54 protein-coding genes (2 of these 54 cut by a window edge) are annotated in these 56,071 nt (G+C 75.1%); 33 read left to right on the top strand and 21 right to left on the bottom strand.

The window, feature by feature from the left end; translation table 11 throughout:
• Positions 1–922 carry the 3' portion of a Pup--protein ligase gene (gene pafA, locus I4I81_RS07855; RefSeq protein WP_218604224.1) on the top strand. It extends 440 nt beyond the left edge of the window, so 922 of the gene's 1,362 nt are visible here — the last part of the coding sequence; its start codon lies off the left edge, out of view; its stop codon occupies positions 920–922.
• Positions 923–924: 2 nt separating this feature from the next.
• Entirely contained in the window at positions 925–1,293 is a 369-nt protein-coding gene (locus tag I4I81_RS07850; RefSeq protein ID WP_218604225.1) for a DUF1304 domain-containing protein, read from the top strand.
• 19 nt (positions 1,294–1,312) lie between these two features.
• On the opposite strand, the gene I4I81_RS07845 is transcribed toward I4I81_RS07850, so the two are convergent.
• Positions 1,313–1,570, bottom strand: a complete 258-nt coding sequence (locus I4I81_RS07845) for a hypothetical protein (protein ID WP_218604226.1) — start codon at positions 1,568–1,570, stop codon at positions 1,313–1,315.
• A gap of 149 nt (positions 1,571–1,719) precedes the next feature.
• On the opposite strand from I4I81_RS07845, the gene I4I81_RS07840 reads away from it, so the two are divergent.
• From I4I81_RS07840 to I4I81_RS07800, 9 genes are all read left to right on the top strand, one after another.
• A complete protein-coding gene (locus I4I81_RS07840; protein WP_218604227.1) occupies positions 1,720–2,700 on the top strand; it encodes a helix-turn-helix transcriptional regulator in 981 nt (326 codons plus the stop codon).
• On the top strand, positions 2,697–3,656 hold the full coding sequence (locus I4I81_RS07835; protein WP_218604228.1) for a helix-turn-helix transcriptional regulator: 960 nt from the start codon (positions 2,697–2,699) through the stop codon (positions 3,654–3,656). The genes I4I81_RS07840 and I4I81_RS07835 overlap by 4 nt, the downstream gene beginning before the upstream one ends.
• 2 nt (positions 3,657–3,658) lie before the next feature.
• Positions 3,659–3,826: a hypothetical protein gene (locus I4I81_RS07830; protein ID WP_218604229.1), complete on the top strand. Its 168-nt coding sequence runs from the start codon at positions 3,659–3,661 to the stop codon at positions 3,824–3,826.
• A 112-nt stretch (positions 3,827–3,938) separates the two neighbouring features.
• Positions 3,939–4,256: a Sec-independent protein translocase subunit TatA gene (gene tatA / locus I4I81_RS07825; protein WP_218615924.1), complete on the top strand. Its 318-nt coding sequence runs from the start codon at positions 3,939–3,941 to the stop codon at positions 4,254–4,256.
• 66 nt (positions 4,257–4,322) lie between these two features.
• A complete protein-coding gene (gene tatC / locus I4I81_RS07820; RefSeq protein WP_218605765.1) occupies positions 4,323–5,255 on the top strand; it encodes a twin-arginine translocase subunit TatC in 933 nt (310 codons plus the stop codon).
• Positions 5,256–5,478: 223 nt separating this feature from the next.
• Positions 5,479–8,250 carry a DEAD/DEAH box helicase gene (locus I4I81_RS07815; RefSeq protein WP_218605764.1) on the top strand — a complete coding sequence of 924 codons (2,772 nt, stop codon included), beginning with the start codon at positions 5,479–5,481 and terminating at the stop codon, positions 8,248–8,250.
• Between the two features lie 298 nt (positions 8,251–8,548).
• Entirely contained in the window at positions 8,549–9,211 is a 663-nt protein-coding gene (locus I4I81_RS07810) for a DUF4333 domain-containing protein (RefSeq protein ID WP_218615923.1), read from the top strand.
• Complete coding sequence (locus I4I81_RS07805) at positions 9,211–10,404, top strand: GNAT family N-acetyltransferase (protein ID WP_218604867.1); 1,194 nt, start codon at positions 9,211–9,213, stop codon at positions 10,402–10,404. The genes I4I81_RS07810 and I4I81_RS07805 overlap by 1 nt, the downstream gene beginning before the upstream one ends.
• An 82-nt stretch (positions 10,405–10,486) precedes the next feature.
• Positions 10,487–10,861, top strand: a complete 375-nt coding sequence (locus tag I4I81_RS07800; protein ID WP_218604868.1) for a hypothetical protein — start codon at positions 10,487–10,489, stop codon at positions 10,859–10,861.
• A gap of 31 nt (positions 10,862–10,892) precedes the next feature.
• Here the strand turns inward: I4I81_RS07800 and I4I81_RS07795 are convergent, their stop codons facing one another.
• Positions 10,893–11,453, bottom strand: a complete 561-nt coding sequence (locus I4I81_RS07795; protein WP_218604869.1) for an RNA polymerase sigma factor — start codon at positions 11,451–11,453, stop codon at positions 10,893–10,895.
• Positions 11,454–11,572: 119 nt separating this feature from the next.
• On the opposite strand from I4I81_RS07795, the gene I4I81_RS07790 reads away from it, so the two are divergent.
• From I4I81_RS07790 to I4I81_RS07780, 3 genes are read left to right on the top strand one after another with little or no spacing between them, the layout of a single operon-like run.
• Entirely contained in the window at positions 11,573–11,992 is a 420-nt protein-coding gene (locus I4I81_RS07790; RefSeq protein ID WP_218615922.1) for a hypothetical protein, read from the top strand.
• Positions 11,989–13,887, top strand: coding sequence for a dynamin family protein (locus I4I81_RS07785; RefSeq protein ID WP_218604871.1), 1,899 nt, complete (start codon positions 11,989–11,991; stop codon positions 13,885–13,887). Before I4I81_RS07790 ends, I4I81_RS07785 begins: the two co-directional genes overlap by 4 nt.
• On the top strand, positions 13,884–15,752 hold the full coding sequence (locus tag I4I81_RS07780; RefSeq protein WP_218604872.1) for a dynamin family protein: 1,869 nt from the start codon (positions 13,884–13,886) through the stop codon (positions 15,750–15,752). The genes I4I81_RS07785 and I4I81_RS07780 overlap by 4 nt, the downstream gene beginning before the upstream one ends.
• Here the strand turns inward: I4I81_RS07780 and I4I81_RS07775 are convergent.
• Both I4I81_RS07775 and I4I81_RS07770 read right to left on the bottom strand, forming a co-directional pair.
• On the bottom strand, positions 15,749–18,217 hold the full coding sequence (locus I4I81_RS07775) for an Hsp70 family protein (RefSeq protein ID WP_218615921.1): 2,469 nt from the start codon (positions 18,215–18,217) through the stop codon (positions 15,749–15,751). The two genes, I4I81_RS07780 and I4I81_RS07775, sit on opposite strands and share 4 nt — an antisense overlap.
• A 19-nt stretch (positions 18,218–18,236) precedes the next feature.
• Complete coding sequence (locus tag I4I81_RS07770) at positions 18,237–19,211, bottom strand: 5'-3' exonuclease (RefSeq protein ID WP_225924513.1); 975 nt, start codon at positions 19,209–19,211, stop codon at positions 18,237–18,239.
• Between the two features lie 30 nt (positions 19,212–19,241).
• Between I4I81_RS07770 and I4I81_RS07765 the strand changes: the two genes are divergently transcribed.
• Complete coding sequence (locus I4I81_RS07765) at positions 19,242–20,363, top strand: M24 family metallopeptidase (RefSeq protein ID WP_218615920.1); 1,122 nt, start codon at positions 19,242–19,244, stop codon at positions 20,361–20,363.
• 22 nt (positions 20,364–20,385) lie between these two features.
• Here the strand turns inward: I4I81_RS07765 and I4I81_RS07760 are convergent, their stop codons facing one another.
• Positions 20,386–21,426, bottom strand: a complete 1,041-nt coding sequence (locus tag I4I81_RS07760) for a GDSL-type esterase/lipase family protein (RefSeq protein WP_226363811.1) — start codon at positions 21,424–21,426, stop codon at positions 20,386–20,388.
• Positions 21,427–21,667: 241 nt separating this feature from the next.
• Between I4I81_RS07760 and I4I81_RS07755 the strand changes: the two genes are divergently transcribed.
• From I4I81_RS07755 to I4I81_RS07725, 7 genes are all read left to right on the top strand, one after another.
• Positions 21,668–21,856, top strand: coding sequence for a PspC domain-containing protein (locus tag I4I81_RS07755; RefSeq protein WP_218606221.1), 189 nt, complete (start codon positions 21,668–21,670; stop codon positions 21,854–21,856).
• On the top strand, positions 21,853–23,310 hold the full coding sequence (locus I4I81_RS07750) for an amidohydrolase (RefSeq protein ID WP_218615919.1): 1,458 nt from the start codon (positions 21,853–21,855) through the stop codon (positions 23,308–23,310). The genes I4I81_RS07755 and I4I81_RS07750 overlap by 4 nt, the downstream gene beginning before the upstream one ends.
• Positions 23,311–23,438: 128 nt before the next feature.
• Positions 23,439–24,251: a PIG-L deacetylase family protein gene (locus tag I4I81_RS07745; RefSeq protein WP_218605947.1), complete on the top strand. Its 813-nt coding sequence runs from the start codon at positions 23,439–23,441 to the stop codon at positions 24,249–24,251.
• Positions 24,252–24,356: 105 nt separating this feature from the next.
• On the top strand, positions 24,357–26,000 hold the full coding sequence (locus tag I4I81_RS07740) for a glycosyltransferase family protein (protein ID WP_218615918.1): 1,644 nt from the start codon (positions 24,357–24,359) through the stop codon (positions 25,998–26,000).
• Positions 26,001–26,110: 110 nt separating this feature from the next.
• The gene (lnt, locus tag I4I81_RS07735; protein WP_218616534.1) at positions 26,111–27,634 is read left to right on the top strand and encodes an apolipoprotein N-acyltransferase; all 1,524 of its coding nucleotides are present in this window, start codon (positions 26,111–26,113) and stop codon (positions 27,632–27,634) included.
• Positions 27,627–28,373, top strand: coding sequence for a polyprenol monophosphomannose synthase (locus tag I4I81_RS07730; RefSeq protein ID WP_218603799.1), 747 nt, complete (start codon positions 27,627–27,629; stop codon positions 28,371–28,373). The genes lnt and I4I81_RS07730 overlap by 8 nt, the downstream gene beginning before the upstream one ends.
• Positions 28,370–28,864 (top strand): phosphoribosyltransferase, encoded by a 495-nt coding sequence (locus tag I4I81_RS07725; RefSeq protein ID WP_218603798.1) that lies wholly within the window; start codon positions 28,370–28,372, stop codon positions 28,862–28,864. The genes I4I81_RS07730 and I4I81_RS07725 overlap by 4 nt, the downstream gene beginning before the upstream one ends.
• Positions 28,865–28,870: 6 nt before the next feature.
• Here I4I81_RS07725 and I4I81_RS07720 read toward each other — a convergent pair whose 3' ends face one another.
• From I4I81_RS07720 to ligD, 6 genes are all read right to left on the bottom strand, one after another.
• Entirely contained in the window at positions 28,871–30,148 is a 1,278-nt protein-coding gene (locus I4I81_RS07720) for a cytochrome P450 (RefSeq protein ID WP_218603797.1), read from the bottom strand.
• A gap of 102 nt (positions 30,149–30,250) precedes the next feature.
• The gene (locus I4I81_RS07715; protein ID WP_141276432.1) at positions 30,251–30,595 is read right to left on the bottom strand and encodes an RNA polymerase-binding protein RbpA; all 345 of its coding nucleotides are present in this window, start codon (positions 30,593–30,595) and stop codon (positions 30,251–30,253) included.
• A 259-nt stretch (positions 30,596–30,854) separates the two neighbouring features.
• On the bottom strand, positions 30,855–32,225 hold the full coding sequence (locus I4I81_RS07710) for an MFS transporter (RefSeq protein WP_218603796.1): 1,371 nt from the start codon (positions 32,223–32,225) through the stop codon (positions 30,855–30,857).
• On the bottom strand, positions 32,222–33,517 hold the full coding sequence (locus tag I4I81_RS07705) for an MFS transporter (RefSeq protein WP_226363810.1): 1,296 nt from the start codon (positions 33,515–33,517) through the stop codon (positions 32,222–32,224). The genes I4I81_RS07710 and I4I81_RS07705 overlap by 4 nt, the downstream gene beginning before the upstream one ends.
• 81 nt (positions 33,518–33,598) lie before the next feature.
• On the bottom strand, positions 33,599–34,381 hold the full coding sequence (locus I4I81_RS07700) for a glycerophosphodiester phosphodiesterase family protein (RefSeq protein WP_218603795.1): 783 nt from the start codon (positions 34,379–34,381) through the stop codon (positions 33,599–33,601).
• A gap of 11 nt (positions 34,382–34,392) precedes the next feature.
• Complete coding sequence (gene ligD / locus I4I81_RS31390; RefSeq protein ID WP_308187747.1) at positions 34,393–36,279, bottom strand: non-homologous end-joining DNA ligase; 1,887 nt, start codon at positions 36,277–36,279, stop codon at positions 34,393–34,395.
• A 68-nt stretch (positions 36,280–36,347) separates the two neighbouring features.
• On the opposite strand from ligD, the gene I4I81_RS07685 reads away from it, so the two are divergent.
• Both I4I81_RS07685 and bfr read left to right on the top strand, forming a co-directional pair.
• Entirely contained in the window at positions 36,348–36,545 is a 198-nt protein-coding gene (locus tag I4I81_RS07685) for a (2Fe-2S)-binding protein (protein ID WP_218603794.1), read from the top strand.
• A gap of 103 nt (positions 36,546–36,648) precedes the next feature.
• Positions 36,649–37,134, top strand: a complete 486-nt coding sequence (gene bfr, locus I4I81_RS07680) for a bacterioferritin (RefSeq protein ID WP_218603793.1) — start codon at positions 36,649–36,651, stop codon at positions 37,132–37,134.
• A 4-nt stretch (positions 37,135–37,138) separates the two neighbouring features.
• On the opposite strand, the gene I4I81_RS07675 is transcribed toward bfr, so the two are convergent.
• On the bottom strand, positions 37,139–38,599 hold the full coding sequence (locus I4I81_RS07675) for a serine/threonine-protein kinase (protein WP_218615917.1): 1,461 nt from the start codon (positions 38,597–38,599) through the stop codon (positions 37,139–37,141).
• A 124-nt stretch (positions 38,600–38,723) separates the two neighbouring features.
• Here I4I81_RS07675 and I4I81_RS07670 point away from each other — a divergent pair, with 124 nt between their 5' ends.
• Positions 38,724–38,930 carry a DUF3072 domain-containing protein gene (locus I4I81_RS07670; RefSeq protein ID WP_218605868.1) on the top strand — a complete coding sequence of 69 codons (207 nt, stop codon included), beginning with the start codon at positions 38,724–38,726 and terminating at the stop codon, positions 38,928–38,930.
• An 80-nt stretch (positions 38,931–39,010) separates the two neighbouring features.
• Here the strand turns inward: I4I81_RS07670 and I4I81_RS07665 are convergent, their stop codons facing one another.
• Both I4I81_RS07665 and I4I81_RS07660 read right to left on the bottom strand, forming a co-directional pair.
• The gene (locus I4I81_RS07665) at positions 39,011–39,334 is read right to left on the bottom strand and encodes a hypothetical protein (RefSeq protein ID WP_218605867.1); all 324 of its coding nucleotides are present in this window, start codon (positions 39,332–39,334) and stop codon (positions 39,011–39,013) included.
• Between the two features lie 12 nt (positions 39,335–39,346).
• The gene (locus tag I4I81_RS07660) at positions 39,347–39,523 is read right to left on the bottom strand and encodes a hypothetical protein (RefSeq protein ID WP_218605866.1); all 177 of its coding nucleotides are present in this window, start codon (positions 39,521–39,523) and stop codon (positions 39,347–39,349) included.
• 26 nt (positions 39,524–39,549) lie between these two features.
• Between I4I81_RS07660 and I4I81_RS07655 the strand changes: the two genes are divergently transcribed.
• The gene (locus tag I4I81_RS07655; RefSeq protein WP_218605865.1) at positions 39,550–40,086 is read left to right on the top strand and encodes a CGNR zinc finger domain-containing protein; all 537 of its coding nucleotides are present in this window, start codon (positions 39,550–39,552) and stop codon (positions 40,084–40,086) included.
• 70 nt (positions 40,087–40,156) lie between these two features.
• Here I4I81_RS07655 and I4I81_RS07650 read toward each other — a convergent pair whose 3' ends face one another.
• Entirely contained in the window at positions 40,157–40,303 is a 147-nt protein-coding gene (locus I4I81_RS07650) for a hypothetical protein (protein WP_225924512.1), read from the bottom strand.
• Between the two features lie 22 nt (positions 40,304–40,325).
• Positions 40,326–41,369, bottom strand: coding sequence for an L-glyceraldehyde 3-phosphate reductase (gene mgrA, locus I4I81_RS07645; protein ID WP_218605864.1), 1,044 nt, complete (start codon positions 41,367–41,369; stop codon positions 40,326–40,328).
• A 72-nt stretch (positions 41,370–41,441) separates the two neighbouring features.
• Here mgrA and I4I81_RS07640 point away from each other — a divergent pair, with 72 nt between their 5' ends.
• On the top strand, positions 41,442–42,404 hold the full coding sequence (locus tag I4I81_RS07640; RefSeq protein WP_218615916.1) for a hypothetical protein: 963 nt from the start codon (positions 41,442–41,444) through the stop codon (positions 42,402–42,404).
• On the opposite strand, the gene I4I81_RS07635 is transcribed toward I4I81_RS07640, so the two are convergent.
• The gene (locus tag I4I81_RS07635; RefSeq protein WP_218604551.1) at positions 42,370–43,509 is read right to left on the bottom strand and encodes an MFS transporter; all 1,140 of its coding nucleotides are present in this window, start codon (positions 43,507–43,509) and stop codon (positions 42,370–42,372) included. The genes I4I81_RS07640 and I4I81_RS07635 overlap by 35 nt on opposite strands.
• Positions 43,510–43,652: 143 nt before the next feature.
• Positions 43,653–44,264 carry a DUF4232 domain-containing protein gene (locus tag I4I81_RS07630; protein WP_218604552.1) on the bottom strand — a complete coding sequence of 204 codons (612 nt, stop codon included), beginning with the start codon at positions 44,262–44,264 and terminating at the stop codon, positions 43,653–43,655.
• Between the two features lie 110 nt (positions 44,265–44,374).
• Here I4I81_RS07630 and I4I81_RS07625 point away from each other — a divergent pair, with 110 nt between their 5' ends.
• The 5 genes from I4I81_RS07625 to I4I81_RS07605 all read left to right on the top strand — a co-directional run bounded on the left by I4I81_RS07625 (position 44,375) and on the right by I4I81_RS07605 (position 51,342).
• Positions 44,375–44,953, top strand: a complete 579-nt coding sequence (locus I4I81_RS07625; protein WP_218604553.1) for a PadR family transcriptional regulator — start codon at positions 44,375–44,377, stop codon at positions 44,951–44,953.
• A gap of 95 nt (positions 44,954–45,048) precedes the next feature.
• Complete coding sequence (locus tag I4I81_RS07620; RefSeq protein WP_218604554.1) at positions 45,049–45,507, top strand: nitroreductase/quinone reductase family protein; 459 nt, start codon at positions 45,049–45,051, stop codon at positions 45,505–45,507.
• 8 nt (positions 45,508–45,515) lie between these two features.
• A complete protein-coding gene (locus tag I4I81_RS07615) occupies positions 45,516–47,840 on the top strand; it encodes an ATP-binding cassette domain-containing protein (RefSeq protein WP_308187746.1) in 2,325 nt (774 codons plus the stop codon).
• On the top strand, positions 47,837–50,494 hold the full coding sequence (locus I4I81_RS07610) for an SCO1167/SCO6262 family helicase (protein WP_218604555.1): 2,658 nt from the start codon (positions 47,837–47,839) through the stop codon (positions 50,492–50,494). The genes I4I81_RS07615 and I4I81_RS07610 overlap by 4 nt, the downstream gene beginning before the upstream one ends.
• The gene (locus tag I4I81_RS07605) at positions 50,491–51,342 is read left to right on the top strand and encodes an SWIM zinc finger family protein (RefSeq protein WP_218615915.1); all 852 of its coding nucleotides are present in this window, start codon (positions 50,491–50,493) and stop codon (positions 51,340–51,342) included. Before I4I81_RS07610 ends, I4I81_RS07605 begins: the two co-directional genes overlap by 4 nt.
• 38 nt (positions 51,343–51,380) lie before the next feature.
• On the opposite strand, the gene I4I81_RS07600 is transcribed toward I4I81_RS07605, so the two are convergent.
• The 3 genes from I4I81_RS07600 to I4I81_RS07590 are packed head-to-tail and all read right to left on the bottom strand — an operon-like array spanning position 51,381 to position 55,546.
• The gene (locus tag I4I81_RS07600; protein WP_218615914.1) at positions 51,381–52,538 is read right to left on the bottom strand and encodes a heparan-alpha-glucosaminide N-acetyltransferase domain-containing protein; all 1,158 of its coding nucleotides are present in this window, start codon (positions 52,536–52,538) and stop codon (positions 51,381–51,383) included.
• Entirely contained in the window at positions 52,478–54,319 is a 1,842-nt protein-coding gene (locus tag I4I81_RS07595) for a serine/threonine-protein kinase (protein ID WP_218615913.1), read from the bottom strand. The genes I4I81_RS07600 and I4I81_RS07595 overlap by 61 nt, the downstream gene beginning before the upstream one ends.
• A 48-nt stretch (positions 54,320–54,367) precedes the next feature.
• Positions 54,368–55,546, bottom strand: a complete 1,179-nt coding sequence (locus tag I4I81_RS07590) for a lactate 2-monooxygenase (RefSeq protein WP_218603741.1) — start codon at positions 55,544–55,546, stop codon at positions 54,368–54,370.
• A 221-nt stretch (positions 55,547–55,767) separates the two neighbouring features.
• Between I4I81_RS07590 and I4I81_RS07585 the strand changes: the two genes are divergently transcribed.
• Positions 55,768–56,071, top strand: the start of a protein-coding gene (locus I4I81_RS07585; RefSeq protein ID WP_218603751.1) for a DUF427 domain-containing protein. Its footprint extends 494 nt past the window's final position; 304 of the gene's 798 nt are visible here — the first part of the coding sequence; its start codon is at positions 55,768–55,770; its stop codon lies beyond the right edge, outside the window.

Raw genomic sequence — 56,071 nt, 5'->3', positions numbered from 1 at the left:
CCGCCAGCTGATCTGCGGTGCGGGCAAGGTGCTGCAGACCCCGCGCGGGGCCGTGTACTGCCTCTCGCAGCGCGCCGAGCACATCTGGGAGGGCGTCTCCAGCGCCACCACCCGGTCCCGGCCGATCATCAACACCCGCGACGAGCCGCACGCCGACGCCGAGCGCTACCGGCGCCTGCACGTCATCGTGGGCGACTCGAACATGTCCGAGACCACGACGATGCTGAAGGTCGGCTCGGCCACGCTCGTGCTGGAGATGATCGAGGCGGGCGTCCAGTTCCGGGACTTCACCCTCGACAACCCGATCCGCGCCATCCGCGAGATCAGCCACGACCTCACCGGCCGGCGCACCGTCCGCCTGGCCGGGGGACGCGAGGCCAGCGCGCTGGACATCCAGCGGGAGTACCACTCCCGCGCCGTCGAGCACCTCGCCACGCGGGGCAGCGAGGACCCGGCGATGACGCGCGTGGTGGAGCTGTGGGGTCGCACGCTCGACGCCGTGGAGAGCCAGAACCTCTCGATGATCGACCGGGAGATCGACTGGGCGATCAAGCACCGCCTCGTCGAGCGCTACCGCGAGCGCAACAACCTCGACATGGCCAGCGCGCGGGTCGCCCAGCTCGACCTCGCCTACCACGACATCCGCCGGGGCCGCGGCCTGTTCGACCTCCTGCAGCGCAAGGGCATGGTCGAGCGCGTCACCGACGACGGTGAGATCGAGGCGGCCAAGGACACCCCGCCGCAGACGACCCGGGCCAAGCTCCGCGGCGACTTCATCGCCGCAGCCCAGGCCGCGGGCCGCGACTTCACCGTCGACTGGGTGCACCTCAAGCTCAACGACCAGGCCCAGCGCACCGTGCTGTGCAAGGACCCGTTCCGCTCGGTCGACGAGCGGGTCGACCGGCTGATCGCGTCCCTGTAGCCGTGGCCTTCGGCGCGTCGTTCCTCATCGCGATCGTCGCGCTGATCCACGTCTACATCGTGGTGCTGGAGATGGTGCTGTGGCGGACGCCGCGGGCGCGCGCCGCGTTCGGGACCACGCCGGAGTTCGCCGAGGCCACGCTCGCGCTGGCCGGCAACCAGGGCCTCTACAACGGGTTCCTGGTGGCCGGGCTGGTCGTCGCGCTCGTCGCAGGGGTGACGAGCACGGTCGGCTTCGCGTTCGCCGTGTTCTTCCTGATCTGTGTGGTGGTGGCCGGGATCTACGGCGCGATCACCGTGAGCCCGCGCATCCTGCTGGTGCAGAGCGTGCCGGCGGGCGTCGGCCTGGCGCTGACGCTCCTCGCCGGCTGACCCCCGGCCCGGGGGGCACTCAGGGCTTGGGCTCGCCGAGCATGTGCTGGCGGATCTGGCTGAGCGTGTCCTGCACGTTCGGTGAGGCCACGGTCTCGTCGTTGCGCCCGGGTTCGATGCCGAACGCGCGCAGCAGGGCGGCCGCGGGCACCGCCGGATCACCGGCCTCGCCCAGGACCGGGTGCAGGCCGTGGTCGGACAGGTGGCCGAACACCAGGTTCACCACCGTCCACGGGTTGAACGTCTCGGTCTCGGCGTTCGGTTCGGCACTGCTCATGGGTTCCCCTTCGTCGCGGCTCCCGGCGAGCTTTCGCCGCCGGGGTGCCGTGGTCAAGCCGCCCGGCGGCGGGTGTCGCAGGATGAGACACGCGGGGGGTTACGGCGGTCGGCCACGGGCCGGTGACCTGCGGGCCTACGATGCGGGTCGTGTCCTCCTCGCGGGCCGAGCGGCTGGTGAACCTCGTGCTCTGCCTGCTGTCCACCCGCCAGTTCCTCACGGCGGAGCGGATCAGGACGATCGTGCCCGGCTACGCCGACGCGCCCGGCGACGACGCGTTCTTCCGGATGTTCGAGCGCGACAAGGCCGAGCTGCGTGAGCTCGGCGTGCCGCTGGAGACCGGGCGGCGCTCCACCTTCGACACCGCCGACGGCTACCGCATCGCCCGCCAGGACTACGAGCTCGGCGAGATCGACCTCGAACCCGACGAGGCCGCAGCCGTCGCGCTGGCCGCGCGGCTGTGGGACTCCCCGCAGCTCGCCGGCGCCGCCCGGGGGGCGCTGGTCAAGCTCCGGGCCGCCGGGGTGGAGGTCGACGAGGACTCCGGCCGGATCCAGCCACGGGTCCGGGCGGGTGACCCGGCGTTCGCGCCGCTGCTCGCCGCCGTGCAGGCCGGGCGCGCGGTCACCTTCGACCACCGCCGCGGCGGCCCGGGCGGGGAGGTCGTGCGCCGGCACGTCGAGCCGTGGGGGGTGGTGTCCTGGCGGGGCCGCTGGTACCTCGTGGGCCACGACCGGGACCGCGACGACCGGCGCTCGTTCCGGGTCTCCCGGATCGTCGGCACCGTCACCGCGACCGGGCCGGTCGGTGCCGTCCGGGTCCCGGAGGGCGTCGATCTGGCGGCCGCCGTCCGGCAGGGCACCGACCTCCCACCGGTCAGCGGGGTCGCCCGGGTCTGGGTGGCGGAGGGCCGTGCCCAGGGTCTGCGACGGCTCGCGCGCGTGCTCGGCCCGCGCACCCGCGGCGGACGGCCCGGCGAGGAGCTGGAGATCGACCTGCGCGACCCCGCGATGGTGGCACGCTGGCTCGCCGGGCACGGACCCGACGTCGCCGTGCTCGACCCGCCGGAGCTGGCCGAGCGGGTGAGGGCGACGTGGGCGGCCGCCGCCGATGCGGTGGGCCTGCGATGAGCACCGGCGGCGTCACCGAGCGGCTGCCGCGGCTGCTGTCGCTGGTGCCCTACCTGCTGGCCCGGCCGGGCGTGTACGTCTCGGAGGTGGCCGCCGACTTCGGCGTCACCGAGCGGCAGCTGCGCCGCGACCTGGAGCTCCTATGGATGTGCGGGCTCCCCGGCTACGGCCCCGGCGACCTCGTGGACCTGTCGTTCGCGGGCGACACGGTCACGGTCACCGAGGACGCCGGAATGCGCCGCCCCCTGCGCCTCACCACCGCCGAGGCGACGGCCCTGCTGGTGGCGCTGCGGACGCTGGGGGAACAACCCGGCGTCGTCGACACCGGGTCGGTGCGGCGGGCCACCGCGAAGATCGAGCGGGCCGTCGGGGACGCCGGGCTCTCGGGCGTGGCGGTCGACCTGTCCCGCGAGGAGGAGACCACCTCGGCCGCGGTACGCCACGCGCTGGAGGGCGGGCGGGCGCTGCGGATCGTCTACTACACCGCCGGCCGTGACGCGGTGTCGCAGCGCGTGGTCGACCCGATGCGGCTGCTGATCGTCGAGGGCCGCGGCTATCTGGAGGCGTGGTGCCGGCGCGCCGAAGGCGTCCGGCTGTTCCGGCTCGACCGCGTCGAGGACGTCACGGTGCTCGACGAGCCCGCGGAGCCGCCCCCGGACGCCGAGCCGTCCGACGTCTCCGGCGGCGCGTTCCGCGCGCGGCCCGACCACCCCGCCGCGGTGCTGCTGCTCGAACCCGACGCGCTCTGGGTGTCCGAGTACTACCCCGTCGAGGAGGCCGAGGAGGTCGACGGCGGGCGGTTGCGGGTCGTCCTGCGCTACGCCGACCCCGCGTGGCTGGTGCGGCTGGTACTGGGGTTGGGTGGCGGGGCGCGGGTGCTGGACCCGCCGGAGCTGGCCACGGCCGTGGCCGAGCGGGCCCGCGAGGCCCTCGCGCTGGACGGGACGGAGAGCTGATCATGGTGCTGGCCCTGGTGATCGCCGGGATCGGTGTGCTGCTGCTGGTGGGCGTGCTGGTCGCCGTTCTGCCGCGGTTGCGGCGGCTCTCGGCGGCGGCCGCGGACCTGCGCGGCGGGCTGGACCGGGGCCGGGCCGCACTGCCCGCGGTCCGTCGCCCGGTCGGGTGAACACCGGTGGTCGGGTGCCGGATGCCTCCCGTCGCCGTCGCCCGCCCCCGGCCCGTGGCCGCGACCCGAGTAAGGTGGCCGTCGTACTGACCACGGCGGAAGGACGAAAGCCATGCCGAGCCTCGGCGGCTGGGAGTTCGTAATCCTGATCGGCATCCTGGTACTGCTCTTCGGTGCCAAGCGCTTGCCGGACATGGCCCGCTCGATCGGTCAGTCCGCTCGCGTGTTCAAGGGCGAGATGAAGGGGATGAAGGAGGACGGCAGCGCGAAGGACGCGCCGGCCGACCCGCCGCCCGCGGCCGCCCCCGCGCCGCCCGCGCCCCTCCCGCCCGCGGCGACGACCCCGGTCACCCCGCCCGTGCAGGCCGCCCCTCCCGTGCAGGAGCCCACCCCGGCCACCGGGCAGGGCCACTCCACGTCCGGCCAGTAGCCTGCGCCGGTGGCCAGGTTCTCCCTGAGTCGGGCCGGGCGCAAGGCCCGGAGCACCGACGGCACGATGTCGCTCGTCGAGCACCTCTACGAGCTGCGCAACCGGCTGACCATCTCGTTGATCGCGATCGCGGTCACCACGGTGTTCGGGTACATCTGGTACGGCGTCGACTTCTTCGGGCTCCCGAGCCTGGGTGAACTGCTCACCGACCCGTACTGCTCGATCCCGGCCGGGCAACGGGCGGAGTTCACCCAGGACGGGTCCTGCACGCTGCTGGCCACCGGTCCGTTCGACCAGTTCAACCTGCGCCTGCGCGTGGGCGTCACCGCAGGCGTCGTGCTGGCCTGCCCGGTGTGGCTCTACCAGCTGTGGGGCTTCATCACGCCCGGTCTGTACTCGAAGGAGCGCCGCTACGCGATCACCTTCGTGTCCATCGCGGCCATCCTGTTCGTCGGCGGTGCCCTGCTCGCCTACTTCGTGGTGTCGCAGGGACTCGCGTTCCTGCTCGCCATCGGTGACGGCGTGCAGACCACCGCACTGTCGGGTGATCAGTACTTCAACTTCGTCATCGGCCTGCTGCTGATCTTCGGCGTCAGCTTCGAGATACCGCTGCTGGTCGTGATGCTGAACTTCGCGGGCGTCATCACCTACGACAAGCTCAAGGCGTCCCGGCGCGGGTTGATCTTCGGCTTGTTCGTCTTCGCGGCGATCGCCACGCCCGGCCAGGACCCGATCTCGATGATGGCGCTGGCGATCGGTCTGGTGATCCTGTTCGAGGTGGCCATCCAGGTGGCCCGGTTCAACGACAAGCGCCGGGCCAAGCGCCGCGCGGCCGAGGGCTGGGACGACTGGGACCCCGATGCCCCGTCGCCGATCGACACCACACCCAGCCCGATCGACACCAGCCCCAGCAGGATCGAACCCACCCCGGCCCCGGTGGACAGCACCCCGGGCGGGAGCCCGCAGGCCGCTCGCCGCGGTCTGGACGACGTCACCTGACGAGATCGGCCGGGGCATCGACCGGACGGTGCCCCGGGCCGACCCCCTCGACGAGGGACGTCCCGCCCGGGAAGCCGATGACCAGCAGGTCATGCGCGCCATTGCCGGACCAGGTCGCCGCTGAGCCGTGGACCCGGGGGAGGTGGGGCAGTCCCAGCCCGGGAGGCGATCTCGGTGAGCGATGTCATGCCGGGCAGGGTGCCGCGACGCACCGGCACCGCGGATGTGCCAGTGTGGTCCGGTGGCCAGCAGCACGCCTGCTCCCGCGGAGGCCTACGCCGCCGCCCGGAGCCGGGCCGCACGACCGAACCTGACGGAGTTCGCCTCAGGTCTCCCCTTCGAGCTGGACGGCTTCCAGCGCAGCGCCTGCTCGGCGCTCGAGGACGGGCACGGCGTGCTCGTCTGCGCGCCGACCGGGGCGGGGAAGACCGTGGTGGGCGAGTTCGCCGTCCACCTCGCGCTCGCGCAGGGGCAGAAATGCTTCTACACGACACCGATCAAGGCGTTGAGCAACCAGAAGTACGCCGATCTCGTCGCCCGGCACGGCGTCGACGCGGTCGGGCTGCTCACCGGCGACACGGTGATCAACGGCGACGCGCAGGTGGTCGTCATGACCACCGAGGTGCTGCGCAACATGATCTACGCGGGCAGTCGGGCGCTCGAGCACCTCGGGTACGTCGTCATGGACGAGGTGCACTACCTCGCCGACCGCTTCCGCGGCGCGGTGTGGGAGGAGGTCATCCTCCAGCTCCCCGAGCACGTGGCACTGGTGTCGCTGTCGGCGACGGTCAGCAACGCCGAGGAGTTCGGCGACTGGCTGGTCACCGTGCGCGGCGACACCACCGTCGTCGTCGACGAGCACCGGCCCGTACCGCTGTGGCAGCACATGATGGTGGGCAGCCGCCTCGTCGACCTGTTCGCGGGCGAGGACGAGTCCGGCGAGCTGCAGGTCGATCCCGACCTGGTCCGCAGCACCCGCGACCTGGAGCGGTCGAGCTCGGTCTGGGACCGCGGCCGCGGGCGCTCCCCGCGCCCGGGAGGGGGCCGGTCGCAGACGCGGTTCCGCCCGCCGTCGCGCACGACCGTGATCGACCGCCTCGACCGCGACGGCCTGCTCCCGGCCATCACGTTCGTCTTCAGCCGTGCGGGCTGCGACGCTGCGGTCGGGCAGTGCCTGCGCTCGGGTCTGCGGCTCACGACCGAGGACGACGTCGCGGAGATCCGCCGGATCGTCGACGCGCACACCTCCGAGCTGCCCCAGGCCGACCTGGCCGTGCTGGGCTACTGGGAGTGGCGCGAGGCCCTGGAGCGCGGGATCGCCGCGCACCACGCCGGGATGCTGCCCGCGTTCAAGGAGACGGTGGAGGAGCTGTTCGTACGCGGGCTGGTCCGGGCCGTCTTCGCCACCGAGACACTGGCGCTCGGCATCAACATGCCCGCGCGGACGGTCGTGCTGGAGCGGTTGGTCAAGTACAACGGCGAGAGCCACGCCGAGCTGACGCCGGGGGAGTACACGCAGCTCACCGGCCGCGCGGGGCGCCGCGGCATCGACGTCGAGGGCCACGCCGTCGTGATCTGGCAGCCGGGCGTCGACCCCGTGCAGGTCGCGGGGCTCGCGTCGACGCGCACCTACCCGCTGCGCAGCTCGTTCAAGCCCGGCTACAACATGGCCGTCAACCTGGTCGCCCGCCTGGGGACGGAGGCCGCGCGCGACCTGCTGGAGCAGTCGCTGGGCCAGTTCCAGGCCGACCGCTCGGTCGTCGGGATCTCCCGGCGGATCGACCGCAACGCCGAGGCGCTCGCCGGCTACGAGGAGTCGATGCGCTGCCACCTCGGTGACTTCGGCGAGTACGCCCGGCTGCGGCGGCAGGTCTCCGACCGGGAGAAGTCGCTGTCGCGCCAGGGCGTGGCCGAGAGCCGGGAGGCGTCCGCGGCGTCGCTGCGCCGGCTCAAGGTCGGTGACGTCATCGCCGTCCCGGCCGGGCGTCGCGCCGGGCTCGCCGTCGTGCTCGACCCGGGCGTCGACTCCGACGGCGACCCGCGCCCGCTGGTGCTCAGCGAGGACCGCTGGGCCGGTCGGCTCTCGCCCGCCGACTTCCCGGGGCCCGTCGAGGCCCTCGGGCGGATGCGGCTGCCGCGACGCGTCGACCACCGCGCACCGCGCGTCCGCCGGGACCTGGCGTCGTCGCTGCGCGGCACCGGGATCGTCGCACCGACCACACCGCGCCGCCGCGGCCGCGGCGACTCCGTCGACGACCCGGAGCTCGCCACCCTGCGCCGCGCCCTGCGCGCCCACCCCTGCCACGGGTGCGACGACCGCGAGGCGCACGCCCGCTGGTCCGAGCGCGCGTCGCGGCTGGAGCGCGAGACCGAGCAGCTGCGGCAGAAGCGCCAGGCCACCACGCACTCGCTGGCCCGCGCGTTCGACCGCATCCGGTCCCTGCTCGGCGAGCGGGGCTACCTCGACGGCGAGGAGGTCACCGAGGACGGCGCCCGGCTGGCCCGGCTGTGGGGAGAGTCCGACCTGCTCACCGCCGAGTGCCTGAGCCACGGCGCATGGAACGGGCTGGAGCCCGCGGAGCTGGCCTCCGTGGTCTCGGCGCTGGTCTACGAGACGCGCCGGGACAACGGGCCGGTGCCACGCGTGCCGTCCGGTCCGGTCAGCGAGGCCCTCGCGACGACCGTCCGCATCTGGGGCGAGCTCGACGCCGACGAGCGGCGCCACCACGTCGACCGCACCCGCGAGCCCGACCTCGGGTTCGCGTGGCCGATGCACCGCTGGGCGCGCGGCGAGTCGCTCTCCGCCGTCCTCACCGCGGCCGAGCAGAACGGCTCCGAGCTCTCGGCCGGCGACTTCGTGCGCTGGTGCCGCCAGGTCCTCGACCTGCTCGACCAGATCGCCGGGGTCGCCGGGCGCTCCAGCGGCGTCGGCCGGGTCGCGGTGCAGGCCGGGCAGGCCGTGCGTCGCGGCGTGGTGGCGGTCGGCGCCACCTGATCGGGACCCCACCTGATCGGGGCCCCGCCCGATCCGGCGTTCGGCTGCGCCGTCCGGGTCGCCTGTGCTTGGATCCCGGCTGTGCCCGGATGTCCCCGGACACGACGAGGAGAGGTCGGCGATGACGACGCCCGAGGAGTCCCCGCACGGCAGTCCGGCCGAGGGGACGGACCGTGCCGCCTGGGGCCGGCCGCCTGCCGGGGGCTGGGGCGATCCGTCCCGGGACCCGTCCCCGGACCCCGGTTCGGAGACCCGCTCGTGGAGCGAGAGCGCGCCGGGGAACGAGGACGAGACCCGCGTGGACCGGTCCTGGCCCGACCGGCCGGACCAGGACGCGACCCGGGTGGAGCAGCCGGGGGTGTGGGGCGCCCCGCCGGCCGGTCAGCAGCCGGCGTGGGCGCAGCAGCCGCCGCCCGCGGGGGGCTGGAACGTGCCGCCGCAGCAGCAGGGCGGGCCGTCCGGGTGGGGGCCGGCGCCGGGGCAGTACCCGCCACCGGGCCAGTACCCGCCGCAGTACCCGGGCCCGCAGCCCTACCCGGGGCAGCCGTACCCCGGCGGGCCTCAGCAGGGCTACCCGCAGGGCCCGCAGTGGGGTCAGGGCTACCCGCCCCTGCCCGACGTCGGCCGTGCCCCGCGCCGGTCGCGCGTCCCGCTCGTCGTCGGCGCGATCGTGGTCGCGCTGCTCGTGCTCGGCGCGGTCCTCGCGTTCGTCTCGCCAGGGTTCCTCAACACGACCGTGTTCGACCAGGCCGCCCTGCAGACCGGCGTGCAGCGGGTCCTCGTGGAGGACTACGGGTACGGCGTCGTCGGCGACGTCACCTGCGGTGCGCCGGGGGAGTCGATCCGGGTCAGCGACGGCGCCGGCTTCACCTGCACCACCACGATCGACGGAGCCCCGGCCACCGTCCCGGTCCGGGTCACCAGCAGCACCGGCGACTACGAGGTCAGCAGGCCCGCCTGATGCCACCGGTCCACGTCCTCGGCCCCGACGAGCTGCGCGCCGCGCACCGCCTGTTCGCGGCCACGATCCAGCAGGACCCCGTACCCGACGACGACTGGGAGCGCGCCGGGCGCAGCTACAGCCCCGGTCGCACCCTGGGCGTCGCCGACGACGGCGCGCTGATCGGTACGGCCACGTCGTTCCCCACGCGCACCGCGGTGCCCGGCGGGGCCGCGCTCGACACCGCGGCCGTCACCCGGGTCGGGGTGCGCCCGGACCGCACCCGCCGCGGCGTCCTGTCGGCGATGATGCGCACCCTGCTCGACGACGCCGTGGATCGTGGCGAGCCGCTCGCGTCGTTGCGGGCCAGCGAGGCCCGGATCTACGGCCGCTTCGGCTACGGCGTGGCCAGCCGGGGGCGTCACGTCTGCGTCAGCGGCCGCGGTGCGGGATGGCGCCGGGAGCCGGCGGGGGCGGTGCGGCTCGTCCTCGGCGCCGACATCGAGCCCACGCTCACCGCGCTGCACGACGTCCTCGCGCTGCGCCGTCCCGGCGGGATCACCCGCCGACCGGCGTGGTGGTGGGCGCAGGTCGGGCGGTTCGTCGCGAAGGAGCAGCACCTGGTAGCCGCCGTCCACACCGGCCCCGACGGCGACGACGGGTTCGCGCTCGCGTCCCCGCTACCGGAGGGCTCGTTCTCGCACCGCGCCCTGAAGGTGAACGACCTGCACGCCGACGGCCCCGACTCCACCGCCGCGCTCTGGGCGTTCCTCACCGGGATCGACCTCGTCGACCGGGTCGACGGCTGGCTCCGCCCCGTCGACGAGCCGTTGGAGCTGCTGCTCGCCGACCCCCGCGACTGCACCGTCACCGGCGCCGAGGACGAGACGTGGCTGCGCCTGGTCGACGTGCCCGCGGCCCTCGCCGCACGGGCCTGGGGCGACGGGGCGCCCGTGCTGGTCGGGGTGCACGACCGCCTGCTCCCGGCCAACGACGGCGTCTACCGGATCGGGGGCGGCACCGCGGAGCGTGTGGGCGCCGACCCCGAGCTGGAGTGCGACGTGGACGCACTCGCGATGGCCTACCTCGGTGACCGCGCGCCGTCGCTGCTCGCGGCGACCGGATGGTGGCGGGTGCACGACGCCGGAGCCCCGGCCCGGGCCGACGCGCTGTTCGCCGCCGACCGCCTGCCGTGGTGCGGGACGTACTTCTGAAGATCTCCCGGAGGTCGCTGTAACCCGGGGCGGCCGGGCGGCGTCGGTAGGGACAGAAGCCGACGAGTCCGAGGAGCCCGCGATGTCCGAGTGCGCCGACCCCACCACCTACGCCGACCCCACCACCTACGCCGACCCCACCACCGAGTACGTCGACCGCGACGGTGACGGCTACGCCGAGACCACGCTGCTCGACACCGACGGTGACGGCGCGTTCGACACCGTGCTCGTCGACGTCGACGCCGACGGCCTCACCGACGTGGGCGGGGTCGACATCGACGCCGACGGCCGCATCGACCTGGTCGCCGTGGACACCGACCACGACGGTCGCGCCGACGTGGGGTTCCTCGACACCGACCGGGACGGCGTCCCGGACGAGGTGCTCGGCGCCGCGGACGGCCCGTTCCCGTCCCCGGCCGACGACGACACCTACCCGCGCACGGCGGCGGCGTCCTGACGTGGCTCCCGCACCCCCGGCACTCCCGACCTCAGCGCCCGAGCTGCGCCTTGAGCGCGGTACGGGCCCGGTGGATCCACACCTTCACGCTGTTGAGGGGGGCGTCCATCAGCTCCGCCACCTGCGCGTAGGGCATGCCACCGACCCACAGGAGCAGCGCCTCCCGATGCTTCTCGGGCAGCGTCTCCAGGGCGGCCTGCACCGCCATGGTCTCGACCAGCACGTCGGCGAACAGGCCGGCCGAGGCGTCGCGGGGGCGGTCCTCGATGTCGTCGACGTTGGTCTCGGGGCGCCGGCCGCGGGCCCGGATGACGCTCAGGGCGGCGTTGCGGGCGATCGTGAACACCCACGCGCCGAACGGGCAGCGGTGCTCGAAGCGGTGCAGGTTGCGCCAGACCGCGATCTGACACTCCTGCAGGGCGTCGGCGGCGTCGGTGCGGTTGCCGGTCAGCCGCAGGCACAGCGCGTGCGCCTGGCGCTCGGAGGCCCTCCACAGGGTCTTGAACGCCTCCTGGTCGCCCGCCTGGGCGGCGATCACCAGTGCGGCCTCGTCACCGGGTTCGTCCGGTTCGGGGAAGGGGCCGGTGGCCATGGTCCTCCTGCGGCTCGGGGGCGCTCGGATCATGGTTCGCGGCGCGACCGTGGATCGTTAGCCATCATGGCCCCAACGGTTCGACCCGGATAGAACCGACTCACAGAACGGAGAGTGCGATGACCGACGACATGGTGTCCCGCGACGCGCTGCACGAGCTGTTGTTCGACGACGTCGCCCTGCCGGCCGGGTCCGACGCGATGTTCGCGCAGACCTTCGCGGCCGAGGGGTCCGACGGTTCTGAGCTCCTGCCGCCCGACGGGCTGTTCGACATCCCGGCCGACGCGGACCCCGCCGACCTGGACCCGACCGACCCGGACCCCGCCGACCCGGACCCCGCCGACCCGGACCCCGCCGACCCGGCCTCCGACGGGTTCGACGACGACGCCCCGGCCCTCGACGACCACTCCGCGCACGACGACCACTCCGCGCACGACGGTGACGCCCACGGGCCCACCGACGACCCCGACCACGTCGGACCCGACAGCACCGACCCGGCCGCCGACCACGGGCACCACGACCCCGGCACCGGCTGGTGAACGCCGCCGACCCGCTCGCCGCCCTGCGCGAGCTCTGCCACGGCGGTGCGTCGCGGGCCCGCGACGCACGGCTGCGTGCCGAGCTGCTGGCGGTCGGGTCGCAGCTGGACCGGCCGCTGCAGCTCGCGGTGGCCGGATCGGTCAGTGCCGGGAAGTCGACGCTGATCAACGCGATGCTGCGGCGCTCGGTCGCCCCGGCCGACGCGGGGGAGTGCACGCGGCTGGTCACCTGGTACGAGCACGGCGAGCGCGACGGCGTCGTCCTCGTCGAGTGCGTCGACGGCACCGTGCACCGGCTCGCGTTGCAGGACGGACGGCTGCCCGCCGAACTCGGCGTCGATCCCGCGGTGGTGCTGCGGCTGCGGGTGCAGCTCGCCGACCCGGCGCTGCGCACCGTCACGATCATCGACACCCCCGGCGTCAACACCGTCTCCGCCGAGAACGAGGACGCCACCCGCCGCCTGCTGTTCGGCGACTCCGCCGCCGAGCACGCCCAGGCGCTGCTCTACGTCCTGCGCTACGTCCAGCGCTTCGACGCCGACACCCTCGACGAGTTCCGGGCGCTGTCGGCCGCGTGCGGGATGACCGCGGTCAACACCGCCGCCGTGCTCACCCAGATCGACCGCCGCGGCGACGGCGACGGCGACCCGTGGCCCACCGCGCGCCGGCTCGTCGCGAAGGCCTCGGCCGACCTCGGCGGCCGGGTCCTCGACGTCGCCCCGGTGATCGGCCTGCTCGCCGAGACCGCGCGGGCGAACGCGCTGGGTCCGGCCGAGGTCGACGCGCTGCGCGAGCTCGCCGCCCTGCCCGCCGACGAGCTCGACGACCTGTTGCTCGACCTCGACGAGTTCACGACGGAGGCCTACGGGCCCGTCGACCTCCCCACCCGTGCGGTCCTCGTCGCCCGCCTGCACCGCTACGGCATCCGCGAGGCCGTCGCCCGGCTGCGCAAGCGCCCGACGACCGGGCCCGCCGAGCTGCACCGCTGGCTGGCCGGCTGCTCCGGCTACGGCGCCGACGTGTCCGCCGACAGCGGCACGGTCGTCTGGGAGGCCGACGCGAGCGGCCCCGACCTGCCCCGCACGCTCGCCGACGTCCTCGACCGCTTCGCCCGCCACGCCGGGCGGCTCAAGGCGTTCGCCGCGGTCGGCCGGATCCGGGCGCTCGCCCGCCGCGAGGTCGACCCCCGCGACGCCGCCCTGGTCGCGGAGCTGCGCGAGGCCGTCGACGAGAACCGGCCGGTGGTCGCGGGCCTGCGCGGCCTGCGGATCCTCGCGGCCTGCGCCGCCGTGGGCCGCGGCCAACTGCGCCTGGACGACGACATGACCGCGGAACTCATGCGCCTGGCCCGCTACGACGACCCCGCCACCGGGCTCGGCCTGCCACTGACCTGCACCGCGGCCGACGTCGTCGCGGCCGCGGGGGAGGCGTCGCGACGGTGGCGCCGCGTCGTCGCGCTCGCCGGGCCGACCGTCGGCGGGCAGCGGGCCCGGGACGTGCTCGGCGCGCTGGAGGACATCGCGGCGGCCGCGTTCGCGAGTGCCCCCGTGCCCGTCCCGGCGCCGGCGCCGCCGCCACCGCCCGCGCCGGACCCGACGGCCGCCCGGATCCACCGGATCGCACGGCCGGGGTGGACCGGGCTCGACACCGCCCAGCTCGACCGCCTCGCCCGGTCCCCGGTCCTCGGCGACCGCGAGCGCGCCGCGGTGACGCGGCTGCGGGGGTCGTCGGGGCCGCCCGACGCCCTCGGTGTCGAGGACCCCGCCGCGTTGGCCGCACGGTTCCGGGTGCTGCTGCACCGGCCGCTGCCGGTGGCCGAGCGGCGGGCCGTGCAGGCGGTGTGCGCGGTGTTCGAGGGTCTGACGTTGCGGACGAGCGCTGGAGGATCGGGATGAGCGGGGTCGTCGCGGGAGTGCTGCGCCTGGCGAACGAGGTGCACGGGCTGGCGAAGGCCGCCGGGCGGGAGGACCTGCGGGCCCCGCTGGCCGAGCAGGCCGCGCGCTGGAAGGACGGAACCACCACGATCGTCCTGGCCGGGGCCCAGAAGCGCGGCAAGAGCCGGCTGCTCAACTGTCTCGTCGGGCACCCCGACCTGCTCCCCGTCGACGCCGACATCGCCACCCACACGCAGGTCGCCGTCACCCGCGGGCCGGCGCTGGCGGTCACGGTGCTGCGCACCGACGGCAGCCGCACCGAGGTCGACCCGTCCGAGCTGCCCGCCTACGCCTCCGTGCTCGGCGACCCGGCCGTGCTCCGCGAGGTCGCCGGGCTGGAGGTGACGATCGACGAACCCCTGCTCGACGGACTGCGCCTGGTCGACACCCCCGGCGTCGACAGCCTGACCCTCGGCCACCGGCATGCGACGATGGGGGCGCTGGCCCGCGCGGACGCGCTGCTGTTCGCCGTCAGCGCCCAGGACCAGCCGATCCTGCGCCACGAGCTGGAGTTCCTCGCCGAGGCCGCGGCCCGGATCCTGTCGGTGGCGTTCGTGCTGACGAAGGTGGAGGACTCGACGTCGTGGCGCGACCTGCTCCGCGAGAACCGCGAGCGGCTCGCCCGGTTCTGCGGCCCGGACGGACCCGGCGTCGACCCGGAGGTCGCACGACGGCTGCTGGAGGCGCCGTGGCTGCCGGTCAGCGCGAAGCTGGGCGAGGCCGCGCTGACGCTGCAGGCCGCGGGGCACACCGACCGCGCCGCGGCCCGCCTGGAGCGCAGCGGCCTGCCCGGGCTGCGCCGGCACGTGCAGCGCTGCAGCGAGCGCCGCGAGCTGGTGCGGGCGGGCGGGGTCCTCGGGCTCGCCGTCTCCGGCATCCGGGCGCTGTCCGAGCCGGAGGAGGACCGCGCCGCCGGTGACGCCGACGACGGGCTGGCGCAGCGGCAGGCCGCCGTCGACGAGGAGATCGCCGTCCTCGCCGCGCTCAAGCGCGAGCGCAGGCGCCGCAGCATCGACCACCAGCTGATCGGCCGCCGGGTCGTCAACCGGTCCCGGGCCCGGCTGGAGGCCTACCGGCGCACCTACGAGCGCGAGCTCGTCGAGCTGACGAAGCCCGCGGACGTCAGCCGGTACGCCGCGACCCTGCCCGAGAGCATCGAGCGCACGCTGAGCGCGGCGTGGCAGGAGATCGCCGCCGACACCGAGCGCACCGTCGCCGACGCCCTGCCGCGCTACCTCGCCGAGATGGGCGTCGACCCCTCCGAGCTCGACCGGGTCGTCATGGAGGCCCCGGTCCGCGGCCCCGGTGAGCTGCGCGCCGAGGGGCCGGGCGGGAAGTTCGACGTGATCGGCGAGGGCGTCCCGGCGCTGATGATGGCCAGCAGCGTCGGGTTCCTGTCCTCGCACGCGTTCGTCGGGCTCGCGTTCGGGCTGTCGTTCCTCGCGCCCGTCGCGATCGGCGGCCTGCTCGCCGGCACGCTGCTCGCCCACCGCCGCCGACTCGCCGAGGCCACCCGCAACCGCACCGCGCTGACGAAGGCGCTCGGCGACGCGTTCGCGGTCGCGACCAACGAGATGGCGGTGGCGATCGAGCAGGCGGTGGCGGCGTGGCGCGGGGGAGCGGAGCAGGCCGTCGACGCCGCGTTCGCGACCCGCCAGCAGGAGCTCGACGCGCGCCGCCGCGAGCTGGCCGGGCTCGCCGCCCAGGACGCCGCCGCCCGCAAGCGCGCCGCCGCCGCGGCGCAGGGGCGCCTCGACACCCTCACCGAGGCCGGCCGCCGGGGCCGCGAACTGTCGGCCGAGCTGGCGAAGGAGCTGGCCCCCTAGCTGATCCGGACCAGGGTCCCGGGGTCGGAGCAGGAGTCACCGGGGGCCGCGGCGGGGACGTGGCGGGCGAGCAGGGCGCCCGCCGCCCGCCCGACGGGCTCGAGCCATCCGCGGGCGGTGGCGAGCACGCGCAGCCCCGGCGGGCCCGCCGCCACGAGCTGCGAGTTCCCCGATCCGTCTCCCGCGCCGAGCAGCAGGGACTCGCCCTCGGCCCGGACCCGCGGTGCCTCGTCGGCGCGGGCGGCGGCGGGGGAGCCGAGCAGCGACGGCAGCCGGCCGAGCTCGCGGAGGCCGCCGTCGGACAGGGCGTGCACGACGAGCCCGGTCGCCCCGACCGCCAGCCCGAACGCCTGACGGCCCGCGACGGCCCACCGGACGTCGCCGCCGGGCGGGCGGGGCAGGACGACCCGGCGGCCGGTGCCGCGCGGGTCGGCCCGGTGCTCCAGCCCCGCGGCGCCCGCCAGGAGCCAGCGTCCGCCGCTGGCCACGACCTGGCGGACACCGGTCTCGTCGGCCACCGCGGTGATCTCGCCGCCTGGTCCGACCAGGCACACCGCCTGGCGGCCGGCGCGCCCGAGCACCAGCGCGAGGGAACGGCCGTCGCCGAGGAGCGCGGGTACCGCACTGCCGGCCCGGGCGGTCGGGTCGAGCGACCGCCGGGTGCCGTCGAGGTAGGCGAACACGGCCGGCCCGAGCGGCAGCACCGGTCCCGGCGCGCCGCGGCGCAGCGGGATCACCTGTACGGCGAGGGTGCCGGACTCCTCCAACGGGCCCGTCATCCGCGTGTCCGGCGACCGCAGCACGGCCCACGCGATCCCGCCCGCGGCGACCAGGAACGGGCGGTAGGGCGTCGGGAGCGGCGTCGAGGTGCCGACGGACAGGTCGGGCCCGAGCGTGTGGCAGTGCAGGTCGCCGCCGCGGCGCTCGGCCACCACGATGCCGCCCTCGGCCACCGCCCACCCCACGAGCCGCCCGAACCGGATCTTCCGGTCCGCCTGCCCGGTCACCGGGTCGATGCGGGCGATCCGGTGCCGCCCGGCCGGGCCGTCGGGTGCCGACCACACGTAGAGCCGACCGCCGACGACCTGCGCGTCGAGCACGTCCTCGGCGAGCGGCACCAGCTCGTCGCGGCGGGGCACGGGCCCGATCCGGGTCACCGCGGCGGGCGGGACGATGCCCGGAGACGTCGTCGGGGCGGGGGGTGCTCCCTGCGCGATGGGCGCCGCGGGACGCGCTCTCCCGAGCGGCGCCGCCCTCCCGTCCGGCGCCGCCCTCCCGTCCGGCGCCGCCCTCCCGTCCGGCGCCGCCTTCGCGGGTGGGTCGGGCGCCCCCGCCGGTGCGACCGGTCGTGCCGGTGCCGGCGGGGCCACGGGCCGACCCCCCGCGAGCAGCGCGGCACCCAGCGCCACGGCCCCCTTCGGATCCGTCGACGTGCGGACCCGCGCCCCGTACCGCTCGCGCAGCACCCGCTCCACCAGCGGGGTGCGGGCCGCACCGCCGGTGAGCAGGACGACGTCGACCTCGGTCCCCGAGAGCGTCTCGGCGAGGAGCCGGGCGCTGCGGCGCACGTCGTCGCCGATCAGGTCGTCGAGCTCGGCGCGGGTGATGTGGACGTCGGCGTCGGCCCCGGCGACGTACTGGCTCGCCGTCTCGAACGTCGACAGCGCCTCCTTGGCCAGTCGGGCCTCGGTGAGCAGGTCGGACTCGGCGGCGAGCCGGGCCGGGTCGGTCGTCAGCTCCTCCCACCACTGCGGCGCGGCGTGCTTGAGCTGCTCGCCGAAGTGCCGGAACACGAGCTGGTCGAACACCTCCCCGCCGAGGTCCGGGTCGCCGCCGGGGCGTCCGAGGATCCGGAACGCGGCCCCGTCCGGGACGAGGACGGTGGCGTCGAAGGTGACGCCGCCCAGGTCGTAGACGGCGACGGGGCCCGTCACCCGGTGCTGCACGGCGGCCGCGACCGGCTCCGGGACCAGCTCGACGTCGACGCGCGGCAGCACGCGTGCGGCGACCTCCCGGAGCTCTGCGAGCCGGTCGACGGGCCACCCCGCGGGATGGGTGAGGACCAGGCGGGACGGGTCGGCGTCGTCGTGGCGGCGGCGGCCCTCCTGCACGAACAGGACCAGCAGTGCGGCGAGCGCGTCGACGGCGCTCACCGGCCGCCCGCCGAGCAGCATCGGGGCGCGCCCGACGTAGCGACGCGGGTTGCGCTCGGCCCGGTCCGGCAGTCGCCCCACCGCCCGCTGCGCGTAGCTGCCTGCGACGAGCCGGGCGTCCTCGGTGAGCAGGACGGTGGTCGGCACCCGCGGCTCGCCGCCGACCTCCAGCAGCTCCACCGCGCCGTCGACGGCGATCGCGCCCGCCGCGAAGCTCGTGCCGAGATCGACGCCGAGCGCCCAGGTGCCCGCCCCGTCGGCCCCCGCTCCCTCGGCCCCCGCTCCCTCGGCCACGGTCGTCGCGTCCCTCATCCGTTCCATCCGGGGCGGCTCAGCGGGCGAGCGCGGTGCGCAGCCGCTCCACCGAGCTGCCGATACCCCAGCGCTGCGCCAGCGCGTCGAGGCGCTCGGGGTCGACGGGCTCGGTGGGCAGGGCGTCCGGGCGGTCGAGGCGCACGTCGGCGTCGACGGCCACGCGCACGACCGGCTCGACGACCGCCAGGTACGGCTCGGCCGCGACGAGCTTCGTGCGGACCGTCGCGGAGATGCGGGCGTCGGTGCGGTCCTCGATCGCGGCCCGCAGCTCGGCCCACGAGTCGAAGCGCCCGACCAGCGTGGCCGCGGTCTTCGCCCCGACCCCCGGGACGCCGGGCAGCCCGTCGGAGGGGTCGCCGCGCAGCATCGCCATCTCGGCGTACGCCTCGCCCGCCCGGCCGATCGGCACCCCGTACTTCTCCGCCACCTCGGCCGGCCCGAGCAGCTCGGCCTTGGCCAGCCCGCGACCGACGTAGAGCAGGCGGACGGCCGGGTCCCCGTCGCCGACGATCTGCATGAGGTCGCGGTCGCCGCTGACGGCGAGCACGTGGTCGGTCTTCTCGGTGGCCGCGAGCGTGCCGATGACGTCGTCGGCCTCGTAGCCCGCCGCGCCGCCGGTGGCGATCCCGGCCGCGGCAAGCACCTCCAGGATCACCGGGACCTGCGGCCCGAGCGTGTCGGGTACCAGCTCCGGCACGCCCGCGGGCGCGGTGTCCGGCTCGCCCGGCAGGCGGTGGGCCTTGTAGGTGGGCAGCGCGTCCACCCGGAACGCCGGGCGCCAGTCGAGGTCGAGGCAGGCCACGAGCCGCGTCGGGCGGTGCTCGGTGACCAGCCGCGACACCATGTCGGTGAACCCGCGCACGGCGTTGACCGGGGTGCCGTCGGGCGCCGTCATCGACTCGGGCACGCCGTAGTACGCCCGGAAGTACAGGCTCGCGGCGTCGAGCAGCATCAGTGACGGGACACGCTTCGCTCCCAGGGGCTCGCTCATGGGTGCAGCTTGCCGGATACCCTGCCGGTCATGACAACGGCCGCGTTCGCCGACCGCATCCGCCGCGCCGGGCTCGTCGCCGCCGACCACGGTGCCGACGTCCTGCTCATCACCCCGGGCACCGATCTGCGGTACCTGCTGGGGATGACGGGGGAGACCCACGAGCGGCTGACCTGCCTGGTGCTGCCGGCCGAGGGCCACCTCGCCCCGCCCGCCCTCGTCGTGCCCCGGCTCGAGGCCCCCGGCCTCGCGGGCCTCGGGCTCGACGAGCTGGGGGTCGAGATCGTCACCTGGACCGACGCCGAGGACCCGTACCTGCTGGTCAGCGACCTCGCGGGCGGACCCACCCGGATCGCCGTCGCCGACGAGATGCCGGCCCGGCACGTGTTCGGCCTGCGCGAGGTGTTCCCCGAGGTCGGGCAGGTCCTCGCCGGGCCGGTGATCCGCGAGCTGCGGATGCGCAAGGACGCCGTCGAGGTGGCCGAGCTGCGCGCCGCCGGTGCCGCGATCGACCGCGTGCACGCCCGGATGGCGGAGTTCCTGGAGGTCGGGCGCACCGAGGCCGAGGTCGGGGAGCTGATCACCGCGGCCATCGTCGAGGAGGGCCACACCGGCGCGGCGTTCGTCGTCGTCGGGTCGGGGCCGCACGGCGCCAGCCCGCACCACGACGTCTCGGGCCGCGTCATCGAGAGCGGTGACGTCGTGGTCATCGACATCGGCGGCCCGCTGCCCAGCGGCTACAACTCCGACAGCACCCGCACCTACGCCGTCGGTGCCGAGCCCTCCGCCGACATCCGCGAGGCCTACGCCGTGCTGCAGGCGGCGCAGGAGGCGTCGGTCGCGTCGGTGCGCCCGGGCGTCACCGCGGAGTCCGTCGACGCCGCCGCGCGCGAGCCGATCACCGCTGCGGGGCTGGGCACGAACTTCGTGCACCGCACCGGCCACGGCATCGGCCTCGACGTGCACGAGGAGCCCTACATCGTCGGCGGCAACGCGCTGACCCTCGAGCCGGGCATGGCCTTCAGCGTGGAGCCGGGCGTGTACCTCGACGGGGAGTGGGGTGCCCGCATCGAGGACATCGTCGTGGTGACCGAGGACGGCTGCGAGCGCCTCAACACCCGCCCCCGCGACCTGGTGGTCCTGCCCGGCTGACGGTGTTTCGGGCGGGCGGGCCTCAGGCGGGCGACGCCGCGGCGGCGCCCACCTCGGCCCGGACCCGGCCGTCGGCCCCGGCGACGCAGGCCGCGCCCGGGGCACCGGACCGGACGAACTCCCCGATGCACCGGCCCATCTCCGCGTGCGCCGCGGCCGTGGGGTGGAACGACTCCTGGGCCAGGTGGTAGCCCACCGCGTCGAGCCCGCCGTAGACGAACGCCTCCGGGTCGACCGTGATCCGCCGCTGCCACTCCTCCGAGCGGGGGCTGCGGCTGCACGCCTCGAACCCCTCGGTGGCCCGCGCCATGTCGATGAACCGCACCCCGGTGCGCTCCGCCACGCCCCGCAGGGCGTCGGACAGCGCGGGGAACACCACCGTGCGACCCCAACCCGCGTCGGCCCGGCTGTACGGGCACCCGCGGGCGCCCTGCAGCGGCACCATCGCCTCCGTGACGGGCGAGGCGTAGGAGGCGAGCACGAGCACGTAGTCGTCGTCGGCGTACCCGGCCTGCCCCATCGCGGCCCGCACGTCGCGCACCACCGACTCCACGCGCGGCGCCACCGCAGCCATCCGCCCGGGGACGTCCGCCCCGAGCGACTCCCGGCACGGGGGCACCGTCGGGTCGAGGTAGGCGCGGATGCAGGCGATGCCGGTGCCGGTGAGCTCGGGTTCGTCGTTCGCCCCGACCTGCAGGATCACCGTGGTGACCCGGTACTCCCGCGCCACCTCCCCGAGCCGCGCCGCCTGCGAACCCTCCGTGTAGTGCGAGCCGGACCCGAAGCCGACGTCGGCCGCCTCCGCCCCGGAGCACGCGAGGTTGACCGACTCGTCGGCCAGAGCGGTGCGGTGCACGTAGGCGTGGGCGGAGCGGTGGCACCAGTCGCCGCCCTCCCCGCGGGTACCGGCCACGTAGTCGCCCGCCCCCTCACCGGAGGCGGCGCTGTCGCCGAGCGCGACGACGGCGCTGCGCCGCTCCGCCGCCCCCGCCGGGGGTGCGCCGAGCGACGTGAGGAGGAGCACGGCGAGCGCCGGGAGCAGCAGGCGGCGGGAACGGATCACGGGCCCGACGCTAGGGTCCGGATGCACCGCCTGACCAGGGCATCTGCCGATGCCTGTGGACAACCCCCGTGCGGAGCAGCCGCGATCACGATCAGCGACGGTTGTCCACCGGATCCGGCGACCGGGGTTGACACCCGGGAACCTCAGGGTGTCCTCCGGGCGTTCACCCGATGTCGACGGACCGCATCCGGCGGAGCGTGGACCACGGCGACGAGACGCGTCGCACCGAGAGGAGCCCTTCGTGGCATCGACCCTGACCCGCCCGCGCAACGGGAAGGTCATCGCCGGCGTGTGCGCCGGGATCGCGGACCGGTTCGGGCTGAGCCCGTTCCTCGTCCGTATGGCCTTCGTCCTGTCCTGCATCCTGCCGGGGCCGCAGTTCATCGCCTACATCGTGATGTGGGTGCTGATGCCCAAGCGCAGCGTGTGACGCTGCTGCTCGGCGCCCGGGTCCTCGACCCGGGCGCCCCGGCGGGCCCGGCCGCCGTCGAGATCGTCGACGGCACGATCACCCGCGTCGCGCCGGCCCGAGCGGAGCGCGGCGACCACGTCGTCCACCTCGACGGCGCCGTCCTCACCCCCGCATTCGTCGACGCCCACGTGCACGCCACCTCCACCGGACTGCTCGTCGACGGGCTCGACCTCACCGGCTGCCCGTCCCCGCAGGCCCTGCTCGACGCCGTCCGCACCCGCACCGCCGCCCGCCCCGGCGCGCTGGTCTGGGGCCACGGCTGGCAGGAGCAGGAGTGGGACGCACCCGTCCCCACCCGCGCCGAGATCGACCGCGCCGCCGGGGGAGCGCCGGTCTACCTCAGCCGCATCGACGTCCACTCCGCGCTCGTCAGCGGTGCACTGGCCGCCCCGGGCACCCCCGACGGCCCGGTCACCGCCGACCCGCACCACCACGCCCGCCGCGCCGCGTTGGCCGCCGTCGACGCCCCGGTCCGCGACGCCGCCCAGCGTGCCTTCCTGGCCGACGCCGCCGCCCGCGGGATCGGCGTCGTGCACGAGTGCGCGGGACCGGACATCTCCTCGCGCGCCGACCTCGCCGCCCTGCTGCGCACCGACGGGCCGGACGTCGTCGGCTACTGGGGCGAGGCGGTCACCACCGCCGACGAGGCCCGTGCCCTCCTCGCCGCCACCGGTGCGCACGGCCTGGCAGGCGACCTGTTCGTCGACGGCTCGATCGGGTCCCGCACCGCCGCGCTGTGCACCCCCTACACCGACGCCCCCGACAGCACCGGTATCCGCTACCTCGACGCCGACGCCGTGGCCGCGCACCTCGCGGCCTGCACCGCAGCCGGGATCCAGGCCGGTTTCCACGTCATCGGCGACGCCGCCGCGGCGATGCTCGTCGACGGCCTGCGCCGCTCGGGGCGCGCAGGCGTGCGGCACCGCGTCGAGCACCTGGAGATGGTCGACGCCGCGCAGATGGCGGTGCTGGCCGAGCACGGCGTCGTCGCGAGCGTCCAGCCCCTGTTCGACGCGTACTGGGGCGGCGGGACCGGTATGTACGCCGCGCGCCTCGGCCCGCGCGCCGGCGCGATGAACCCGTTCGCCGCCCTGCACGCCGCCGGGGTGGTGCTGGCTCTCGGCTCCGACAGCCCGGTCACGCCGATCGGCCCGTGGGACGCCGTGCGGGCGGCGGTCGGACACCGCACCCCGGGCTCGGGCCTCACGACGGCGCAGGCGATGTCGGCCCACACCGTCGGCGGGTACCGGGCGGCCGGCGACGCCGATCCGCTCGCCGGTCGGATCGCCCCCGGCGCCCCGGCCTCCTACGCCCTGTGGGACCGGGAGGGCGGCACCTGCCTGCGCACCGTGCAGCGCGGCCGCGTGCTGCACGACACCCTGGGTGACGAGCACCGACCGCTTGTGCCATAGTTCCCGCGTGATCGACCGGACCGGGCCCGCGCTGCGTGGGTGCTGTCCGGGGCGCTGTCGCTGTAGCTGACGCCCCCGGCCCCGTCCGCCTGCCCGCATCCTGCGGCCCGCACGTCTGCGATCACCTCATGAACGAGCCCGATCTCCGCGGCCAGACCGTCCTCGTCCTCCACGCCCACCCCGACGACGAGTCGATCTTCTCCGGCCTCACGCTGCGCCGCCTCGCCGACGCGGGCGCACGCACGGTCCTCGTCCTCGCCACGGCGGGGGAGCTGGGCGGCTCGCGCGTCCCGCTGCGCACCGGGGAGACCGTGCCCGAGCGGCGGATCGCCGAGCTGGAGACCGCAGCCGGGCTGCTCGGCGTCTCGCGGCTGGTGCTGCTCGGGGGGCGTGACTCCGGCCTGCCCGGCGGCCCCGGTCTCGTCCACCCCCGCGCGTTCGCCGCCGCCGACCCCCTGACGCTGGCCCGGCACGTCGCCGAGCTCGCCGACGACGAGGGCGCCGCCACGATCGTCCACGACGACGAGCACGGCATCTACGGCCATCCCGACCACAACGCGGCGTTCCGCGTCGGCGCGCTGGCCGCGGAGCTGACCGGCGCCACGGCGTACCGCACCACCGTCGACCGCGAGCACCTGCACACCGCCGCCCGCGACGGCCACCTCGTGCACGGCGCCGCCCGCGCGGTGCACGAGGTCGGCGGCGCCACCCCGTTCGGCCGCGCGACCGTCGAGATCACCCTCGCCGTCAGCGGCACGACGGCCCACCTCGACGCCAAGCGCGCAGCCATCACCGCGCACGCCAGCCAGCTCGGCCCCGAGGATGTCCCGCTCGCCACGTTCGCCGCGGCCTACGGCTACGAGTGGTACCGGCGCACCGGCCCCGCGGGCGTGCTCGACCGGCTCGGCAACGCCCACCTCCTCGGCGCACCGCGGGTGTAACGGTTCCGGTGGCTCCGCCGACACAGGGCCAGGAGCGCGCTGCAGGGTCGCCGCACGCCCGTACCGGGTCCGTCGGGGGTCCGGGTCGACCCTGGGGAGGCGTCCGTGGCCGTGACCGTCCGGACCGGGTCGACGGCCCGTCCGACCACCCGCCGTGGGCAGCCGCAGTCCCTGCGTGAGATCGGGGTCTGGGCAACGGCCGCCGGTGCCGTGTCCACGGCCGTCACGCTCGCCGTGCCCCACCTGAACATCGGCAACGACGGCTACCAGTACCTGGGCGTCGCCGAGAACCTGCTCACCGGCCACGGCATCACCACAGACCTGCCCTTCTTCGACGTCGAGCAGTCCCACGGCGTCCTCCCCGCCCCGTTCACCACCCAGCCTCCGGGCTACCCGTTCGCGATCGCCGGGCTGCGCCTGCTCGGGCTGCCCCCGGTCGGCGCGGCGGTCACGGTCTCCGTGCTCGCGGTGGCCCTGACCGTGCTGGTGCTCGGCCTCGCCACCCGGACCCTGCAGGTACCCGCCCGGTTCGCCCGCCCGGCGCTCCTCGCGTTCGCCGTCAACCCGTTCACCCTGACGTTCGCGGGCTCGGTCCTCAGCGAGGCGCTGTTCACGCTGCTCGTCACCGGCACCGCGCTCGGGCTGGTGGCCGCGCAGCGGACCGTCGGGCACCGCCGCGCCTCGGTGCTGGCCGGCGTCGCGCTCGGCCTGTCGGTGTGGGTGCGCTACGCGGGCCTGTTCGTCGTCGTCGGCACCGCGGTCGGGCTGACGGTGCTGCTGCTGCTGCGGCGCGACCGGCGGGCCGCGGAGACGCTCGCGATCACCGTCGGCGTCGCGGCCCCGCTGTTCGGGGCCCTGCTGCTGCGCAACGTGGTCGTCGCGGGCAGCTGGCGGGGCGGCAACACCGTGTCCGTCGACCACCCCGTCGGCGGCCTGGTCCTCGACACCGCCGACGCGCTGCTGCACCTCGTCATCGGCGACGCGTCGAGCCTGCCGGCCCGTGCCGCCCAGGCGGTGCTCGGGCTCGCGGCACTGGTCGGGCTCGTCGTGCTGGTCCGGCGCCGCCCGCGCCCCGCGACCGGTCCGGTCGTGCTGCTCGGCGCGGTCGTCGCGGTGTACGGCGTGCTGATGTTCGAGGCCGGGCTGGTCTCGGTGATCTCCTACGGCCCGCGGATGTTCTTCCCCCTGCTGCCCACCGCGCTGCTGCTGCTCGCGCTCCTGGCGGCCGCCACCGTGCCCGTCGTCCCCGCCCCGCGCACCGCCGAGCCTCCGCGTCGCGGACCCCGGTACGCCGGCGCGACCGCGGTGGCGGCGATCGGCCTGCTGGTCGGGGTCCTCGGCGTGCTCACGACGTCCGACCCGCCGCCGGACGCCGGTGTGGCGCAGCGGCTCGCCGCACCGGTGGCCGGCGGAGACACCGTCCCGGAGTGGCTCGACGCCCGCCTCGGCCCCGACGAGCCGGTCCTCGCCGCCGACGGCCAGGCCACCGGCTACGTCCTGCGCCGCCCGGTCGTCGGGCTCGTCGAGTCGACGTTCTCGGACCTGCGCTGGAACGAGGACACCGTCGCCGCGACGATGGACCGCTTCGACGCCCGGTACCTCGTGCTCTACCGCCACCCCCAGGACGGCGGCGGGCAGGTCGTGGAGGAGGAGACGCCGTTCCTGCGGATCCTGCTCGCCGGGCGGCCCGTGGCGACGCTGACACCGGTCGCTGTGAGCGACGAGGTGCTGGTGCTCGAACGCCGGTGAGCCGTGACGTCCGACCCCGGACGTAGGCTCACCCCCGTGGCCGCTCCCACCACCGATCCCGTCCCGCCCCCGGGGCTCCGCCGCGCCGACGCGCGCTCGTCCCCGTCCGGCTGGTCGCCGCCGCGGCGGGCGGGTACCTGCTGTACCTGAGCTTCCCGCCCAGCACGCTGTGGTGGCTGGCGCTGCCGGCGTTCGGCCTGTTCGGCGTGGTCCTGCGCGGCGGGTCGGCGCGCGCCGGGTTCGGCTACGGGTTCGTGTTCTCGATGGCGTTCCTGACGCCGCTGCTGGTGTGGGTCAGCTCGTTGGTGCAGTGGTTGCCGTGGATCGCCCTGTCGGTCTTCGAGTCGCTGTTCGTCGCCGTCGCGTGCGCCGGGATGGCCGTGGTCACCCGCCTGCCCGCGTGGCCGCTGTGGGCCGCCGCGGTGTGGGGGATCGGCGAGTCGGTGCGCTCCCGGATCCCGTGGGGCGGCATGCCGTGGGGCCGCGTCGGTTTCGGCCAGCCCGACGGCCCGTTCCTGCCGGTCGCCGCGATCGGCGGGGTGCCGCTGCTGTCGTTCGTCACCGTGCTGGCCGGGCTCGCGCTGGGGGAGCTGGTGCGCAGGCTCGTCGTGCGGGAGGGGATCGCCTCGGTCCGGACGCCCGCGGTCATCGCCGTCGCCGCGCTGCTCACCGGCCCGATCGCCGCGCTGGTTCCCGCGTTCGGTGGCGGGCCCGACCGGGTCGTCACCGTCGCCGCGGTCCAGGGCAACGTGCCACGCCTGGGCCTGGACTTCAACGCCCAGCGCCGCGCCGTCCTCGACAACCACGTCCGCGTCACCGAGGAGCTCGCCGCCGACGTCGCCGCCGGCCGCGCCGAGCAGCCCGACGTCGTCGTGTGGCCGGAGAACTCCTCCGACATCGACCCCCTGCAGAACCCCGACGCAGCCGCGCAGATCGACCGCGCGGCCACCGCGATCGGCGTGCCGATCCTGCTGGGCACGATCCTGCGCAACCCGCCGGAGATGGCCAACTCCGACGGCCCGACGTCGAGCAACGCCGCCGTGGTGTGGGAGCCCGGCGTCGGGGTGGTGGAGCGCAGCGACAAGCGCCGCATCCAGCCCTTCGGCGAGTACATGCCCTGGCGCAGCTTCTTCCGGCTGTTCTCGCCCTACGTCGACCGGGCCAGCAACTTCCTGCCCGGGCCGGGGGAGGGGGCGCTCGACGTCAACGGGGTGCGCGTCGGCATCGCGATCTGCTGGGAGATCGCCTTCGACGACCTGCTCGCCGACAGCGTCGCCGCGGGCGCGGAGATGATCGCCGTGCCGAGCAACAACGCGACCTTCGGGTTCACCGACATGACCTACCAGCAGCTGGCCATGTCGCGGATCCGCGCGGTGGAGTTCGACCGGTCGGCGGTCGTCGTCACCACGTCGGGGGTGAGCGCCACGGTCACCCCGGACGGCACCGTCACCGCCCGCACGCAGCAGTTCACCCCGGACACCCTGGTCGATCGGACGACGCTGCGCACCACCGTTACCCTGGCCAGCCAGCTGCGATCGGGCCCGGAGTGGGTCGTGGTCGCCCTGGGTCTGGGGGCCGTCGCCGTGGCGGTCCCCGCGCGCCGCCGGGCGGCGGGAAGGAAGTCCGATGTCTGAGGTCCCGGGACCCGTGCTGGTGGTGATCCCGACCTACGACGAACGCGAGAACATCGGGCCGGTCGTCGCGCGGCTGCACGCCGCCGTCCCCACCGCCGACGTGCTCGTGGTCGACGACAACAGTCCCGACGGCACCGGGAAGCTGGCCGACGAGATGGCCGCGGCCGACCCCCGGATCAGCGTGCTGCACCGCACCACGAAGGACGGCCTCGGCGCCGCCTACCTCGCCGGGTTCGCCCACGCGCTGGACGGCCCGCACCAGGTCGTCGTCGAGATGGACGCCGACGGCTCGCACGCCCCGGAGGACCTGCCCTCCCTGCTCGACGCGCTGCGCGACGCCGACCTCGTCCTCGGCTCGCGGTACGTGCCGGGCGGCGCGGTCCGCAACTGGCCCGCGCACCGCGAGTGGCTCTCCCGCGGCGGCAACCTCTACTCCCGCCTCGCCCTGGGCGTCCCGATCCAGGACATCACCGGCGGCTACCGCGCCTTCCGGCGCCAGGTGCTCGAGGAGCTCGACCTCGGCGAGGTCGCCTCGCAGGGCTACTGCTTCCAGGTCGACGTCGCCTACCGTGCCGTGCTCGCCGGGTTCCGGGTGCGCGAGGTGCCGATCACGTTCGTCGAACGGGAGCGGGGGGCGTCCAAGATGAGCCGGTCGATCGTCACCGAGGCGCTGTGGCTGGTCACGAGGTGGGGCGCGCAGCGGGTGCTGCGCCGGCGCGGGGCGAGCGTGAGCGCGTGAGCGAGCGCGAGACCCTGACCTGGGAGCTGTTCGGCACCGCCTCGCGCGAGCTCGCCGAGCAGGTCGCCGCCGACGGATACCTGCCCGACATCGTCCTGTCCATCGCCCGCGGCGGGCTGTTCGTCGCCGGCGCGCTCGGTTACGCGCTGGACGTGAAGAACCTGCACGTCGCGAACGTCGAGTTCTACACCGGCGTCGACGAGCGGCTGCCCGTGCCGATCATGCTCCCGCCGGTGCCGAACGTCGTCGACCTGTCCGGGGCGCGGGTGCTGGTCGCCGACGACGTCGCCGACACCGGGGCCACGCTGAAGCTGGTACGCGACTTCTGCGTCGGGCACGTCGCCGACGTCCGCTGCGCGGTGGTCTACGAGAAGCCGCACTCCACGGTGCAGTGCGAGTACGTGTGGCGGCGCACCGACAAGTGGATCAACTTCCCGTGGAGCACCCTGCCGCCCGTCGTGCGCAGCGCCGGCCAGGTCCTCGACGCCTGAGGTCTCTCAGAGCGCGTACGCCTGCCGCTTCACGCCGTTCACGAAGTCCGACAGCAACCGGTCCGGCTCGCCCACGGCCCGGATCGTGGGTGCCCGGGTCAGCAGCTCGGTGAGCAGGATCGTCGCCTCGGTGCGGGCCAGCGCCGCACCCAGGCAGTAGTGGGGTCCGGGGCCGCCGAAGCCCAGGTGCGGGTTCGGGGAGCGGGTGATGTCGAACCGGTCCGGGTCGGTGAACACGGCCTCGTCGCGGTTGGCCGAGGTGTAGAACAGCAGCAGCTTGTCACCGGCCCGGACCGGGGTGCCGGCGAGCTCGCCGTCGGCGGTGGCGGTGCGGCGGAACTGCAGCACCGGGCTGGCGTGGCGCACCGTCTCCTCGACCGCGCCGCCGATCCGTCCCGGCACGTCGGCCAGCAGGTGCTCGCGCTGCTCGGGATGGTCGGTGAGCAGGCGCAGGGCGTGGGAGATCGTGGCGCGCGTGGTCTCGCTGCCGGCCAGCACCAGCAGGATGAACAGGGTGCCGACCTCGCGCGGGGTGAGCCGCTCGCCGTCGACGTCGGCGTGCACCAGGGTCGAGATGAGGTCGTCGCGGGGCTCGCGCAGCCGCTCGCGACCGGTGCGGCGCACCAGGCGGTGCAGCTGCTCACCGGCGAACGCCAGGCGGGCGCTCAGCGGCAGCAGGTGCCGCACGCCGGGCGCCCCGTGCCGCATCAGGTACGCGCGGCTGACGCCGTTGTGCTCCGGGTCGTTGGAGCCGACCAGGGTGTTGCCGTGGCGGGCGACGAGGTCGTGGTGGGTGTCGTCGAGACCGAGCATCGTGCAGATGACGGCCACCGGCAGCCGCTGCGCGACCCGGGACACGAACTCCCCGGAGCGCTCGGTCAGCACGTCGTCCACGATCCGGGTGGCACGGGTGCGGATGTCGGACTCCAGCCGCGCCAGCATCCTCGGCGAGAACGCCCGCGCGAGGACCTTGCGCAGCCGCGCGTGCTCCGGCCCGTCCTTGCTGATCATCGAGTCGAGGTAGCGCAGCAGCCACGGGGGGATGTCGTAGAGCGAGGCGGCGTTGGGGGCGTTGCCGAACAGCCGGGCGTCCCGGGTCGCCGCCACGACGTCGGCGTGCCGGACGACGGCGTGGAAGCCGTCGCGGCTCGGGGTGAACGGTGCGCGGTTGGTGAACGGGACCCACGGCAGCCCGTCCCGGCGGCGCAGCGCGGCGAAGACGGCGGCGCGTTCGTCGTCCGGGCGGGCCCAGAAGGCCAGGTGGCCGGGGTCTTCGCTGCTCATGCCGGAATCATGGTGCGACGGGCCGCGGACGAACAAGAGCCGGGCCACCCCACTGGGGTGGCCCGGCTCCGTGGTGGTTCGGCTGCGTCAGACGATCTCGGGTCAGGCGATCTCGCGGCGACGCTCGGCCAGCAGTTCGAGGCGCTCGTTCAGGAGCACCTCGAGGTCGGCGACGGAGCGGCGCTCGAGGAGCATGTCCCAGTGGGTGCGCGGCGGCTTGGTCTTCTTCTGCTCCGGCTCCGAACCGTCGACCAGCTTGGAGATGCTGCCGTGCAGGCGGCACTCCCAGGTGTGCGGGGCTTCGGCGTCGTGCGAGAAGGGCACCTCGAAGTCGTGCCCACGCGGGCACGCGTAGCGCATCGACTGCCGCGGCGCGAGGTCGTGGTTGCGGTCGGTCTCGTAGCTGACAGCCCCGAGCCGGCTGCCACGGAGCACGCGGTCGGCCATGCGTCTTCCTCCCGTTCTTCACCGAGGGAGCCTCCCTCGGTGTTCACTACCGGGTGTAACGTCTACGTCGCAGGCGCTTGTTCCCGTTCCGGGGCCGCAGACGACCGGTGTCGATGTGCTCTGTTCATGAAGAACAGTGCGACCGACACCTGCTGTTCGCCGCCCCGATCCGACAGTGTGGCCCATCCGGCCCGATCGCACACGCGACTGTGACGTGTCAGCCAACTGTGACTTATGTCACCAGGCTAACTACTGGTGTTTACAAGACGGCCGGCTCCTCGTTACCTGCCGCCCGAATGGCCCGCTTCACCGGCACCATGGCCAGCAGCGCGCCCCCCACGACGAAGAAGACGATCAGCGAGATGATCGCCGGACGGAACGATCCGGTGGCGTCCGCGACCGCCGCGAACACCAGCGGACCCAGCCACGACGTGCCCTTCTCGCCGATCTCGTAGAGCGCGAAGTACTCGGCCTCGCGCCCGGGGGGCACCATCTGGCTGAACAGCGAGCGGGTCAGTGCCAGCGTCCCGCCGAGCACCAGGCCGATGCCGAACGCCACGGCGTAGAACTGCAGCTGCTGGCCCGCGGTGACGAAGTACGCCCCGGTCACGACGACGGTCCAGCCCACGAGGCTGCCCAGGATCGTGCGCTTCGCCCCGAACCGCGCAGCGATGCGGCCGTGCAGCACGGCACCGACGAACGCCACGAACTGCACGATCAGGATCGTCACGATGAGCACCTCGCGGGGGAGGAGCAGCTCGCGCTCCCCGTAGAGCCCGGCGATCTGCGCGACGGTCGTGATGCCGTCGGCGAAGATCAGGTAGCTGCCCAGGAACGCGAGCGTCAGAGGCACGCCCCGCGCGTGGCGCAGGGTGTCGGCGAGCTGCCGGAACCCCGCGGTCACCACCGCGGCCCCGCGCTCGCTGCCCTGCGGGGCCTGGTGACGGCGCAGCCGCCGCAGCGGGATCAGCGTGAACGCCGCCCACCACAGCCCGGCGGTGAGGAAGCAGATCCGCACGGCGTCGGACTCCGAGAGGCCGACGAGGTCGCGACCCAGGTAGATCGCCAGGTGCAACAGCAGCGCGAGCCCGCCGCCGAGGTAGCCGAACGCCCAGCCGCGCGCGGAGAGGGCGTCGCGGCCGTCCGGGCCGGCCAGCTCGGGCAGGAACGCGTAGTAGATGACGATCGACGCGCCGTACGCGGTGTTCGCGACGAGGAACAGCACGAACCCGAGCTGCCAGCTCGTGCCCGCGGTCAGCGCCAGTGCCGCGGTGGCCGCGGAGCCGACGAACGCGGAGATCCCCAGCATGCGGCGCTTGTCCTGCGTGCGGTCGGCGATCGCACCGGTGATCGGCAGGACGAGCACCTGCAGCACCGTCGCCAGCGAGACCAGGTAGCCGAACACCGAGCCCGCTGCGACGTCGAACCCGAGCAGGTCCACATCGCAGTGGACGAGTGCGCTGTCGCCCGTGCAGGCCTGTCCCCGGGCGCGGGCGTCCGCCTCGGCGACCCCCGTCAGGTACAGCGACAGGAAGACCGTGATCACCGAGGTCTGGAAGACCTGGTTGGCCCAGTCGTAGAAGATCCAGCCGCGCCGCTCGCGCTCCTCCGGGGTGGTGGGGCCGTTCATGCGGGCCGGCGCACGGGGAGCAGCGCCACCAGCCCGACGCCGAGGACCAGCAGGATGCCGAGGATCCCGGCGCGGTCGGAGGCGAACAGGTAGGTGAACAGGCCGACGAGCGTGGGTGCCAGGAACGACGCCGCGCGGCCGGTGGTGGCGTAGAGCCCGAACAGCTCGCCCTCCTTCCCCGGTGGGGCGAGCCGGGCCAGGAACGTGCGCGAGGACGACTGCGCCGGCCCGACGAACAGGCACAGCGCCAGCCCGAACACCCAGAACATCGCCGGCCCGGACACCACCAGCAGCACCACCCCGACGACGAGCATCCCGGCGAGCGACCCCACGATCACCGCCTTGGGCCCGATCCGGTCGTCGACGTACCCGGCTGCGAGCGCCCCCGCCGCGGCGACGACGTTGGCCGCGACCCCGAAGATCAGCACGTCGTCCTCGGCGATCCCGTACACCGTCACCGCGAGCACCGCGCCGAAGGTGAACACCGCGGCGAGCCCGTCGCGGAACAGCGCGCTCGCGCCGAGGAAGTACAGCGTGTGCGGGCTCTCGCGGAAGAGCGCCCGCAGGTCGGTGAACAGGGCCCGGTAGGACGCGAGGACGCCGAGCCGGGCCTCCGCGGCGCGCGTCGGCGCCACCTCGGGGACCACCAGCAGCATCGGGATCGCGAACACCAGGAACCACCCCGCGGCCACCAGCGCGACGAGCCGGATGTTGACCCCGTTCTCCGTGGTGACGCCCAGCACCCCGCCGCCGCCGACGATGAACCCGACGTAGACGACCAGCAGCAGCACGATCCCGCCGAGGTAGCCCATCGCCCAGCCGAAGCCGGACACGCGGCCCACCGTCGCCGGCGTCGAGACCTGGGAGAGCACCGCGTTGTAGGACACCGACGCGAGCTCGAAGAAGATCGAGCCCAACCCGAGGAGCACGAGCCCGAGCGCGAGGAACTGATGGGCGTCCTGCACCAGGAACAGCCCGGCCATCGTGGCGATCGTCAGCGCCGTCCAGATCGCGACGGCCCGCTTGCGCCGCCCCGCCGCGTCGGCCCGGCGCGCGATCACCGGCGCCATCAGGGCGATGATCAGCCCGGACGCGCCGATGGAGTACCCGAGCCAGCTGTTCGCGCTGACGTCGCCCGGCAGGTCGGCCCCGACCGAGTCGGTGAGGTAGACGGAGAAGACGAACGTCAGGATCACCGCGTTGTACGCCGCAGAACCCCAGTCCCACAGCCCCCACGCCAGCACCTGGCCGCGGGTGACGGACGGGGCGCCCACGGGCACGTCGGTACTCACCGGCGGAGGGTAGCGGCCCGACGCGCACCGCCCGGCCCGGCGCGCACGCTCGACGGTGCGCGCCGCCGCGCGGGGTGCGCGTCAGGCCCAGGCGCCGCGGTCCCGCAGCACCTCGCGGAGGAGGTCGGGCCGGTCGGACAGCACGCCGTCGACGCCCATGTCGAGCAGCTCCACCATCTCCGCGGGGTCGTCGACGGTCCACACGTGCACCTCGCGGCCCGCCGCGTGCGCGGTGCGCACCAGCTGCTCGTCGACGACGGTGAGCGGGCCGAAGCGGCGGGGGAGCTGCGCGAGCTGCCCGGCGAACGGGAGTGCGGGCAGGCTCGACAGCGGGGCGGGCAGGGCGTCGAGCCACGCCCGCGTGCGCAGGCCGAGCGCCGCGGTCTGCCCCATCGACGTGCACAGCTTCGGGCCCGCGGCGCGGCGCGCCCGGTGCAGCCAGCGCTCGTCGTAGGCCCCGAGGCAGACGCGGTGCCAGGCGTCGAGGCGTTCGAGGACGGGCAGCGTCACGTCGACGGCCGCAGCCGACTTCATCTCGATCGTGCAGCGCGTCTCCGGCAGCGCGGTGAGGACGTCGGCGAGCAGCGGCACGGGGTCGGTGCCACCCACCCGGACCGCGGCGATCTCGCGCGAGTCGAGAGCGGAGATGCGACCGGAGCCGTCGGTGGTGCGGTCCAGCGTCGGGTCGTGGTGCACGACCGCCACGGAGTCGGCCGAGGCGTGCACGTCGAACTCGAGGTAGGAGAAGCCCTCGTCGACCGCGCGGGTGAAGCCGGCGAGCGTGTTCTCCGGACCCCCGCCGACGTGCCAGCCGCGGTGGGCGTAGGCGCGGGGGTAGGGGCCGTCGAGGTAGGGGTGTCCCATGATCGCCCAGGTTAGCGGCGGGGCAGGCGCTGCCCGGCACCCAGGACCGGGGCCATGAGGTCGCCGTGCTCGGCGATCCGCGCGGGCAGGTCGGTGTGGACGAACGTCAGGTCCGCGGGCGTGCGGCACGCGCGCACCTCGTCCCAGGTCAGCGGCGTGGCGACGGTCGGGCGGGCCCGGCCGCGCAGCGAGTAGCTGCCGATCGTGGTCTTGTGCGGGTTGTTCTGGCTCCAGTCGACGAAGATCCGCCCGCGCCGCCGCGCCTTCGCCATCACCGCGGTGACGCGCTTCGGATCGTCGCCCGCGAGCTCCTCCGCGATCGCCTTCGCGAACTCCGAGGTCTGCTCGGGACGCGAGACCGCGACCGGCAGGTAGAGCTGCATCCCCTTGCCGCCGCTGGTGCGCGGGTAGGCGAGCAGGTCGTCGTCGGCGAGGCGCTCGGCGATGCGCAGCGCCACCCGGGCGCAGTCGACGATCGTGGTGCCGTCGCCGGGGTCCAGGTCGAACACGACCAGGTCCGGCGTCTGCCGCCCGTCGCGCGGGCCCAGGCGCCACTGCGGCACGTGCAGCTCCAGCGCGGCGAGGTTGGCCGCCCAGGCGAGGCCCTGCTCGTCGTCGATGACGGGGAAGTCGGCGCTCTCCGAGCGCCCGCCCGGAGTGCCGACGCGCGCGGTGCGGATCCACGACGGGGCGTGCCGCGAGACGTCCTTCTCGAAGAACGACCCGCGCTCGACGCCGTCGGGCCAGCGGACCATCGTGACCGGGCGGTCGCGCAGGTGCGGCAGCATCACCTCCGCGACGGCCAGGTAGTGCTCCAGTACCTCGGCCTTGGTGGTGCCGGTCATCGGGTAGAGGACCTTGTCCGGGTTGGTCAGCCGGGCCTTCCCGACGGGTGCGCGCCGCACCGGCGGCGCGGGCCTGCCCGGCCCGGTGGCGACCTCCACCCAGTCCCCGCTCGGGCCGGGCGCGTACGCCGACCCGCCGTTCTTGGCGATCACCGAGGGCAGCCCCTGCGCGGCCACCGCCGTGACCACCTCCGCGCCCGCCCCGGGGAAGACCGGCGCCGGCCGCCAGTGCACGCCCGCCAGCGGCAGCGCGTCGAGCAGGGCGCGGCGCTCGCGGAACGGCAGCGCCGCGGTGTCGCGGCCGTCGAGGTGCAGGAGGTCGCCGATCCACAGGTCGGCGGTGTCGGGGGCCAGCTCGCCGTCGAACAGCGCACGGGTGGCCGACAGCGACGGGCCCAGCCCGCGCAGGTGGGGGAGCGTCGCGGTGAGGTCCTCCCCGTCGGCGTCGGCCACCGTGGCGCGGCCCCCGTCGACCCGGACGATCACCCGGCGCCCGCCGAAGCCGACCTGCAGCCACCAGTCGTCGCCCTCGGGGAGCGGACCGGGCGTCGCCTCCATGGGACGGGCGTCGCGGGGGAGGGGTTCCTGACCCGCGGGCGTGGGGTCCGAGCGGCGCAGCAGCCAGTCGCGGTCCCCCCGCCCGGTGCGGAGGAACAGGTAGCGGCCCCGCGCGCGCTCGCCGTGGAACACCACCGCCACCTCACGGGGGTGCCACTTCTCGGTCTCGTAGGTACCGGTGTCCCAGACCGTCATCGTGCCCGCGCCGTACTCGCCCGCCGGGATCTCGCCGTGGAAGTCCAGGTACTCCATCGGGTGGTCCTCGGTGCGCACGGCGAGGCGGACCGTCTCGTTGTCGGTGGGCAGGCCCTTGGGCACCGCCCACGACGCGAGGACGCCGTCGTGCTCGAGGCGGACGTCCCAGTGCAGCCGCCGCGCGTGGTGCTCCTGGATCACGAACCGGGTGCCCGGGCCCGTGACCTGCGGATCCGTCTGCGGGACCGGCTCCGGCGTGCGTGCGGCGTCGCGCTTGCGGCGGTACTCGTCGAGCGGCACCCGCACAGACTATTGCGCACGTCACTGCCCGGGTGCGAACATAGGCTGGCCTAAACAAAGGAGTGGCTGTGTACGTGTGCATGTGCTTCGCCGTGTGTGACCGGACGATCCGTTCGTGCATCGCGCGGGGCGCCCGCACGGTCGAGGAGGTCGGCGAGGTCACCGAGGCCGGCACCGGCTGCGGCGGCTGCCAGGGCCACATCGACACCCTGCTCACGGCCACCCTGGCGCCGTCGGTGCTCGACGACCTGCCTGCCACCGGCTGAGGCGGCACTTACCGCCGATCAGGCGATCCTGGCTCGTTCGTGTCCGGAACGGGCCGTTAACGTCCCCGTCGACCGTTCCCCCCGACGCGAGGACACGACACCGATGCGTGGCGACCCCGAGATCATCGAGCTGCTCAACGCGCAGCTGACCAGCGAGCTCACGGCGATCAACCAGTACTTCCTGCACGCGAAGATGCAGCAGAACTGGGGACTCACGAAGCTCGCGGCCTACACCCGCGACGAGTCCATCGACGAGATGAAGCACGCGGAGAAGATCACCGACCGCATCCTGTTCCTCGAGGGCCTGCCGAACTACCAGCGGCTGGGCACGCTGCGGATCGGGCAGACCGTCAAGGAGCAGCTGGAGGCCGACCTCGCGATCGAGATCGCCGTCGTCGAGCGGCTGCGCCCCGGCGTCATCATGTGCCGCGCCAAGGGCGATGCCACCTCCGCGTCCCTGCTGGAGGAGATCCTCGCCGACGAGGAGCACCACATCGACTACATCGAGACCAACCTCGAGCTGATCGACAAGCTCGGCGAGCAGCTGTACCTGGCCCAGCTCGTCGACCAGCCCCCGAACCCGGGCTGATCGGCTAGTCGGCGCAGGCCGGCTCCACGGCCCCCGCCTCCTGGTAGGACTCCGGCAGCCCGGTCACACCGAGCTGCTGGAGCAGGGTGGCGGCGTAGGACAGGTTGCGGGTGGCGTCGCCGAAGCGGGCGACGCCCTGGGAGTACGCGTCGGCCGTGAGCGGGTCCGACGCCTCGACGATCCCCTGCCCCTCGACGAGCGACGCCCGCGCCTGCGTGAACTCGTCGATGACCAGCCCGAAACCCGACGCGATCGCCGGGGTCGGCGCCTCGTCCTGCAGGTACCGGTAGTCGATCAGGGCGATGTCGATCGTCGCGATCGTCCGGGACGTCCCGGCGAGGTACTCCTGCCGCGCGACGGTCGGGTCCCCGGTGACCGTCGTCGCCCCCGTCGACTCGCTGATGTCCACGAGCAGGTCACCGCTCTCGCACAGCCGCCGCACGTACCGGGCCTCCGGACCGTCCGGGTCGACGTCGGACACGACCGCGGGCGTCGTGGTCGGCGCGGTCTCGACGACGGGTTCGACGGCGCCGCGGTTCGCCACCGCCAGTGCCGTGGCCCCGGCCAGCAGCACCACCCCGACCACGGTCCCCGCCACCAGCAGCGCCCGGCGCCGTCCGGGACGCGGGGGGCGGGGCGGGAGCGGCATCGGCGGGGGAGTGCTCGCCCCGCGCAGCCACATCGCGACCTGCGGGGCCGTCGGACGGCGGGCGGGGTCCTTCACCAGGCAGCGGCGGGCGATGTCGGCCGCGGCGGGCGGCATCCCGCGCAGGTCGGGCTCGGACTCCAGCACCCGGTACAGCACCGCCGCCGAGCTCCCCGCCGCGAACGGGCCGCGCCCGGTGGCGGCGAAGCACAGCGTGGCGCCCATCGAGAACACGTCGCTCGCCGGACCGGGCGGGCCGCTGCCCGCCACCTGCTCCGGGGACATGTACTCCGGCGTGCCGATCATCTCGCCGGTGCCGGTCAGCGGCGTCGCGTCGGAGGTGTGGGCGATCCCGAAGTCGATGACCTTCGCGCCGTCGGCGGCCAGCAGGACGTTGGCCGGCTTGAGGTCGCGGTGCACCAGCCCGGCCGCGTGGATCGCGCTCAGCGCCTCGGCGAGCCCGAGCGTCAGCCGGTGCAGCGACCGCTCGTCGAGCGGGCCGTGGGTCAGCACGACCTCGCGCAGCGGCGGACCCTCGACGAACTGGGTGGCCAGCCACGGCGGCTCGCCCTCGGGATCGGCGTCCAGGACGCGTGCGGTGAACATCCCGGCGACGGCGGTGGCCGCCGAGACCTCACGGCGGAAGCGGTGCCGGAACCCGGTGTCGCCCGCCAGGTCGTCGCGGATGACCTTCACCGCGGCCTGCTGGCCCTCCGGGGTGCGACCCAGGTACACGCGGCCCATACCGCCCTCGCCGAGGCGGCCGAGCAGGCGGTACCGCCCGACGCTGTCCGGGTCACCGGCCTGGAGGGGGTCCACGGGGGCAGCCTACTGAGCCGTCCGGCCCTGTCCCGCCGTACGACTACGCAGACGCAGGAATGTCATAACGGACGCCGGGGCGCTCCGAGGTGCGGGGGTGGGGGTTCGAAGATACGTTCGAGCCATGACTGACAAGAACGACGTCCCGGTCACCGCGGAGAAGGATCCCGACGACTGGACGACCGGCGACGAGCCCATGACGGGCGCGCAGAAGTCCTACCTCCAGACGCTGGCCACCGAGGCCGGCGAGCAGGTGCCCGACGACCTGTCCAAGGCCGACGCGTCGAAGAGGATCGACGACCTGCAGGCCCAGACCGGCCGGGGTCAGTGACCCGCTCCTGACGATCCGATAATCGAGGTTATGACAGTTCGACTCGGCGAGGCCCGTCAGCGGGGCCTCCCCGGGCCGGGTCAGTCGTAGTCGCGCCAGATCTCCGAGACCCCGGCGGCCGGTACGGCGCCGGGGTCCGCGCGTCCCTCGACCGTCACCATCACCGCGCCCGACGGCATCTCCAGCACGACGCGCCGGTTGTTGGGCACGTCGGCCTGCAGGACGCCGCGCGGCATGACGTTGCCGTGGTCGTCGAGCGCCGAGATCAGGACGTGACTGCCGCCCCAGGTCGATCCGAAGGTGACCCAGGAGCGCTTGACGACGGCCGAGGACCGGCCCGCCTCGACCATGGCGGTGGCGCGGAACGAGCCGTCGGGGTGCGGGGTGATGGGGATGCCGAACATGGCGTCATGCTCTCAGGCGCGCACCGGGACCCCTCCCCCGCGCGTCACCCCGATGGAGCAGTGCCCGCCGGGCCGGGTGAGCGGGTCGCCGTCCTGGAGGGTGCGCCACCGCCCGCACGGGCAGCGCTGGTAGCTGACGAGGCCCTCCGAGGTGAGGTGCCGGGAGATCGTGAACCACAGGTGCGTCATGGCGACCAGCCTGCTGTAATGGCCTTGTGCACATCAACCCTTACGGGCGTGACCCGGTCCTCCTCGCCGCCGACCTGGTGAACGACCCGCCCGGGTCCCCCGCCGCCCTGCGGGCCCGCTGCCTCGACGCGGGGCTGGTCGTCGAGCGACCGGTGGGCGACGCCGACCTCGTCGAGGTCCGGGCCTACCTCGACGCCTGGACCGCGATCGTCGACGCGCCGGACCCGGCCACCCGCGCGGCCCGGCTCAACGTGCTGCTGGCCGCGTCGGCGGCGCACCCGAGGCTGACCGACCACGTCGGCACCGGCTGGCACATCCACTACCGCGACGACGACATGACCCTCGCCGGCGTCGTCCGCTCGCTGGTCAGCGTGGGCACGGCGCTGCACCTGACCGGGCGCGGGATGCACCGCCTCGACCGGTGCGCCGCCGACGGGTGCCCGCGGGTGTTCGCCGACGTCTCCCGCACCGGCAGGCAGCGCTACTGCACCCCCGCCTGCGCCAACCGCGACGCGGTCCGGCGCCACCGGCTCACCGCCCGGGCGACGCCACCCGGCGGGTGACCCGCCCGGCCCCGGTCAGCCCACCGCCTCCCGGAAGCGTTCGAGCTCGCGGTGGGTGTCCGGCCGGTGGTCAGGGTCGCCCGGCGTGCCGGACGTCGACGCGGGTCGCCAGCAGCCGGGCCTCGCGGACCGGGCGGCGCTCGTGCTCGGCGAACGAGGGCGCCGTGCAGAGGAACGGGGTGCGGCCGTCGTCGCCGCCGAGCATGCAGGCGAACACGCCGGTGCCGACGTAGGCGCACTCAGCCCACGCTGCTCGCCGCCCACAGGTTGATCCCGCCGTCGACGGCGTGCTCGTCGATCCGCTTCAGCTCGTCGTCGTCGAAGCCGAGGTGGTCCAGGGCGCCGAGGTTGTCGTCGAGCTGCTCGACGCTGCTCGCACCGATCAGCACCGACGTCACGCGCTCGTCGCGCAGGGCCCAGGCCAGCGCCAGCTGCGCGAGGCTCTGACCGCGGGCCGCGGCCATGTCGTTGAGCGCGCGGACGTGGTGCAGCGTCTGCTCGGTGAGCAGGTCGGGCGAGAGCGACGTGTCCTGCGCGGCGCGGGAGTCGGCCGGGACGCCGTCGAGGTACCTGCCGGTCAGCATGCCCTGGGCGAGCGGGGAGAACGCGATGCAGCCGATGCCCTCGTCGCCGAGCACGTCGAGCAGGTCCTCCTCGATCCAGCGGTTGAGCATCGAGTAGGACGGCTGGTGGATCAGCAGGGGCGTGCCCAGGTCGCGCAGGATCGCCGCGGCCTCGCGGGTGCGCTCGCCGGAGTAGGACGAGATGCCCGCGTACAGCGCCCTCCCGGACCGGACGGCGGTGTCGAGGGCGCCCATCGTCTCCTCGAGCGGGGTGTCGGGGTCGAAGCGGTGGCTGTAGAAGATGTCGACGTAGTCGACGCCCATCCGCGCGAGCGACTGGTCCAGGCTCGCGAGCAGGTACTTCCGCGAGCCGCCGCCCTGGCCGTACGGGCCGGGCCACATGTCGTAGCCCGCCTTCGTCGACAGGATCAGCTCGTCGCGGTACGGGCGCAGGTCCTGGGCGTAGATCGTGCCGAAGTTGGACTCGGCGCTGCCGTAGGGCGGGCCGTAGTTGTTGGCCAGGTCGATGTGGGTGACGCCGCGGTCGAACGCCCGGCGCAGGATGGCGCGCTGCGTCTCCAGTGGCCTGCCGTCGCCGAAGTTGTGCCACAGGCCCAGCGAGATCGCGGGGAGCAGGAGCCCGCTGCGGCCGGTGCGCCGGAACGTCGCGGTGCCGTCGGATCGGGCGTCGTACCGGGTGGGGTCAGCGAGGTAGGTCACCGGTCCATCCTGCACCGGGCCGGCCGGACGCGTTCCTCGCGACGCCCGGGTCGGTCAGGGCATGATCACCGGGTGCCTCCCGCCGCGCTCGAGCGACCGTGGGTGCGCGGAGTCCTGATGGCCGTCGCCGGGGCCGGGGTGGCGGTCGCCGTGCAGTGGACCGGGCAGTCCGTCGCCCCGTCGGTCGAGGTGCGGGCGGTGATCGACGCGTCGTCGGTCGAGACCGAGCAGGGGCGCGGGGGCACGACCCGGGACCACACGGTCCGGGCCGTCACCGCGTCGGGCCGGGTCATCGACCTGGCCGGGTCGGGCAACGGGGCCGGGCTCACGGCGTCGGCCGCGGGCCTGGACCGCGGCGCCCCCGTGCTGGTCACCCGGTCCACCTACGACGGGGAGATCCTCGCCGTCCGGTCGCCGCTCGCGACCGTGCCGGTCGCGCAGCACGGTGCCGGTGTCGTGCTGCGCGTGCTCGGCCTCCTGGTCGCCGCGGCGGCGCTGGTGCTCGGGGTGCGCGGGTGGTCGCGGTCCACCGTCGGCGTACCGGTGCTGTGCGCGGTGGGCGGGCTCGCGCTGACCGCGCTGCTGATCCGGCCCGCACCCGACCTCGGCCTGTCGCCGTACCCGCTGCCCGACGCGATGGCCGGGTACGCCGACCCGCCCACCGGCCCGTCCCCCGACCCGCTGCTGAGCACCCGCACCGTCGACGCCGTGGCGACCGCGGGAACACCGGTGCCGACCGCGCCGGGCGACTCCCTCACCGTGACCGGCCCGCCGGTGGCCGGCACCGCCGGCGGGTTCGACACCGTCCGCATCCCGCTCGCCGTCGACCCCGGCGACGGCGCCCCGGTGCCCAACCTGCGGCTGATCGGCACCGGCGCGGGGCGGACCGTCGAGCTCCCGGACTGCGGCCCGTCCGGCCTCCCGCCGCGGCTGACGACGCCGGGCGAGGGCGTCGTCTGCTTCGCCGTGCCGGACGACTTCGCGCCGCGCTACCTGGTCCTCACCAACGACGGCGTGGCGATCGACCTGGGGTGACCACCAGCGCGGACGCGAGCAGTGCGGCCGCGACGAGGCCGAGGGCGGGCAGGACGAGCGCGGCGCGGTAGCCGGCGGCCTCGGCGACGACCCCGACCAGTACCGGGCCCACCAGGAACCCGAGGTAGCCGCAGGTCGCGACGCCGGCGATCGCCCGGCTCGCCGCGGCCGGGTCGCGGGCACCGGCCGCGCTGAAGGCCAGCGGGACGACCGCCGCCAGGCCGAGCCCCACCAGCGCCAGCCCCGCGATGCCGACGGCCGGCGTCGGCGCGGCCAGGGTGACCGCGAACCCCGTCCCGGCGACCAGGCAGGACCCGCGCAGCACCCGCGGTGCCCCGGCCGCGGCCACGAGGCGGTCGGCGACCAGCCGCACCGCGACCATCGCCGCGGAGAACGCGACGAACCCCAGCGACGCGACGGCCGCCCCGGCGCCGGTGCTCGCCTCCAGGTGCACCGCGCTCCAGTCGTTGACGGTGCCCTCGGCGAGGAACCCGCAGAACGCGATGGCGCCGAGCGGCAGCAGTGCGCGCCCGGGGAAGGTGAACGCCCCGCCCTGCCCGGCGTCCGGGCCCGGAAGGAAGGCGCGCGTCGCGCCGGCCGCCACGACGAGCAGCACCGCGCCCGCCACCGGGAAGTGGACGCCGATCGGGACCGCCGCGAGCAGCGCGCCCGCACCGGCCCCGACCAGCGCGCCGACGTTCCACCATGCGTGGAAGCTCGCGAAGATCGGCCGCCCGTAGGCCTGCTCGACGCGGGCGGCGTGGGTGTTCATGGCGACGTCGAGCAGGCCGTTGCCCGCGCCGAGCACGAGCAGGGCCGCGCTGAACCACAGCAGGTCCGGGGCGAGGGCGGCGGCCGGGAGCCCGGCGCACAGGACCGCCGCACCGCCGAGCGCGGCGCGCCGGCTCCCGGTGCGCACGATCAGCGGTCCCGCGGCCAGCAGGGCCGCGACCGACCCGGCGGCCAGCCCGAACAGCGCCACCGCGAGCCCGCCCGCGTCGAGGCCGAGCCGCTGCTGGGCGGCGGGCACGCGGGCGGCCCACGTGGCGAAGCCCGCCCCGCACACCGCGAAGACGACGGACACGGCGATCCGGGCGCGGGTCACCCGGGCGTCGCGGACCGGCTCGGGGTCGTCCGGACGGGCCGCGCGAGCTCGGTGGTGCCCGGGACGGCGGGCGGCCGGGCGTGCAGCACGTCACGAACGTACAAGAACCGCGTTCCGCGGAACGCCCGCGCGACGCCGTACGGCTACCGCGCCGCGAGCGTCTGCACGGTGAGCTGCTCGCCGGGCGGCGTGCCCGCGCAGCCGGTGCCGTCCATCGGCACGAACAGCGACGCGGTGTCGCCGGGCGGGTAGACCCGCAGGCCCCGCACCGGCGTCGGCGAGCACGCCGCGGCGTCGTAGTTCGCGACGTTCACCATCCGCACCTGTGCCCCGGCCGCGGCCCCGACGGCGAGGCGCACCTCCCCGCCGCGGGGGCCGTCCATCGCGGCGGCCGGGCCGACCTGGTGGCCGTCGTCGCCCGCGACGTAGGAGACGCCGGGGAAGCCGGTCAGCTCGCAGGTGCGGGTGCCGGTGTTGGTCAGCACGAGCGTGACGAAGCGGGACCCGGCCGCGGCGTCGCCGTCGGCGAGCGATCCGGTCAGCTCGCCGGTGGTGCAGCGCTCCGGGTCGCCGCCCCCTCCCCCGCCCGTGTCGGCGACGGGTGCGGTCGCCGTGGTGGCCGGCGCCGCCGTCGAGGTCGGTGCGGCCGACGTCCCGATCACCGGTCCGTCGGGCGTGGTCGCCTGCGGCCCCGAGCACCCGGCGAGCAGCGCCGCGGCCGCGACGACCGTCAGCAGGCTCCTGGTCCTGATCATGAGATCCCCCGATCCCTCGTCGTGCGTTCCACAACGAGAGACGTCCGGCCCCGGACATCGGTTGCATCACGCAACGATCCGATCGGGTGATGCCGGATACGCTGTCGGCCATGTCGGCCACCCGCCTGCTGGTACTGGGCATCGTGCGTGGCTACGGGCGTGCGCACGGCTACCGCATCGGCACCGACCTGCAGTCGTGGGACGCGGCCGACTGGGCCAACGCCAAGTGGGGCTCGATCTACCACGCCCTGCGCGCGATGACCGACGCCGGGATGCTCCTCGACCACGACGACGTGCCGGGGCGCACCGAGTACGAGCTCACGGAGAAGGGCGAGGCCGAGTTCCTGCGACTGCTGCGCGACGCCGTCCGCCGCCCGGCCAGCCGCCCCGACCAGCTCGGGGCCGCTCTCGCGATGCTGCCCTCGCTCCCCCGCGCGGAGGCCGTGCGGCTGCTGCGGGAGCGGCTGACGGCGTTGGAGGAGATCCGCGACAAGGCCCGCACCCAGCTCGACGGCTGGGCCGACGCCCCGCACTGGTCGGAGCTCTACGGGCTCTGGGAGCACACCGCGGCCGGTGGCGTCGAGTGGACGTCCGGGTTGATCGCGCGGCTGGAGGGCGGCGCGTACGCGATGGCGGGCGAGCCGGGCTCCCCCGGCCGGCCGGGCAGCTGGCCGTCGCTGACCGAGTAGCTCAAATTTGCACAGAGCGCCGCCCTCGGGCACACTCGACAGGCCGGATTCAAGTTTGAGCAGCTGGGCGCCCGTCGCCACCGGGAGATGAGCCGATGACCGATCCGTCCACCCTGAGCGGCATCGGGCCGCCCGCCGGGATGAAGGAGATGAACGACGACCTGCTGGAGCAGCAGCGCCGCGGGACCCTGCCGTTCGAGCTGTCGGTCCTGGTCGTGCCCGGGCGGCGCAGCGGCGTGCTCCGCCGGACGCCGCTGACCGTCCTGGACCGCGACGGCGAGCGCTTCGTGCTGGGCGGGTTCCCCGCGGCCGACTGGATCCGCAACGTGCGCGCCGCGGGCCGCGGCACGCTGGAGGAGGGCGGCCGGAGCGCACCGGTCCGGCTCGTCGAGCTGGACGCGGCCGACGCCGTGCCGGTCCTGCGCGAGTGGCCCGCCATCACCCCGATCGGCGTGGAGATGATGCGCGACGCCGGCGTCGTCGGCGACACCACCCCCGAGGCGATGGAGGCCGTCGCGGGGATCTGTCCCGTCTTTCGACTGGAGCTCGAGTGAGACTGTCGGTGCCACCCGCCACACTGTCCGCCGACGTCGACCAGGGAGTGCAGCAGATGGCGAGCCAGCAGGAGTACATCGTCGTCACGGGCGCGCGGGAGAACAACCTGCGCGACGTGTCGGTCCGCGTCCCCAAGCGCGCCATCACCGCGTTCGTCGGCGTGTCCGGGTCGGGCAAGTCGTCGCTGGTGTTCGACACCATCGCCGCGGAGGCCCAGCGCCAGCTCAACGAGACGTTCTCCGCGTTCGTCCGCGGGTTCCTGCCGAAGCTGGGCCAGCCCGACGCCGACCTGATCGAGAACCTGTCCACCGCGATCGTGGTCGACCAGAAGCGCCTCGGCGGGGGCACGCGCTCCACGCTGGGCACCGTCACCGACATCAACCCGCTGCTGCGGCTGCTGTTCTCCCGGCGCAGCACCCCGCACGTGGGCCCGGGCTACGCCTTCTCGTTCAACGAGCAGGGCATGTGCCCGGGCTGCAACGGGATCGGGCGGCGCGTGCAGCTCGACCACGCGGTGATGTTCGACCGCACGAAGTCGCTCAACGAGGGCGCGATCCGGCACAAGGACTTCGCGGTCGACAGCTGGTACTGGCTGATCTACGTGATGTCCGGGCGGTTCGACAACGACAAGCCGCTCGGTGAGTACACCGACGACGAGTGGCAGCTGCTGCTGTGGGGTGCCGACCAGAAGGTCGAGATCACGATGGCGGGCCGCAAGGCCATGCGGATGGACCTCGAGGGCGTCGAGGCGAAGTTCAACCGGATCTTCGTCAACGCCGCGGAGGAGGGCGCGTCGGACCGCAAGAAGGAGGTCATCGCGAAGTACACGACCTCCGTGCGCTGCCCCGACTGCGGCGGCACCCGGCTCGCGGAGGCCCCCCGCACGGCCACGGTCGCGGGCGTCACGCTGCCGGAGGTGTGCGCGATGGACCTCGCCTCGCTGCACGCGTGGCTGCCCGCCGTCCGCGACGCCGAGGTCGCCCCCATCGTCGACGAGGCCATCGCCCGGGTCGGTGCGCTGGTCGACATGGGCCTGGCCTACCTCACGCTCGACCGGGAGACCTCCACGCTGTCCGGCGGGGAGTCCCAGCGCATCAAGATGGTGCGCCACCTCGGGTCGTCGCTGGTCGACGTCATGTACGTGTTCGACGAGCCGACGATCGGGCTGCACCCGCGCGACGTCGGCCGGATGAACGCGCTGCTGCACCGGCTGCGCGACAAGGGCAACACCGTGCTCGTCGTCGAGCACGACACCGACGTCATCACCCAGGCCGACCACGTCGTCGAGCTCGGCCCGCGGGCGGGCACCGCCGGCGGCACGATCGTCTACCAGGGCGACGTCGCGGGCCTGCAGCACTCGGGCACGCTCACCGGCGAGTTCCTGCACCGCCCGGTCCGGGCCAAGGAATCGCCGCGGCAGCCCACCGGCACCCTCCCGCTGCGCGACGCCACCGCCAACAACCTCCGCGGGTTCGATGTCGACGTCCCGCTCGGGGTGCTCGTCGCGCTCACCGGGGTGGCCGGCTCGGGCAAGTCCACGCTGGTCCGCGAGGTGCTGATCCCCCAGCACCCCGACGCGATCGTGGTCGACCAGAGCGCGGTGGCCACCTCGATCCGGTCCACGCCCGCCACCTGGACCGGCGTCATGGACGCCGTCCGCAAGCTCTTCGCGAAGGAGACGGGCGTCAAGCCGGCGCTGTTCTCCTTCAACTCCGCGGGAGCCTGCCCCACCTGCAACGGTCTCGGCGCGGTCTACTCCGATCTCGCCTACCTCGACGGCGTGCGCTCCACCTGCGCCGACTGCGGCGGCCGCCGCTACACCGAAGAGGTCCTCGCCCTCACCGTCCGCGGGAAGTCCATCTCCGACGCCCTCGACATGACCGCGGCCGACGCCGTCGAGTTCTTCACCGGGCGCGACATCCGGCCCAAGCTGCAGGCCGTCGTCGACGTCGGGCTGGGGTACCTCACGCTCGGGCAGCCCCTGTCCACGCTGTCCGGTGGCGAGTGCCAGCGGCTCAAGCTGGCCGGCCGGCTGCACGAGAAGGGCAACATCTACGTCCTCGACGAGCCCACCACCGGGCTGCACATGTCCGACTGCGGGCACCTGCTGACGATGCTCGACCGCCTGGTCGACGGCGGCAGCTCGGTGATCGTCGTGGAGCACAACCTCGACGTCATCGCGCACGCCGACTGGGTGATCGACCTCGGGCCCGACGGCGGCGACGGTGGCGGGTCGATCGTGTTCGAGGGCCCGCCCGCGGCGCTGCTGGACGCGCCGGGATCGTTCACCGGGGAGCACCTGGCCCGGCACGTCGGCGCCGGGGTCGCGTGAGAGAAGCGTCCTTCCTCCCGGCCGACCCACCGCGCACCGGGACGCTGGTGCTGTGGGGCGACCCGCCCGCCCCGACCGGATCGCTCGGAATCGCCGGTGGGCCGGGCGGGGTGGTGCGCCCCGAGCCGGTGCGGCTGGTCGAGATCGGCGACGCGCTCCCGCTGCTGCTGGCCGCGGACGACACGGCGGCGGGGTCCGTCCTGTTCTGGGCGGCCGCCGCACGCACCGCACTCGGGCTCGTCGCGCGGGGCCGGTTGCTGCCGGGCGTCACCGCCGGGGGGTGGGACGCCTGGCGGGCCGGTCCGCTCGACGCCGCCGACGCCGACCGGCTTCGGGCGCTCGCGGCGGCGATGCCTGCGCAGGCCCGCGCTGTCCCCGCCGACGGCACGCTGCTGCCCGCGGCCGCGCCGCTGGTGCGGGCGTTCGTCGACGCGGTGGCCGATCACCTGCCGCGGTCCGGTGACGGCCCGTACGCCGGCACCGCCCCGGTCGCGGTCCCCGAGCTGCGGGACTGGGCCGCGGAGGCGGCGGCGGGGGTCGACGCCGGGGTGCGGGTCTCGCTGCGCCTGGACGGACTGCGGCTCGACGGGGATCCGGCGGGGAGGCTGCGGCTCGTCGTCCAGGTGCACGCCCTCCACGATCCGACCCGCCTGGCCGACCTCGCCGACGTCTGGAGCGGGGCGGCCGTCGGGTTCGGGCCGGACGCGCGGGTCGACGCGCTGCGCGCGGTCCGGCGGGCCGCGCGGTTCTGGGCGCCGTTGGAGCAGCTGCTGACCCGCACCGTCCCCGACGAGGCGGATCTCGACGACGTCGATCTCGCCGACCTGCTCGACTCCGGCGGCGCCGCACTCGCCGAGGCGGGGATCTCGGTGCACCGGCCGCGCGATCTGACGAGCCTGCAGACGCAGGTGGTCGCCGGGGGCGCGGGCCGGGGGCCGTCCCTCCTGGGCACCGACCCCTTCCGTCTCGACTGGGAGGTCGCACTCGGCGGCACCCCGCTCACCCCCGACGAGCGCGACGAGCTGGCCCGCAGCCACCGGCCGGTGGTCCGGCTGCGCGGCGAGTGGGTCCTCGTCGACTCGGCGACCCGCCGTCGCGCGGCGAACCCCGTCGCGCCGCCGGTGCCGGTCGCCGCCGCGCTCGGGGCCGCCCTGACCGGTGAGATCGACCTCGACGGCACCCGGGTGGCCGTCCGCGCCACCGGCCGACTCGCCGAGCTGCGGGAGAAGCTGACCGCTGCACCGGAGCCCGACGCCGCACCCGACGGGCTCACCGCCGTCCTGCGCGACTACCAGCTCCGCGGCGTCGGGTGGCTGCACCGGATGACCTCGCTCGGGCTCGGGGCGTGCCTCGCCGACGACATGGGCCTGGGCAAGACCGTCACCCTGATCGCGCTGCACCTGCGCCGGGCCGCACTCGGCACGGGCGCCACGCTCGTCGTCTGCCCGGCGTCACTGCTGGGCAACTGGGAACGCGAGATCGGCCGGTTCGCCCCGGGTCTCGCCGTCGCCCGCTACCACGGGCCCGACCGCGCGCTGGGCGCCGCCGACGTCGTCCTCACGACCTACGCCACCATGCGACTCGACGCGGAGGTCCTCGCCGCGCACGGGTGGGGGTTGGTCGTCGCCGACGAGGCCCAGCACGTCAAGAACGCGGGGTCGGGCACCGCGCGGGCGCTGCGGACCATCCCGAGCCCGGCCCGGGTGGCGCTCACCGGCACGCCCGTGGAGAACGACCTCGACGAGCTGTGGGCGATCCTCGACTGGGCCACCCCGGGCCTGCTCGGGACCCGCGCCGGGTTCCGGCGCCGATGGTCGGACCCCATCGCGAGCGGCGACACCGACGCAGCCGCCCGGTTCGCCCGCCTGATCGGCCCGTTCCTGCTGCGGCGGCGCAAGTCCGACCCGGGCATCGCCCCGGAGCTGCCGCGCAAGACCGAGACCGACCGGCCCGTCGCGCTCACCCCCGAGCAGGCCGGGCTCTACGCCGCCGTCGTCGACGACACCCTGGCCCGGATCGCCGCCGCCGACGGGACGGCCCGGCGCGGGCTCGTGCTGGGCCTGCTCACCGCGCTCAAGCAGGTCTGCAACCACCCCGCGCAGTACGCGCACGAGGCCGAACCGGTGCTCGCCGGCCGGTCCGGGAAGGTGGAGCTGCTCGACGAACTGCTCGACACGATCCTCGCCGAGGGCGGGTCCGTGCTGGTCTTCACCCAGTACGTGGCCATGGCGCGGCTGCTGGAGCGCCATCTCGCCGACCGCGGGATCGGGCACGCGCTGCTGCACGGCGGCACCCCGGTCCCCCGGCGCGAGGAACTGGTCGACGCGTTCCAGCGCGGGGAGACCCCGGTGTTCCTGCTCTCGCTCAAGGCCGCGGGCACCGGGCTCAACCTCACCCGCGCCGACCACGTCGTGCACTACGACCGCTGGTGGAACCCCGCGGTGGAGGACCAGGCCACCGACCGCGCGTACCGGATCGGGCAGACCCGCCCGGTCCAGGTGCACCGGCTGATCACCGAAGGCACCCTGGAGGACCGCATCGCCACCCTGCTGGAGACCAAGCGCGCGCTCGCCGACGCCGTGCTCACCGGCGGCGAGGCCGCGCTGTCGGAGCTGTCCGACGCCGACCTGGCCGAGCTGGTGGGGCTGCGATGACGGTCGTGGCCAAGGGCTATCCCGCGTTCGCCGCCCGGCCCGGACAGCGCGGCCGGTCGTGGTGGGCGCGCGAGTTCGTGTCGGCGCTGGAGGATGCCGCCCTCGATGCGGGAGTGCTGCGCCGCGGCCGCCGGTTCGCCGGCAGCGGGCGGCTCGGGCCGATCACCGTGGCGCCGGGACGGCTCTCCGCTGTCGCCGACGACCCCGACGACGGTCCGGTCGGCACCGTCGTGCACGTCCCGGTGCTCGACGACGCCGACTGGGACCGGCTGCGCCGCCAGACCGGCGCCGAGGCGGGTCACCTCGCCGCCCTGCTCGACGGCGAGCTGCCCCGCGCCCTCGTCGACGCCGCCGACGCGGCGGGCGTGGACCTGCTGCCCGGCGTCGGCGACCTGGAGTCCGACTGCGACTGCCCCGACATCGGCGACCCGTGCCCCCACTCCGCCGCCCTGTGCTACCAGACGTCCTGGCTGCTCGACGAGGATCCGTTCGTCCTGCTGCTCCTGCGCGGCCGCTCCGCCGACGACCTGATCGCCGCACTCACCACCCCCGCGACGGCCACCCCCGCGACCGCGACGGCGACTCCCGAGTCGGCCGTCCCCGATCCGGCGAGGCCCGGGACGGCGTGGTCCGCCCCTTCCGACGCCGTAGCCCGGCTGGACCGTCCCGTCCCGGCCGCGGAGGCCTACGCCGCCACCCCGACGGCGCTGCCGGCCGTGTCCCACCCCGGCCCGGTGTCGGTGCCGGCGGTCCCGCCCCCACCGGGCCTCGACCCCGGCCTCCTCCCCCGCCTGGCCGCCGACGCGGCAGCCCGGGCCCGGGCCCTCCTCGGGCCCCACAGGCCCTGACGGGCCGCACCCGCCCCGGGAGTGGGCCCCGCCGGGGCTCAGGACCGCGCCGCCACCCGCCGCCGCAGCGCCCGGCCGGGGGCCGAGACGACCGACTCCAGCGGACCCCGTCGCCCGGCCAGCCGCAGCCCCACGCCGACGACGGCGGCGACCCCGAGGTGGGCGAGCAGTGTCGACGCACCCTCCGTCGGCCGGGCCGCCAGCCACACCACGTGCCCGGTGTAGAGCGTCAGCGGCACCGCCCCGACCGCCGCGGGCAGCCACGCGACGGCCCGCGGCAGCAGCAGCCCGAGGCCGAGGACCGCGAGCGCCGTGCCGATCGTGTGCGCCAGGTCGAACGGGGTGCCCGAGTGCGGGGCGTCGACGACGAGCCACCACCAGGCCTCGACGGGCGTGGTGCCGTAGTGCCGCACCCCCCGCTCGTCCAGCGCCGGCCCGGCGACACCCACCAGCCACCACGACCCGGCCGCGGCCACCACGGCCAGTGCCGCCCCGCCGCCGAGGAGCCACCCCGCCACGCGGCGGTCGCGCAGGTCGAGCCGACCCACCGCCATGCCCGCGAGCAGGTACGCGGTCCAGGGCAGTACCGGGTAGTAGCCGGTCAGGACCAGCGTGACCAGCAGCTGACCGGGGTCGGCGAGGGACCCGAGCCCGGCCTGCGGGCCCGGCCCGTCGGGCAGACCCGCCCGCAGGACCTGGCTCAGCACCGGACCGGCGACGACCATCACCGCGGCCCCCGCCGCGAGCGCCCCCGCCCGCAGGCGCAGCAGCGGCACCGCGACGACGAACAGGAGCGCGTAGTAGGCGAGGATCACCGCGACCGGGGGATCCAGCCCGACGAGCGCGAGCCCGAGCAGGCCGACGAGCACCGCCCGCACCAGCAGTCCCGCACCGGCCGCGGCGTGGTCCCGGGGGCCGCGGAGCCCCCGCGTCGACAGCGCGATCCCCACCCCCGCGAGCACCGCGAACAGCGCCGAGGACCGCCCGTGCGCGACCAGCCCGGTCAGCGACGCCGACCCGTCGGGGTCGGCGAGTGGCAGCGTGTGGGTGGCGAACATCCCGGCGAGGGCCACCGCCCGCGCGGCGTCGACCCCGAGGAGGCGCTCGGCCGAGCCGGCCGGTGCCGTCGGATCGCTCAGCGTCGCGTCACCTGGGTCACCGGCCCGTCCGGGGCGGCGTCGACGCTGCGCAGCCACGACTCCAGGGCGTCGCGCGCGGCGGACAGCGGTGGGCGCTGCGCCGGGTCGTTGTGCATCGCGGCGTGCAACAGGGCGGTGTGCGCGCTGCGGGCCGGGAGCTGCGACAGCGGCGCACCGGCCGCGGCCGCCCGCAGCCCGGAGACGGCGTCGCCGTGCGTGCCGCGGGGCGGGTGACCCGTCAGGGCGTAGGAGATGGTGGCGGCGAGCTGCCACGAGTCCGACTGCGGCGTGGCCCGCCGCCCGCCCGCGACCTCGGGGGCGAGGAAGTCGGGTGTGCCGAGCACGAACCCGGCGACGGTCAGCGTGGCGTCGCCGGTGCGGCGGGCGATCCCGAAGTCGATCAGGTGCGCGTACCCGGCGGCGTCGACGATCACGTTGCCCGGCTTCACGTCGCGGTGCATGACGCCACGGGTGTGCGCGGCGTCGAGCGCCCCCGCGACCGACGCCCAGGCCCGCGCGGCCGCGATGTCGTCGAGCAGCCCGCGGGAGCGCACGAGCTCGCCGAGCGGCGTCCCCTCGACGTGCTCCATGACCAGGACCATGCCCTCGAGCTCGGCGAGGCCGGGGTCGCTGCGGGCATCGACCAGGTCGAAGATCCGGACGCAGTTGGGGTGGCGCACCGAACCCAGCGCCGTGGCCTCGCGCCGGATGCGCTCCTCGGTCTCGGCGTCGGGGGTGTGCGCGGCCTTGAGCGCGACCTCGTGGCCGAGCTTCGCGTCGTGGGCGAGCCAGACCTTGCCGAAGCCGCCGGCCCCCAGACGCCGGATCATCCGGAACCGCGGTTCGCCGTTGCGCGGACCCGGCGCTGCCGCGGCCGCCCCGAACAGCGGCCCGGCGGCGACGAGCGTGGGCGTCGGGCCGACGCCGGAACGCGGCACGGACACCAGCGGCTCCGGGGGCCGGGTGAACTGCCGCTCGGACCGCTTCGACCGGGCCGCGGCGACGTCCTCGGGCCGGGTCGGGGGCACCGGGCGGCTGCGGATGGGGGCGCTGCGCACGGGGCCGCGGGAGACCGGGTCGGGCGTGCGCGGCGGGGCGTCGACGCGGCGGGAGGCCGCGGGCTCCAGCGACCGGCGGACCGTCTCCCGCGACGGCCGCCCGGCCAGCAGCACGACGAAGATCCCGATGAACGCCCCGCCGACGGCACCGATCCACAGGTGCCCCGACGACCCCGCGGGCGTGGAGGCCGTCAGGAACGGCACCGCGAGCGCGGGGATCCAGAACAGGTGCACCGGCCAGGTCGGGCCGCGGCGGAGCGCGACCCGCGCCTGGATCCACACGAACACGGCGACGAGCAGCGGCAGCACGGCGAGCACGCCGATCGCGAGCCCGAACGCGGCCGGGTTCGCCGGGTCGAACGCCTGGCGCACCGACGTGCCGCCCAGGTAGTCGCCCTGCGAGGCGAAGACGAGGTCGGCGAACGGCACCGGGATCGGCTCGGCGAGCGCGGCGACGTCGGAGGAGCGGAGGCCGTTGACCTGCTCCCCCGCGGCGGCCGCCCGCACGACCCGCCCCGTGGCGGTGAAGGCCAGCCACGGCAGCAGCCCGGCGGACCCGAGGCCCAGGACGATGAAGCCCAGTGCGGCGCCGACGCCGTAGCGCGACCCGATCCCCTTGCGCCAGACCGCGAGCAGGAAGGCCCCGACCGCGGGCAACAGCCCGACCAGCACCCCCAGCACCGTGATCGCCCAGGCCCAGCCGCCGACCACCAGGTCGGTGTTCAGCACGGCCCTCAGGCCGGAGATCAGGGCGGCGACCAGCGCGGTGACCCCGTCCACGCAGTCCTCCAGGTGCCTCTCGCCGCCACGTCCTGCCCCACTATGGCATCACCGCGCCGGGACCCGTCCCAGCACATCCGGAGCGGCCCGCAACGACGCCAGGTCGGCGAACCCGGCGAGGGCGAGCGTGAGGTCGAGCTCGGCCAGCACGCTGCGCAGCACGTGCCGCACGCCCTCCTCGCCGCCGATCGCCAGCCCGTAGGCCATCGGGCGGCCGAGCAGCACGGCGTCGGCGCCCAGCGCGAGCGCGACGGCGGCGTCGGAGCCGGTACGGACGCCGGAGTCGAACAGGACGGGCGCCCGCCCCCCGACGGCTCCCACGATGCCGGGCAGCGCGTCGAGCGACCCGATCGCGCGGTCGACCTGCCGCCCGCCGTGGTTGGACACGATGATCCCGTCCATGCCGGCGTCGAGCGCGTGCAGCGCGTCGTCGACGTGCTGCACCCCCTTCAGGACGATCGGGCCGTCCCAGTGCTCGCGCAGCAGGTCCAGGCGGTCCCAGCGCAGTGCGGTGCCGGTGAACATCGGCACCCAGCGCCCGACCGCGGCCATCAGGTCGTCCTCGGGGGCCTTCGCCAGCCCGGCCCGGAACGCGGGGTCGGAGAACGGGATCGCCGTGCCGACCCCGCGCAGGAACGGCAGGTAGGCGCCGTCGAGGTCCACCGGGCGCCAGCCGAGCGTCCAGGTGTCGAGGGTGACGACGAGCGTCGTGTAGCCGGCCGCGCGGGCGCGCTGCAGCAGGCTGACGGTCACCGCGTCCTCGGTGGGCCAGTACAGCTGGTACCAGCGCGGGCCGTCGCCGCTCGCCTCCGCCACCTCCTCCGTCGTGTAGGACGAGGCGGTCGAGAGCACCATCGGCACACCCAGCGAGGCAGCAGCGCGGGCCACCGCGAGCTCGCCGTCGGCGTGCAGGATCGACATGACGCCGATCGGGGCCGTGAGCAGCGGTGCAGGCATCGAGGTGCCGAGCACGGTGGTGGACCAGTCGCGGGACGTGGTGTCGCGCAGCATCCGCGGCACGAACCCGTGCCGGTCGAACGCGGAGCGGTTGGCGCGCATCGTGGTGCCCTGGCCGGCGCCGCCCGCGATGTAGCCGAACGGCCCGTCGGTGAGGACGGACCGGGCCGCCTCCTCGAGATGCGACGGGTCGGCCGGGTAGCGGGGCACCTCGTCGCCCAGCCCGCGCAGGTAGATCTCGGCGGCGTAGGAGGAGAAGGGGGCGCTCATGAGGGCAACCTACGGTGGGCGTCGAGGTCGACGTCGAGCCGGTTGAGCAAGGTCGCCAGCGTGTCGCCGTCCTCGGCGGACCAGGACGCCAGCACGTCACCCATCCGGGACGGGGTCGCGGTGGGCCGTGGAGCTGGCGCTGAGCTCCTGGCTCACCGACCACGACGTGCGGCTCGCCCTGTGGCGGAATGCCCGGCCGCGGGGACGGCGTTGCCGGTGACATGGGCCTCACCCGCACCACCGGACCGCTGTCCCCGCGCGCGCCGCAGACCGTCAACTACACCGTCGACGGACCGGCGCACAAGCTCCTCATGCACCCGTTCCCGCGACGGGTGCGCGCCGAGTTCGCCGGCCGCACGATCCTCGACACCACCCGCGGCGCCCTGCTGCACGAGACCGCGCTGCTGCCCCGGCTCTACGTGCCCGAGGACGACATCGACCTCACCGCGTTCGTGCCGAGCGAGCTGAGCACGCACTGCCCGTTCAAGGGCGACGCCACCTACCGGACGCTGCAGGTCGGCGACC

Origin of the sequence: Pseudonocardia abyssalis (assembly GCF_019263705.2) — a bacterium.
GTDB classification, from domain to species: Bacteria; Actinomycetota; Actinomycetes; order Mycobacteriales; family Pseudonocardiaceae; genus Pseudonocardia; species Pseudonocardia abyssalis.
This window is presented reverse-complemented; position numbering and strand designations above follow the sequence as displayed.

Excerpts from the sequence above, each read along its gene's own strand:
- I4I81_RS07830 (WP_218604229.1), top strand. The coding sequence starts at position 3,659 with ATGGTGCTGGCCCTGGTGATCGCCGGGATCGGTGTGCTGCTGCTGGTG.
- I4I81_RS07605 (WP_218615915.1), top strand. The coding sequence starts at position 50,491 with ATGACGGTCGTGGCCAAGGGCTATCCCGCGTTCGCCGCCCGGCCCGGA.
- I4I81_RS07780 (WP_218604872.1), top strand. The coding sequence starts at position 13,884 with ATGAGCGGGGTCGTCGCGGGAGTGCTGCGCCTGGCGAACGAGGTGCAC.
- I4I81_RS07665 (WP_218605867.1), bottom strand. The coding sequence starts at position 39,334 with ATGTTCGGCATCCCCATCACCCCGCACCCCGACGGCTCGTTCCGCGCC.
- tatC (WP_218605765.1), top strand. The coding sequence starts at position 4,323 with ATGTCGCTCGTCGAGCACCTCTACGAGCTGCGCAACCGGCTGACCATC.
- I4I81_RS07620 (WP_218604554.1), top strand. The coding sequence starts at position 45,049 with ATGACCGATCCGTCCACCCTGAGCGGCATCGGGCCGCCCGCCGGGATG.
- I4I81_RS07745 (WP_218605947.1), top strand. The coding sequence starts at position 23,439 with ATGAACGAGCCCGATCTCCGCGGCCAGACCGTCCTCGTCCTCCACGCC.
- I4I81_RS07790 (WP_218615922.1), top strand. The coding sequence starts at position 11,573 with ATGACCGACGACATGGTGTCCCGCGACGCGCTGCACGAGCTGTTGTTC.
- I4I81_RS07805 (WP_218604867.1), top strand. The coding sequence starts at position 9,211 with ATGCCACCGGTCCACGTCCTCGGCCCCGACGAGCTGCGCGCCGCGCAC.
- tatA (WP_218615924.1), top strand. The coding sequence starts at position 3,939 with ATGCCGAGCCTCGGCGGCTGGGAGTTCGTAATCCTGATCGGCATCCTG.
- I4I81_RS07670 (WP_218605868.1), top strand. The coding sequence starts at position 38,724 with ATGACTGACAAGAACGACGTCCCGGTCACCGCGGAGAAGGATCCCGAC.
- I4I81_RS07800 (WP_218604868.1), top strand. The coding sequence starts at position 10,487 with ATGTCCGAGTGCGCCGACCCCACCACCTACGCCGACCCCACCACCTAC.
- I4I81_RS07765 (WP_218615920.1), top strand. The coding sequence starts at position 19,242 with ATGACAACGGCCGCGTTCGCCGACCGCATCCGCCGCGCCGGGCTCGTC.
- bfr (WP_218603793.1), top strand. The coding sequence starts at position 36,649 with ATGCGTGGCGACCCCGAGATCATCGAGCTGCTCAACGCGCAGCTGACC.
- I4I81_RS07775 (WP_218615921.1), bottom strand. The coding sequence starts at position 18,217 with ATGAGGGACGCGACGACCGTGGCCGAGGGAGCGGGGGCCGAGGGAGCG.
- I4I81_RS07845 (WP_218604226.1), bottom strand. The coding sequence starts at position 1,570 with ATGAGCAGTGCCGAACCGAACGCCGAGACCGAGACGTTCAACCCGTGG.
- I4I81_RS07590 (WP_218603741.1), bottom strand. The coding sequence starts at position 55,546 with ATGAGCGCCCCCTTCTCCTCCTACGCCGCCGAGATCTACCTGCGCGGG.
- I4I81_RS07625 (WP_218604553.1), top strand. The coding sequence starts at position 44,375 with ATGTCGGCCACCCGCCTGCTGGTACTGGGCATCGTGCGTGGCTACGGG.
- I4I81_RS07700 (WP_218603795.1), bottom strand. The coding sequence starts at position 34,381 with ATGGGACACCCCTACCTCGACGGCCCCTACCCCCGCGCCTACGCCCAC.
- I4I81_RS07770 (WP_225924513.1), bottom strand. The coding sequence starts at position 19,211 with ATGAGCGAGCCCCTGGGAGCGAAGCGTGTCCCGTCACTGATGCTGCTC.
- I4I81_RS07660 (WP_218605866.1), bottom strand. The coding sequence starts at position 39,523 with ATGACGCACCTGTGGTTCACGATCTCCCGGCACCTCACCTCGGAGGGC.
- I4I81_RS07815 (WP_218605764.1), top strand. The coding sequence starts at position 5,479 with ATGTGCCAGTGTGGTCCGGTGGCCAGCAGCACGCCTGCTCCCGCGGAG.
- I4I81_RS07715 (WP_141276432.1), bottom strand. The coding sequence starts at position 30,595 with ATGGCCGACCGCGTGCTCCGTGGCAGCCGGCTCGGGGCTGTCAGCTAC.
- I4I81_RS07710 (WP_218603796.1), bottom strand. The coding sequence starts at position 32,225 with ATGAACGGCCCCACCACCCCGGAGGAGCGCGAGCGGCGCGGCTGGATC.
- I4I81_RS07730 (WP_218603799.1), top strand. The coding sequence starts at position 27,627 with ATGTCTGAGGTCCCGGGACCCGTGCTGGTGGTGATCCCGACCTACGAC.
- I4I81_RS07835 (WP_218604228.1), top strand. The coding sequence starts at position 2,697 with ATGAGCACCGGCGGCGTCACCGAGCGGCTGCCGCGGCTGCTGTCGCTG.
- I4I81_RS07720 (WP_218603797.1), bottom strand. The coding sequence starts at position 30,148 with ATGAGCAGCGAAGACCCCGGCCACCTGGCCTTCTGGGCCCGCCCGGAC.
- I4I81_RS07630 (WP_218604552.1), bottom strand. The coding sequence starts at position 44,264 with ATGATCAGGACCAGGAGCCTGCTGACGGTCGTCGCGGCCGCGGCGCTG.
- I4I81_RS07795 (WP_218604869.1), bottom strand. The coding sequence starts at position 11,453 with ATGGCCACCGGCCCCTTCCCCGAACCGGACGAACCCGGTGACGAGGCC.